Source organism: Camelimonas sp. ID_303_24, from assembly GCF_053543495.1.
In genome coordinates this window covers 55,857-112,335 of sequence record NZ_JBLLJM010000011.1, presented here as the reverse complement: position 1 = coordinate 112,335, position 56,479 = coordinate 55,857, and the positions used below count along the sequence as shown (strand labels likewise).

The window sequence follows — 56,479 nt, the reverse complement described above, 5'->3', positions numbered from 1 at the left end:
CAGTTGACGCCCAGTCTGAAACCGTTCCAGGCTTGCCGAAACGGGGGATAACGCGGAGAGGCGGACATGGGCGACATCATCACGCTGGCGGCTGATCTGGAGCGGCTGCTGAAACTGCGCAGCAATGTTTTCGGCATGCAAATGTTTGAGCGGCGCGAGGATATGGAAGCCATCCCGCGCATTCGCCGTCCCAAGGCGGTTCACGCCCTCGACCAGCTTGTCGGCCAGGCGGCGCGCCTTGGCTGGACGGTCGGCGTGACCGCGGAGGATCTGGTCGGCGCCCAGTGCCGCGCCGTGGTCGGCCTTGGCGGCGCCAAAACCGACGAATGGCGCTCCGGCCGCCACATGCAGGGCGTCTGGTTCGAAACCGAGGCTGACAGCTCCGCCCACCAGGCCGCCATGCATTGCGTGCCGGACGGACGCTATGAGGCCCTCGCCGTCGGGCCGTTGTCGTCAGGCCGGCTGGCCAATCCCGATATCGTGCTGTTCTACGCCACGCCTGGCGCCATGATGTATCTGATCAATGGCATGCAATGGTCCGGGTACAAACGCTTCGACTGGAGCGTGGTCGGCGAGAGCGCCTGCGCTGATTCGTGGGGCCGCGCCCTGACAACGCGCCAGCCCAGCCTGTCGATCCCCTGCTTCGCCGAGCGGCGTTACGGCGGCGTTGAGGACAATGAAATGCTGATGGCCTCGCCGCCGGAGCAAATGGAAGCCGCCGTGCGCGGCATGAACGCCCTCGCCAAAAACGGCTTTCGCTACCCTTTCCCGCAATATGGCATCCAGCAGGACGTGCGCGCCGGCATGGCGGTGAGTTACTGACAGTACGCTGCCCGGACCTGTTCCGGATCGCACTGTTCCAATTCTCCCTGGTTTGAGCGAGTTCTGATCGGAAAGCGCTCCAGGGCGGCGCGCCTGAGCCGTCCCGTCAGGATGCTTCTGCTGCTGTTGCGGAAACGCTCTCCCGTCCCGCAGCGGCGTCTCAAACGCTCCGCCCACGAAAGGTCGCCCTTGCACCCGCCTCACCTTCCAGCCCGGCGCGACGGCGCCCCCGCCCTGCTCGCCGTCACCCTGCTCTTGGCCGTCACCCTGCTCCTGGCCGGCTGCCTCATTGGCTGGCTGGCGCTCGGCGGCGCCAGCGCCACATGGGATGCGGACATTTTGCTGGCGCTGCGCCAGCCGGACAATCCCGCCCTTGGCCGTGGCCCGGCTGGAGCGGCGCGCGGCTTCTGGCTGGTTTCCATCCTGGGGTCATACGCCTGGCTGTCCGCCAGCGCCGCCGCCGCCATTGCCTTTCTGGCCGCGACCGGCCGGCGCCGCCTTGCCCTTGCCGTTCTGTGCGCTGTCGCCAGCGCCATTCTGGCGGCGGTGGCGTTGAAAGTGCTGGCGGCGCGGCCCCGTCCCGACGTGGTTCCACATCTGGGCGGCTTTACCGGCGCCAGCTTTCCCAGCAGCCACGCCATGCTCAGCATCGCCATCTACGGGACCCTGGCTGTCGCCCTCACGGCCAGCCGCGCCGCACGCTGGCTGGCCTGCCTTGCAGCCATCGCGCTCGCCGCCGTCATCGGCTTTTCGCGCCTGTATCTGGGCGTGCACTGGCCCACCGACGTGCTGGCGGGCTGGTGCCTTGGCGGCGCGTGGGCGCTTGGCTTTGCATGGGTCTCTGGCTTCGCATGGTTTTGCGCACCGGCCGGGCAGGTTCACGGCGGGGCGCAACCACGCCGCGACCATGCGCCGCCGCGCCGCCGCGGATGAGATGCGACGCGGGTATGGCGCATTCGCCCGGTTGCGCTTATGGTGCGCGCCGGTTTGATGAACGGGGATGCAGCTATGGCCGACCACGGGACGCCACACTTCCAGAACGACGCCGGCGTTCAGGTGATCGAGGTCGGTTCGCGCGAATTCATGTGCATTGGCGCCCGGCCGCCATTCGATCACCCGCATATCTTTATCGACATGGGCGGCGAGAACGAGGCGGTGTGCAGCTATTGCTCCACCCTGTATCGCTTCAACCAGGCCCTGAAGGCCGGCGCCTGCCTGCCGAAGGAGTGCGCCTGGGAAGCCGCCGCCTGAGGCCGCAAGTCCCTGTTTCCGCGTGGACAACGGCGCCTTGAGGCGCCGTTTCTCATTGTCCACAGCGCGTCGTCTCCCCTGGTTTCGACGCAATTCCAGGCCCAGAACGGGCTGCGCTGCATTTTCCGGCGAGGCGGACATGGCCCGGCGGACGATGCGTCAGATCACGCGGGCGCAGTACGATCCGGCCTGGCCGGGTCGCCCGGTTTCCGAACGGAAGATTCATGACCCGTTCCGCACATCAGGGCGCCAGCTCCGCCATCATTGCAGGCGCCGGCATTGGCGGCCTTGCCGCCGCCCTCGCCCTGCGCGACGTTGGCATCGCCAGCACGCTGGTTGAAAAGCGCACGGCGCTGAACGAAACCGGCGCCGGCATCCAGCTTTCTCCCAACGCCAGCCGGGTTCTGTTCGCCCTGGGCCTCGGCCCCGCACTGATGCGGCAGGCGGTGGAGCCGGAAGCCGTGCGGGTGCGCGGCCTGCGCAATGGCGCCGAGCTGTCGCGGCTGGACCTGGGCGAGGCCATGCGCCAGCGCTATGGCGCGCCATATCTGGTGATTGCCCGCTCCGACCTGCACACCATCATGCTCGACGCCCTGCGGGCGCGGACGTCCGCCCGCATTCTTGCCGGACGCACCGCTTCCGCCGCTGGCAATCGCGACGACCAGGCGTTCCTGACCATTGCCAACGCCGCCGGCCAGCAGGAGGACCTGCAGGCTGATCTGGTGATCGGCGCGGATGGCGTGTGGTCGCAAATCAGGGAAAGTCTGGGCGGCGCCGCGCCGCGCTATCGCGGCTATCACGCCTGGCGCGCGGTGATTCCGGCCGGCGCGCTGCCAGAGCACGTGCGCGTGACAGAAACCGGGCTGTGGCTCGGTGGCGGCCGGCACGTGGTTCATTACGGCATCGCCGGCGGGCGGGCGCTGAATGTGATCGCCGTGGTCCCTTCCCGCGAGGCGCTGCCGGACTGGAGCCACGAGGCTGACCCTGCCGTATTGATGGACGCCTTCGCCAAAGCCGACATGCGGGTGCGCGATCTGCTGGCCGCCGGCCAGAACTGGCGCATCCACGCCCTGCACGACGCGCCGCCGCCGGCGCGCTGGAGCAATGGGCGCGTGGCGTTGCTGGGCGACGCCGCCCATCCGGTGCTGCCCTTCCTTGCCCAGGGCGGCGCGCTCGCCATCGAGGACGCCGCCGCCCTGGCGGCGCTGCTGGGCGAAGCCGCGGTCGCCGGCATGGCCCCGGCGCGGGCGCTGGAAATGTATGGCGCCGCCCGCCGGGCGCGCGCCATGAAGGTGCAGCAGCAGGCCCGCAGCAACGGCCGCATCTACCACATGCGCGCGCCGCTCAGCCTCGCGCGCAATTTCGCCATGCGCCGGCTGGGCGGCGGCGGCGTGCTGGCCCGCTATGACTGGCTCTATGGCTGGCAGGCGCCCCAGTCGACGCCCGAGCGTGCGATAGCGCGCGGCCAGAAGGGCGCGCCTGACCAGGAGACCGCGCCTGACCAGGAGATGGCGCACGGCTGATGGCTGATGGGCCGCGACGGCTTTTTGGCGGCCCATGACTGGCCCACGCCCACCGCGACGCACAGATCCCATGGGAGCATCCGCCTCCCGCACGGCTCGCGATAAATTTGGCGCGATGGGGAAAATAGCGTGATGAACCGCCGCCTGGCCTGCGGCGCGCGTTGAAACCCCGGGACGTATCCAGCATAAGCATGCAACGCGCGCTGGCGCGTTTGTGCGACGCGCCAGCTCAAACCTGCGCGTTGCCTGTGCGGACGTGGCGAAATGGTAGACGCAGCAGACTTAAAATCTGCCTCTCCCTGAGAGTACGGGTTCGAGTCCCGTCGTCCGCACCACCCACGCCAGACCCCGCGCCGCCTTCCCAGATCCTGCAGGAGCGACTGCGCGGCGTCTTGCTCGCGCATGGCTGGCGCGCGCCACCTGCCCCAGGGACAATTGTTGACAGGCGCACCGCGTGACACCCTGTGCTTCTGGGAGCGTCGGCGCGAAGCACCACGAGAGCGGCCGCCAGAATTCACCAGACAAGATTGTCAGCAGGACCGGCGCGCGCCGGCCGGCATGACAGCGTTTGACAAGGGACAGGAGACGCCGGTGACACAACGACCGGAGGACGCCGCGCGCCATGGCGTCGGCATGTTCAGCGGCTTGCGCGTTCTGGACGCGGCCTCATTCGTCGCCGCGCCGGCCGCCGCGACCATTCTTTCGGATTTTGGCGCCGACGTTATCAAGATCGAACCACCTGGCGGCGGCGACCCCATGCGCAGCTTCCATCTTGCCCCCGGCCTCACGCCGACCGAGCACGCCTATTTCTGGACCGTGCTGGCCCGCAACAAGCGCAGCGTCGCGCTGGACCTGAAGCAGCCCGCCGAGCAGGAAAAGCTATACGGCCTGGTGCGAACCGCCGACGTGTTCATCACCAACATGCCGCTGAAGGCGCGCGAGCGGCTCGGCATTTCATGGGACCGGCTCGCCGGCCTCAATGACCGGCTAATCTACGCCTCGTTCACCGGCTTCGGGGAAACAGGGCCGGAAAAGGACCTGGCCGCCTTCGACGCCACCGCCTGGTGGGCGCGCTCCGGCCTGATGGATCAGGTGCGCCCCACCGGGGACAGCGTTCCGGCCCGCTCCACGCCTGGCATGGGCGACCACATGGGCGCGCTGGCGCTCTACGGCGGCATCGTCTCGGCGCTGTACCGCCGCGAGCGCACCGGGCGCGGCGCCCATGTCGGCTCATCCCTGATCGCCAACGGCGCCTGGTCGAACGCCATCTCCATTCAGGGGGCCATCGCCGGCGTCGCGCCGCCGAAACCACTGGCCCGGCTGGAGGGAACCAACCCCCTTGGCAGCCACTACCGCTGCGCCGACGGGCGTTGGCTGACCCTGGCCGTCACCGCCAACCAGCAGGCGCACTGCTGGCCCGCCGTCACCCGCGTCGCCGGCAGGCCGGAACTTGCTGACGATCCGCGCTTCGCCACCATAGAATTGCGGGCCGGGCGCGCGGCGGAACTGATCACGTTGCTTGACCAGATTTTCGCCACCCGGCCGGCGGCGGTCTGGCACGATCTGCTGACAGAGTCCGGCGTCACCCACAGCGTTGTGGCGCATGTGTTCGATGCGGTGCACGATGAGCAGATGCTGGCAGCCGGCGTGCTGACGCCGATGCAGGGGCTCGACGGCGCGCCGCTGACCGTCGACAGCCCGATCTGGATCTCCGAAGAGACCAAACGGCCGCCGGCGCCGCCGCCGGGGTTGGGCGCCCACAATGACGAGGTGCTGTCCGAGGTGCTGAACGGCGCCGGATCGCGCCGCCCTGATCCGTCGGCCTGATCCGTCGGCCTGGCAGCGTCGCCTGGCCTGCGTCGCCTGGCCTGCGTCGCCCGCCTGCGCCCTCAGGGGTTGGCGACGCCCGTTGCATCCCGCGACGGCAGGGCCGCCAACATGGCCTCGACCGCCTGACGCGCCAGCGCCAGCCGGTCGGCGTCGCGGCAACGCAACACCAGATTGGTGTTGAACCCCTTCTCATCGTTGAAGGGATAGCTGCCCATGATCACGTCCGGGAAGGCGCGGGCGAGTTCGCCGAAGGGCGTCGCCACGTCGCCCTCCCGCGCATCGGCGCGAATCGACGTCGACAACATGCGCTGGCCGGTGCGCAGACGCGGCCCCACCCAATCCATCATCGACTGCATGATCGCCGGCACGCCGGCCATGGTGATGACGTTGCCGATCCAGAAACCCGGGGCGCTGGAAACCTCGTTCAACACCAGCTCAGCCCCGGCCGGGATGCGGGCCATGCGCAGGCGGGCCGGCGTCAGGTCTTCCCGCCGCAGGCGCTTCAGCAATTCCTGCACCGCGCGCTCGTCCACATCGATGCTGACGCCAAAGGCGGCGGCGATGGCGTCGGCGGTGATGTCATCATGGGTCGGGCCAATGCCCCCGGTGGTGAAGACATAAGTGTAGCGCCGGCGCAGGGCGTTGACCGCGTCAACAATCTCCTGGTGCTCGTCGGGCACGACGCGCACCTCCTTCAGGTCAACGCCAATGTTGGCCAGATATTCGGCGATGAAGCCGATATTGCGGTCCTTGGTCCGCCCGGACAGGATTTCGTCGCCGATGACGAGCACGGCCGCCGTCACCGGCGCTGCGCTGCTGTTATGTTGTTCCGACATGGCGTCCCCAGGTGCTGATAGACAGGAGGTTGTGAACGGGAATCGTGATGAAGCCTCGTGCGACGCGTGAACCCTCGCGCGGCGCGCGGAAGGTTTATAATCCCGCCACGGCGTCGGCGTCACGGAAACTGTCGCGCCGCCGCGCTGCCGTTACGGCATGGCCGGAATTGCGCCCTGGCCAACAGCAGGCGCACGACCTCAGCAAGGCGCAGGTTGTGCGGGCGCCCAGCCTGCGCAGGCGCGCGCCGAACTGCAACGGTCGGCGGATCGCAGCCCGCCACGGGAGCCGTCTCCGATCAAACTGGATCGGAAAAGGCCCCCGCATCCTTTACTCTGGGCTAATTCAGGTCGATCAAACGATTCCGTCTGATGGGCAAGCGCTCTGGCGGCGCACCCGCAATTGACAAGGGTCAAGCCGGCTCAACCATGCACTATCCCTCCCCCCTGGTCGAAGCGCGGCTGCTGCGGCGCTACAAACGCTTCCTGGCTGACATGGAGCTGGACGACGGCTCGGTAGTCACCGCCCATTGCGCCAACCCCGGCGCCATGTTGGGGCTGACGGCGGCGGGAAGCCGCGCCATGCTGTCCCGCTCGGACAATCCAAAGCGGGCGTTGCCGTGGTCGTGGGAACTGGTCGAGATCGGCGCGCCGGATCGTCCACAATGGGTGGGCATCAATACCTCGCGGCCCAACGCGTTGGCCGAGGAGGCGCTACGGGCGGGAATCATCCCGCAACTGACCGGTTATGACAGTCTGCGACGCGAGGTCCGCTACGGCCGCGCCAGCCGCATCGACATTCTGCTTGAGCATCCCGACAGGCCGCCCTGCTATGTCGAAATCAAGAACGTGCATCTGATGCGCCAGCCAGACCTGGCGGAATTCCCCGATTGCGTCACGGCGCGCGGCGCCAAACACCTGGCAGAACTTGCCGACATGGTTGCCGCCGGCCATCGTGGGGTCATGCTCTACGTCGTCCAGATGCGGGCCGACGCGTTCCGGCTGGCAACGGACCTCGATCCTGGATACGCCGCCGCATGGCGCGCCGCCACGGCGGCCGGCGTTGAATCACTAGCGGTCGTATCGCATATCGACACGGTGGAGCAGCGCATCACCAGCAGCATTCCGGTGCTGGCGCCAGATCCGGCCTGTCCAGACTGAAACCGCGCCCCAACGTCGCGGCCCCAACACGCCGGCCTTTGGCCGGGCCCTTTGACCGCCCCTTCCGGCCGACGTGGCCCCTGAACAAGTATGCAGCCAGGGTCCGCGCAATTCCGGTCCGGCCCAGCCTGACCCGGCAACGGCGCCAGGATGCCCCTGTCCGGCCGGCAGGACCACAGTAAACAGAGCCACAATAAAAAACGCTCCTTCCGGGGGAAGGAGCGCCTGTTATATCCCGACCTGTCTGGCAGTATCGCCCTCAGGCGACCGTTTGCTTCTGGAGCGGGGCCGACGGCGTGAATGTGGCCACGTTCGACATGACCGGCGTCGCAGGCTTGCGCATCGACGGCGCAAACATCACCACGCTGGGGTGAACGTCGCGCCGCGCCTGCGACAGCGCCATATACGACGCTTCAATCAGCGCGTTGACGTCATATCCAACCATATCGCTGGAAGCGACGCCGATGTGCAACGTCCAGCCCTGGCGCCGGCACAGCTTGTCCAGCCCGGCGAGCACATTGGCATAATGCGCCTGGGCGTCAGCCGCAGTGGAGCGGCCCAGCACGGCGGCGAACTCACCGCGTCCCACGACGCTGAACAGGTCGCTGGCCTTCACGCTCATTTCGAACCGGCGCAAAATCCGCTCGAAACCCTCAGCCGCCTGCGGCTGCCGCTCCACGCCCGTATCGAGATGCACAAAGGCCATGGAAACCGGCTCGTTGCGCATGCGGTACTGACGGAGCATCAGGCGCACATTGGCGAAGAACGTGCTGCGGGAACGGATGTGATGATGGTGCGGCTCGTCATCCCAGGTCTTCGCGGTTGCGTGGGTATGCTCCCGCGACAAGGCCAGGGCGAAGGTGCCAAACGGAATGGTCGTGACGATCGAGACGAAGAACAGCACCGAATAGGCCCACGTCTCGGTCGGCGCGGCGCCAATCGGATACGGGAACGAGGGGATCAGGAAGATACGCAGAACGTAAAGACCCGCCGTGCCGGCGCACAACACGATCATCGGCATGCGGGCAGCCAGGGAAACTCCCTGGGAGCGCACGAACTCAAAGGCCGACACCGCCCAGGTAAAGGCATAGAGGAAGCTGACGGCGCGCATCTGCGCGATCGAGCCATTCTCGAACAGGCCCGAGAAGCCGATGACGATCCAGCAGGCCGGCGGCAGAAACACCATGGGCAGCACGACCGGCCGCCCGCCAAACGTGCGGACGCCCTGCCAGGCCATGCCGTAGGCGAGCATGATAACCAGGATGCCGAGGAAATTGCGCTCGTCGAACGAATAGGGCAGCAACTCGACGAGAATGCGCAGCACGCCGCCCACGAGGAACGACGCCGCCCACCATGCGAGATAGAGCGCCGAACGGCTTCGACGCCAGAAATACAACAGAACAGCGCCTTGCGCCGCGCTGACCAGTCCCCCGGAGAGGAGGAGCATCTCAACGTTAATCTGCATCCCTGCACCAGCCTGGAAAACCTGGCGGCATCGCCATCGTCAAACATCCAGCGACCGGCTTTTGCCGATCCACGACTAAACGCCGTCGCCTCCTGCAAGTTCCGTCCGGCATATGCCGGCTGCGCGAATGCGGGAGAATGACAGCACGGTTGACTGGCCTGCCAGTGTGTATGGCTGGCGCCACTAGGCCATTCAGGGTATATCTTTGAAATTATGGCCGACGTCAATCCTGTCAAATAAACGTAACATACACAGGTTCGCTACGTGTCTTTATTGCCACCCTGCCGCGGGCTGGGCGCGAGGGGTTATGCGCCGGTCAATTGCGGGATGCCATGTAACAACCTTGCCAGCGGCGAACCGGGCGCACCCCAGCGCGTGATCGCTGGCCTGTATCAAACTCCTGAAATCGTTACCAACCTGGGTTGAGCTGGCAATTCCGGCGCGCGCCAGGGTCGGAACCTCCGCAGCCGCCGCCTGGCGCTCGAAACGCTGCAGCATCGTCACAGTCAGATCATCCGCTTCGCCGATCACAACATCGCTCAGCAGGCAGGCGAATTCGTTCGGCCCCATCCGCGCCATCAGATCGGTTGGCTTGAGCACATCAGCGGCGACGCGTGCGAACACCCGCAGCGCCTCTTCTGCAACTTCACCAACAGGCGCCGCCAGGCCGACAAGCGCGAGACACGCGGAGCGTCCGTCCTCGTGATGACGCGCGACGATGCGCGCGCCCTGAATGACAAAAGCCGCGCGCCGCAGCGCCCCCGTCACCGGATCAACGATCGCCTGCTGCGCCCGCGCCGCCTCCAGCCGGTCGTGGGTGAGGCCGACAACCAGGAATACCACCATCGACAGCAGCATGAAGACGCCAAAAGACGCCAGGCCAAACCAGATATTGCCGTCCGGCGGCAACGAGCCAAGGGGAAACGGCAATCCCTCGTTGAACAACGCCCGCAACGTAAACAGGCCTGAGAACATCAGCGCCACGGCCATGAGCGGCCCGAAGGAGGCGCCCCCGCCCGCTCCCCGGTTGCGCCAGCATTCGAGCGCGCTCAGGAGAAAACACGCGGCCATGAACGCCGAAACGACTGTCGAACGCGCTTCCGGACTCTCCAGCGGCGGCCAGAACATGAAAGCCGCCAGCCAGACCACGGGCGCCGCGATGGCGAACCCCATGGGCGTACGCCTGCGGCCCAGCCGGCGGGCGGCGCTGATAAACAGGACGCCAGAGAGAAGCATGAAGGCGCTGCCGACGCCGCTGCCCACACCAATTCCAAGGAGCTGGCGGCCGCCGATCAGCGCATAGCCAACGCCAAAACACACGAATGCAACGCTGGTCAACGCCAGGGCGGGAGGACGGCTGTCGCGCGCCCAGAAGAACAGCAGCAACAGCCCCTGCACGACAGCCACGCAGCAGGTCGCCGTGATCATCGTGGGCAAATCCAACATCGCGCGTCCCACTCCGAATAACGCCGGAAACCCTGTCGAAGCGACCTGGCGCGTGACGACCGGCGCCGGACCCCGGCCCGCTGACAAGCCACAGCGCTTCAAGCAAGAACAATTGCCAAATTCAACGGCCGAAAACTTGAACTCTTCCATATATCAGCGGGAAACGCGCGAATTGCAGCATAAATTTTGGGCGGTCCGTGACATTGGTCCGCGAAGCCATCCGCGCCAGCAGGGGCGCCTCGCGCCGCCCGGCCCGCCAGATATTCAGAAAATGTGTTTTGTATCAATATATTGAAACCACAGCGCGCGTCCGGATCCGATCTATCTGAAAACTGGCGGATCAGGCTGGCAGATCTTGCCCTGCCTTTTGGGCGCCCCTGGTGAGCGGCGCGCGCGTTTCCAGGCGCCCGGCTGTCATGTCAGCAGAGCGTTTCGCCAGCGGGGCGTTTTGGAAAGTCGCGCATTTGCGTCATCGTGGGTCACCCGGAAGCGGCCGGCCTGCGCCCACAGCCGCCCTCCCCCCAAGGTGTCCCGTCATGCCAATGCTCCAGACCTCCCGCCAGTCTTTCCATATCGCCATCGATGGGGCGGACGACGCCCCGCCCCTGATGCTGGCGCATCCGCTGGGAGCTTCGCTGGAAGTCTGGGCGCCGCAGGTCGCCGGGTTCGCCCGGGATTTTCGCGTCATCCGCTACGACGCGCGCGGCCATGGCGCTTCGCCGGTTCCGCGGCATGCGGCGGCGGACGCGGCGCGGGACGGCGTCGGCGCGCTGGGGCTGGATGCGCTCGCCATCATGGACGCGCTGGCGCTGGACCGGGTTCACTGGTGCGGGCTGTCGATGGGCGGCATGGCCGGGCAATGGCTGCTGGCCCACGCGCCGCAACAGCTGAATCGCGTTGTTCTCGCCAACACCGCCGCATCGACCGGCGCCGCCTCCGCCTGGGACGAGCGTCTGGCGACCCTGAAAACCGTCGGCATGGCCGGCCTGATCGACGGCGTGATGGCCCGCTGGTTCACCCCCGGCTTCGCGGCGGCGCATCCTGATGTGGTGGCCAACATCCGTGAACTGGTTCTGCGAACGAAGCCAGACGGCTACGCCGCCTGCGCCATGGCGCTGGCCGGCATGGATTTGCAACAGGCGATTCGCGGGGCCACGCCGCCGACGCTGGTGATCGCCGGCGCGCACGACGCCGGCACAACGCCGGAGCAGGCGCGCTTCATCGCCGGGCAACTGGCTGACGCCAGCCTGCTGACCCTGGAGGCGGCGCATCTGTCCAATGTGGAGCAGGCGACGACGTTCACGCAGGCCGCCGGCGATTTCCTGCGCGGCTGAAGCGCGTTTCTGGCAAAGCGCCCACTCTCCTTGGGGCGTTGTCCTGGAGCGCCGTTATCCCAGGCCCGGGACTGCCGGCGCCAGCGCCAGCACGCCGGTTCGCCAGGCGCCGGTCAGCATCAGCAGGCCGCACAGCACCAGGATGGCGGAGGCGACGACGCCGCCCGCCACGCCGCGCGCGTCCCGGTGCGCCAGAAGCGCGGCCAGAGCCCACAGCGCCGCGGCGGCCAGCAGGAACGGCAATGCCTGCGCCAGCACATAGCCAGCCAGCAGCGCGACGCCGCCGGCGCGCCCTTGCGACTGGCCAACCAGAACGCCTGACAGCACCGGGCCAATGGCCGGCGTCCAGTTCAATCCACACGCGACGCCGAGCAACCAGCCGCCCCACAGGCCGCCAGGGCGCGGCAGGCTGGCCCAACCGGGGCCGGGCCGGCAGAACGACGCCAGCAGCGACAGGCCGGTGAGCACGATGGCCAGCGCGCCAACCTGGCGCAGCACATTCAGATGGCGCAGCAATTGCGAGCCGCCAGCCAGCGCGGCGACGAGCACGGCCAGGGCGACGGCAAAGCCGAAAGCAAAAGCCACGCACAGCATCAGCGCGCGGGCGCCGGCCCGCGCCGGGCGCCACGGCGGCGGCGCGTCATAGGCTTCCGCCACCAGATAGGCCAGAAGCGGCGCCAGCATCAGCGCCACGCCCGGCTGCAGAAAGCCGCTGAAGCCACCCGCGACCGCCCTGAAAATATCCGTAAGGCCCATAAACGCCCTTTCTGCACCGGCCAGGGAGCCGCCGGAACCGCGCGCCCCCTGCGCCACCGCCTCTTTAATATGCGGGAACGATGGCGTCGCCTGTCAAATCATCGCCCGGACCGGGCGCCCATCCACAGGGCGGAAAATATGCCTGACCCGCCGCGGGTTGCTGTTGTCATGACGCGCCGGCAGGCGGGATTATGTTGCCCGCAAGAGCAGGTCACGTTCTGGCGTGGCGAAGCGCAACAGGGGAAGGGCGTCATGAGTCGCAATCTGATCACCGACGTGGCGGGGCTGACGGTTGGCAACGCGTCCGACCCACGGGTCGCCACGGGCGTTACCGCCGTGGTGTTCGACGCGCCGGCGACCGCCTCGGTCGCCGTGCTCGGCGGCGGCCCCGGCGGGCGTGAGACCGATCTGCTGTCGCCAGAAATGACGGTGGAGCAGGTGGACGCGATTCTGCTCAGCGGCGGATCGGCTTTCGGCCTTGCGGCGGCGGATGGGGCGATGATCGAACTGGCGGCGCGCGGACGCGGTTTCGCCGTGGGCGACGCGCGCATTCCCATCGTGCCCCAGGCCATCTGCTTCGACATGATGAACGGCGGCGACAAGAACTGGGGCGACGCGCCGCCCTATCGCCAGCTTGGACGCCAGGCGGTGGCGACGGCGGATCTGGACTTCCTCCTCGGCAGCCATGGCGGCGGCCTGGGCGCCACCACCGCCAATCTCAAGGGGGGCCTTGGCTCGGCCAGCGCCGTGACAAGCAGCGGTCATACGGTGGGAGCGATTGTCGTGGTCAACGCCATCGGCTCCGTATTGGTCAATGATGGTCCGCATTTCTGGGCGGCGCCATTTGAGCGCGACGGCGAGTACGGCGGCCTCGGCTGGCCGGCGCGGGTGTCAGCCGCCAATCTGAAGACGCCGCTGAAGGGCGTGGTCGCCAACACCACCATCGCCCTGGTCGCCACCGACGCCACGCTGTCCAAGGCGCAGGCCAAGCGCATCGCCCTGTCGGCGCACGACGGTTTTTCCCGCGCCATCCGCCCGGCCCATACGCCGCTCGACGGCGACATCGTGTTTGGCGCCTCGACCGGCAGGCGCGCGCTCGGCGATCCGGTGATGGAGCTGACGGAGCTGTGCATATGCGCCGCCGACGTGATGGCGCGGGCGGTGGCGCGCGGCGTCCACGCGGCAACCGCGCTGCCCTTCCCGGGCGCCCTGCCGGCGTGGCGGGATCGCTTCGGCGGGTGAGGCGCCGAGGCGCCTTTCGCCCGAGGGTGTTTTAGCTGAACCGCGTCGCCCGGAACGGAGCCGGATCGACGAAAGGCGTTTCGCCGGTCACCATGTCGGCGATCAGGCGGCCGGTCACCGGGCCCAGGGTCAGGCCATGATGGGCGTGACCGAAGGCGAACCACAGGTGATGGTGACGCGGCGCCGGGCCGATGACCGGCAGCATGTCCGGCGTGCACGGGCGGGCGCCCATCCACGGCTGCGGCTCCAGCCGCTGGCCCAGCGGGAAGAAATCGCGGGCGATCGGCTCGGCCCGGCCAAGCTGCACCGGCGTGCGCGGCGCATCGCGCAGGGCGAATTCCGCGCCAGTGGTCAGGCGGATGCCCTGGCGCATGGGGGCGAGGAAATAGCCGCGCTCCACGTCGAGCACCGGATGGTTGAGGCGCGCCTCTCCGGCCGGGCGATAATGCATGTGATAACCACGCTTCACCGCCAGCGGCAGATCGTAGCCGAGCGCGCGGGTCAGCGTATCGGCCCACGGGCCCAGCGCCACCACCGCGTCGCGGGCGGTGACCGGACCGCCGGGGGCCTGCACCCGCCAGCCGGAGCCGTGAGGCGCCAGCGAACCGGCGTTGGCCTGGACGAAACGGGCGCCATGCTGTTCAGCCAGGCGCATGTAGGCCAGCACCAGGGCGTGCGGATCGGTCACCGTCCACGGGTCGGTCCAGTGCAGGGCGCCGGCGAGGCCTGGAACCAGGAACGGCTCGGCTTCCGCCAGAGCGGCCGGCGTCAGCGTGCGATAGCTGACGCCGAATTCACCGCGCCAGCGCTCGGCCTCGGCGAATTGCTGGTCGCGCGCCCGCTCGCTGCGGAAAGCCTTCATCCAGCCATTGCCCCGCAGCAGGTCGCGGGCGCCGGCGGCATCCGCCATGGCGAGGTGCTCATCAACGCAATGGGCGATCAGGGTGGCGTACTGGCGGGCAATGGCGTCGTGGGACTTCACCTGCGAATGCCGCCAGTAGCGGTATAGGAAGGGCGCGACCGTCAGCAGGGCGGACAGGTGATAATGCGCGTCGATCGTCCGGTTCATGCCGTAGCGCAGCAGTGCGCCAAAATCATGCGGGAAGCCGTAGGGATAGACGCCTTCGCGCTGGATCAGGCCGGCGTTGCCATAGGAGGTTTCCTCGCCCGGCGCGCGCCGGTCGATGATGACCACGGACTTGCCGCGCAGGGCGAGGCTGGCGGCGACGCAGACGCCGATAATGCCCGCGCCGAGCACCAGCACGTCGGCCTCGCCCGGTCCGGCGCTGTCCCCGGCCTGTCCGCGCGTCGTCAACGCCTCAGTATCCATCGTCATGTGTCCGTCCTGTGCTCGGGCAAAATTCGATCAACCGGAAACAGAATTTTGCTGCGTCCCTGTTTTGAAATGGCGCCTTTCCGATGAAAGGCGGCTCACCCCCGCCGGATGACCGGCCAATGGATCAAACCGTGATAGATCAACCCGCCCGGCAGGACCCACCCGCAAAGCGAGCATACCCCTCCTCGCCGGGAATGCCGCCATGCCATAATCCAGGTGGCGGCGGAGCCATGAAAATTCTAGACCGCACATAGCGGGCCCCGCCGGGTTTGCCCGCGGACGGAGCGCCGCCTTTCATGAAGCCGCTGCAGGCCATCAACGCCCTTCTCACCCTGATTGGCCGTTTCGGCGCCCAGGGCTTCGTCGTCGCGGTGATTTTTGGCCTGGCCTTTCCACAGCTGGCGCAACTGTTTCGCCCGCTGCTGGCCCCGGTGCAGTTCATCTTTCTCGCCATCATGTTCGCGCGCACCGATTTCAGGCCCATCGCCGCCATGGCCCGACGTCCGGCGCAACTGGCCTACGCGTGCCTGTGGCTGATTGTCGTTCCCCTTGTGGTGACATTCGCGGTCATCGTCGCCATGCGGGCGGCTCCCGTCGATCCGGGGCTCATTCTCGGCCTCGCCATCATGGCGGCGGCGCCGCCGGTGATCTCGGCCCCGGCCATCGCCATGCTGTTCCGCTTCGAGCCGTCGCTGATCATCGCCGCCGTGGTGCTGACCACGGCGCTGGCTCCCGTATTCGCGCCCTTCGCCACGGAAGCGCTGGCCGGCGCGCACATTCCCATGGACGCCCGCGCCCTGGCGCTGCGCCTCGCCCTGCTGATCGGCGGCGGCATGGCCGCCGGCGTGGCGCTGCGCCTCGTCTTCGGTTCCGAACGCGTGGCCGGCGCGCGGCAGCAACTCGATGGCGCCATTGTCATCCTGTTCGCCGTCTTCGCCGCCGCGGCCATGGATGGCGTCACCCACATGGCCTTGGCCCAGCCATGGACCGTGGCCGGCTATCTGGCGCTGGCGTGCGCCATCACCGCCGTCGGCTTCGGCCTCTCCATGGCGGTTCTGCGCAATTTCACGCCCACCGACCGGTTTCTGGTGGCCTATGGCGCCGGCCAGCGCAACATGGGCCTGCTGATCGCCGCCATGGGGGCGGCGGTTCCGCAAAAGGCCTATCTGTTCTTTTCGCTGGCGCAGATTCCGATCTTCATCACGCCGCAACTGCTGTCGCCGCTGGCGCGCCGGTTGCAGGCGCAACCCGCCACGGGCGGACGCTGACAGTCTTCAACGCCGGGCGTCTTCAACATTGTCCGCGCGGCCCCGGAGTGGTAGAGCCCGGCGGCAGCTTCATACTTTTTTAAATCTCAGGAAGGCGCGCGCCCCATGCGAGCTCCGGTCATCATCGCTCCGTCCATCCTCTCCGCCGATTTCGCCCGGTTCGGCGAGGAAGTCCGCGCCATCGACGAGGCCGGCGCCGACTGGATCCACGTCGACGTCATGGACGGGCATTTCGTGCCGAACATTTCCTTCGGCCCGGACGTGATGAAAGCGCTGCGGCCCTACAGCAGCAAGCTGTTCGACGTGCATCTGATGATCGCGCCCGTTGATCCCTACCTCGAAGCCTTCGCCAAGGCCGGCGCGGACCGCATCAGCGTGCATGTGGAGGCGGGCCCCCACCTGCACCGTTCGCTGCAGGCCATCAACGCGCTCGGCAAGCAGGCCGGCGTGGTGCTGAACCCGGCGACGCCGGTCTCCAGCATCGAGAACGTGCTCGACCTGATCGACATGGTGATGATCATGTCGGTGAACCCGGGCTTTGGCGGCCAGGCGTTCATTCCCCAGGCGGTGACCAAGGTGGCGCAGACGAAGGCGCTGATTGGCGACCGGCCGATCCACATCGAGGTTGACGGCGGCGTCAATCCGGAAACCGCGGCGCCGCTGGCCGCCGCCGGCGCCAACGCGCTGGTGGCCGGCTCCGCCGCCTTCAAGGGCGGCCCGGCCCATTACGCCGGCAACATCGCCGCCATCCGCCGTTCAGCCGAGATCGCCCGCGGCGACATCGTCTGAGGCTTTCCCAATCACTGCGCCGCCTCCGGATTGCCGGATGGCCGGCGCCAGTCCGCAACGTCACACCGCAAGAGCCACGCCCATGATCCCGCGTTACAGCCGCCCTGAAATGGTCTCCATCTGGACGCCCGAGACCCGCTTCCGCATCTGGTTCGAGATCGAGGCGCACGCGACCACGGCGCTGGCGAAACTCGGCGTGGTGCCGCAGGAGGCCGCCGACAAGGTGTGGGCTGAAGGCTCGAAGGCCGTGTTCGATATCGACCGCATCGACGAGATCGAGCGCGAGACCAAGCACGACGTCATCGCCTTCCTGACGCACCTGGCCGAGATCGTCGGCCCGGAGGCGCGCTTCGTACACCAGGGCATGACCTCGTCCGACGTGCTGGACACCTGCCTGAACGTGCAGCTGGCCCGCGCCGCCGACATCCTGCTGGCCGACATGGACGCCCTGCTCGCCGCCATCCGGCGCCGGGCGTTCGAGTTCAAGATGACGCCGACCATCGGCCGCTCGCACGGCATTCACGCCGAGCCGGTGACCTTCGGCCTGAAGATGGCCCAGGCCTACGCCGAATTCTCGCGCAACCGCGAACGCCTTGTGGCGGCCCGGGCGGAGATCGCCACCTGCGCCATCTCCGGCGCCGTCGGCACCTTCGCCAATATCGAGCCGCAGGTGGAGGAGTACGTCGCGGAGCAGATGAACCTGACGGTCGAGCCGGTCTCGACCCAGGTGATCCCGCGCGACCGCCACGCCATGTTCTTCGCCACCCTCGGCGTCATCGCCTCGTCGATCGAGCGCCTGGCCATCGAGGTGCGTCACCTGCAGCGCTCCGAGGTGCTGGAAGCCGAGGAGTTCTTCTCCGAGGGCCAGAAGGGCTCGTCGGCCATGCCGCACAAGCGCAACCCGGTGCTGACCGAAAACCTCACCGGCCTCGCCCGCATGGTGCGCGCCTTCGCCCTGCCGGCGATGGAGAACGTCGCCCTGTGGCACGAGCGCGACATCTCGCACTCCTCGGTGGAGCGGATGATCGGCCCGGACGCCACCATTACCCTGGACTTCGCCCTGGCGCGCCTCACCGGCGTCATCGACAAGCTGCTGGTCTACCCTGAGAACATGCAGAAGAACCTCGACCGCCTTGGCGGCCTGGTGCATTCGCAGCGCGTGCTGCTGGCCCTGACCCAGAAGGGCGCCAGCCGTGAGGACAGCTACCGTCTGGTGCAGCGCAACGCCATGCCGGTGTGGCGCGGCGAAGGCGACTTCCTGACGCTGCTGAAGAATGACCCGGAGGTGAAGAAGTATCTTACCGACGGGGAGATCGAGGAAAAGTTCGACCTCGGCTATCACCTGAAGCACGTGGACACGATCTTCCGCCGGGTGTTCGGCGAGGCGTGAGCCTGCGCCGCCTCCGGCCCTGACGCGCGCCCGCCTTCCGGCGGGCGTTTGCTTTTGGCCGCGCCGCTTGCCACAACAGATCGCCCCTCCCCGGAGCAGACCCATCCCCCCGGGCCGGTGCTTTGCCCGCCTGACTGATTACGCGCGCTTTCCTCACGCAACGTGGCGTTCCCCACGCCGGAAAGCGTTTTGGTACGGAGCTGACCCATGAAAGCAGCCGATTGCGACATCCTCATCATCCCCGGCTGGGCCGGCTCCGATGAAGACCACTGGCAGAGCCGCTGGGAGGCAAAACTTTCCTCGGCGCGCCGGGTCGAACAGGATGACTGGCACAAGCCGCATCTGAAGGCATGGACGGAGCGCCTGCTCACCGCCGCGACCGGCAAGTCACGGCCGCAGGTGCTGGTGGCCCATTCGATCGGTTGTATCGTGGTGGCCAATGCCGCGCGGCAACTGGCGTCCGCCACCGCCGCGCCTGGGCATATCGCCGGCGCATGGCTGGTGGCGCCGCCGTCGGAACGCGCCGTGCGCGCCATTCCGGGCGTTGACCCGGCGTTCACGCCGTTCCCGCGCCAGCCGCTGCCATTCCCCACCGTGGTGGTGAGCGCCAGCGATGATCCATATTGCCCGCAGGACGAGGCGAAGGCCCTTGCGGAAGCGTGGGGCGCGCGCTTCCTCGACGCTGGCGAGGCCGGACACATCAATACATCGAGTGGCCATGGCCCCTGGCCGGACGGAACCTTGCGTTTCGCCACCTTCCTGCGCGATCTCACCTGAGCGCCGGCCTCGACGCCGCCGGCGCTCATCCCCAATGGCGCCCGGCCTTGAGGCAGGCGCCTGAATGTGAGCGCGCGTCGGCTAGCCGGCGCGCGAAACTTCAGCTAGATCTGGTTGCGTTATCATGAAACGGCAATTCAAGGTTGTATTCTCAAGGTAGCGGCCGGACGCGACAGACGACGCCCGGCTGCGCGGCCCGCGCGGTTTCCTGCAAGAGGACGGGAAACGTCGGCCGCACAGACCTCCCGCAATCCGACAATGCGGGAGCCGCATCCGGTTCTGAATAAACGTACAGTGCTCCAGTAAACGTACAGTGCTCCAGGCCAACGCGCGCCAGAAATCTGGCCAGCGCGGTTCCGCGAAAAGTTCTTGAGATTTTTCGTGATGCGGAGCGCGCCAGCAGCAAGCGGCGCGGCTTGCGCCAGCGTCGGAGTGCAAATCAGCCCGACGCGCGCGCGTTATTCGGGCAAAAAAAATCAGAGCATCCAGAATTAGTCCGAATATTTATCGACAATTCCGCAGCGTTCGGAAATTACCGGGCATGTTCGAAATCAGTAATTTTATCAGCGTCGCAACAGCGAACATGTATTTACATATACAAAACAACGGAGGCAGATCATGCCCGCATTGCATAAGCCCGCCCTGTATCATCTTGTCTGGCTGACCGGATGCCTCGCGGCGCTATCGGCGCCCCAGGCCCGCGCTTCCGCCTCCACCGGCCAGGTGCGCAATCTCGAATGCAGCGGACAGGCTGCCTCGGCGTGCCGGGGATCCCGGCACAATCTCGAAAATTACAACGTCTGCTTCAAGATTGAATACGCCGCATGCATGCAGTCGATGCGCTGAAATCCGGCGCGGCCCGGGGATTGATCCGGCAACGGTCAACCCCCGGGCCGCCCCATCACGACGGAGACGCCCCATGAACCGCCACGCCATATGCCGCCTCAGCAGCCTTGCCGGATGCGCACTGGTCCTGTCGATCGCCCAGACCCATGCCTCTGCCTCGGCGATCCATGCGCGCAATCTCCGCTGCAGCAATGAAGCTGTCGCGGCCTGCATGCGGCCGTCACAGGTCTCCGGTCACTACGGCGACTGCTTTCAGAGCACATACGCCGCATGCCAGCGGACATCTCCGTAACATCGCCCATCGCCGGCCCCCGCCCCATGACGGGCAGACCCGATGCGCGCGGGGCCGTGAAGGCCGGCGCCGGGGGCTGGACCAGACCGCGGATGCAGAAACCGGCGCCCTGCCATTCCGGCGGGGCGTCGCCCCTGCGGGAGAATGCTCTATAAGGGGCCGGGCACGATCACTTCCAGACGGGCCAGTTCCTTGCGCATCCTCTCCCTGCTTCGTCCCGACGCTTTTACCCTGCTGCTTGTCGGAACGGTGTTTCTCGCCTCGTTTCTCCCTGTCACGGGGGAAGCGGTCCACTGGTTCACCCTGCTCACCAATGTTGCGATCGGCCTGCTGTTCTTCCTGCATGGCGCCAAGCTGTCGCGGGAAGCGGTGGTTGAGGGCCTGACTCACTGGCGATTGCACCTCACCGTGCTGGCGCTCACCTATGTGCTGTTTCCGGCGCTGGGCCTGGCGATGAACTGGTCGCTGGGCGCGCTGGTCAACCCGATGCTGGCGCTGGGGCTGCTGTACCTTTGCCTGCTGCCTTCCACGGTGCAGTCGTCCATTGCCTTCACCTCCATCGCTGGCGGCAATGTGGCGGCGGCGGTGTGCAGCGCTTCCGCCTCCAACATTCTGGGCGTGTTCCTGACGCCGCTGCTGGTGGCGATGTTCATGAACCTCAATGGCGGGGTCTCGTGGGGGGCGATCATCGGCATCGTCTGCCAGATCCTGCTGCCATTCATCGCCGGGCAGGCGCTGCGCCCCTGGGTCGGCGGCTTCATCGCCCGCCACAGGCCGCTGACCCTGACGGTCGATCGCGGCTCGATCCTGATGGTGGTGTATCTGGCGTTCAGCGAGGCGGTGTCGCATGGCCTGTGGTCGCTGCTCGGCCCGCGCGATTTCGCGATGCTGACCGTCGTCTGCTGCGTCCTGCTCGCCGTGGTGCTGGCCTTTTCCATCTGGCTGGCGCGCAAGCTGGGCTTCTCCCGCCAGGACGAGATCGCCATTGTCTTCTGCGGCTCCAAGAAGACCCTCGCCTCCGGCCTGCCCATGGCCAGCGTGCTGTTTCCGGCGGCCAGCGTCGGCATCATCGTGCTGCCGCTGATGCTGTTTCACCAGATCCAGCTGATGGTCTGCGCAGTGATGGCGCGCCGCTACGCTGACGGCGCCCCTGCGGAAGCCGGCGATGGCGCGGCTGGCGAGGGGATTTGAGCAAGCAGCAACACCCCAATTGGCACCACCACATAAGAATCAGGAAGCTTGACTCTTCAACCGCGGGAAATGCTCGGAAAAAGCATTCAATATTTGAGGCCAGTGCTCCCTGGCGCCTGCATGTTTCCATACAACGCTATTCAGCACGTTGTATCCCGCATCACGTAGTGCATTAGCCAGATCGCGTTCATACGCACCGACAATATCCCGCCACGGACGATGCAACTCGAACAGTTTCGACCTGAGTTTGGCCCGTTCTTCAGCGCAAACTGGCCTATCTATCTCCGGGAATATCGGCCCATGGGCGATCAGGTGATAGGTGCAGCATTCCAAGTCGCTTACCAATTTCGATAAATGTTGGCGCAGAGCGTTCTGATTCTTCACCGATCCGAGATGCTGCCCCATACGGGTGTAAGGCGCAGAGGCATATGGGCTACTGTTATCGCCAGTACGTCCTACATATAGGTAAGGGGCAGGCACCCCCGGCGCCTCCACTTTCCAAACGTAAAGCCAAAACCCTCTGCGTAGCATCTTGCCAGGCAAGGTAAGCGAACAGGTTGCCGCCTCGATCATCCCCTCCCCCCATGAATTTTCACAATCCAATTATCCAACTGCCACCTCGGATATTCTTATATTCGCTGACAGATAGACAATCTGCAAATGTATCGGCCAAACAAAAAAGCCGCCCCGAAGGGCGGCTTTTCGTATTCTGGCTGCCAGCCCCGGCGAACCGGGGCGGAAGCGGATCAGCGCGAGTAGAACTCGACCACCAGGTTCGGCTCCATCTGCACCGGGTACGGCACGTCAGACAGGGTCGGAACGCGGGTGTAGGTGGCGGTCATCTTGCCGTGGTCGACATCGATGTAGTCCGGCACGTCACGCTCGGCGAGCTGCGACGCCACGATGACGATCTCCAGCTGCTTCGACGCTTCCTTGACCTCGATGACGTCGCCAGGACGCACGCGGTAGGACGGAATGTTGACGCGACGGCCGTTCACCTTGACGTGGCCGTGGTTCACGAACTGACGGGCGGCGAACACGGTCGGGACGAACTTGGCGCGGTACACGACCGCGTCCAGACGACGCTCGAGCAGGCCGATCAGGTTTTCAGCGGAGTCACCCTTCAGACGGATGGCTTCCTTGTAGATCTTGACGAACTGCTTCTCGGTAATGTTGCCGTAGTAGCCCTTCAGCTTCTGCTTGGCGCGCAGCTGGGTGCCGAAGTCAGAAATCTTGCCCTTGCGGCGCTGGCCGTGCTGGCCGGGGCCGTACTCGCGGCGATTCACCGGGGACTTCGGACGTCCCCAGATGTTCTGACCCATACGGCGGTCAATTTTATGCTTGGAAGCAAGCCTCTTCGACATGTCGCAATCCCTTCGCGCCGGCCCCTTCACAATCAGGAGCCGCGCAAGACAAAACCAGGGACGCGCCCTCCTCTGCCCCAGGGGGCCGACAGATCCGGTGCGGGAAGATCCGCAGGGAACACGGGAGCGCCAGGACGCCAGGGGAAGCTGCATGCTCCATCCGGCGACCGGTTAAAAAGCCACGCGGGCCCAGATGGACCCGCGCGACGCCGCCTCAGATACAGGGTGACGGCGCCCCTGTCAAACCGCGGGCCGGCCGGCGCCCGCACAGGCTGTGGTCAGCCGGCCCGCGCCGCCGGCGGATGACGCGCCGCCGCGCTTTCGACTGGCGTGACATGGATGCGCTCCAGGCCAAAACGCCCGAGCGCCGCCCGCAAGGCCGGATTGAGCCTGGCGCCGCCGGTGAGCGCCATTTCCGCCGGCGCGGCCGCCTGCCCCGCCGTCACGTCAAACCCGGACTGCCCCAGCAGATCCACGGTGCGGCGGGCGATGGCCGGCGCCGGATCAATCCATTCCACGGGCCAGGGAGCCAGCGCCCTGAATCGCTCCAGCAGCAGGGGATAGTGGGTGCAGGCCAGCACCACGGCGTCGGTGCGCCGGGCGCCATCGGCGCTGACATTGAAGCATGGCGCCAGTTCGGCCCCGATGTCGCTGTCGGCGAGCGGCTCCCCCGCCATGGCCTGCTCGGCCAGGGTCGCCAGGCGGCGCGAGCCGACCAGCGCCACGGCGCAATCGCCAGCCCAGTTGCGCACCAGATCGCGGGTGTAGTCGCGCGCCACCGTGCCAGGCGTCGCCAGCACCGAAATCATCCGGCTGCGCGAGACGCTGACGGCGGGCTTGATCGCCGGCACCGTGCCGACAAAGGGAATCGCATGGCGGGCGCGCAGGTGCGGCAACACCAGGGTGGAGGCGGTATGGCAGGCGATGACGACGATATCCGGCCGCCAGCGGGCAATGGCCGCATCCATGACGTCGTTGACGCGGGCGACCAGCGCCTCCGGCGTCAGCGCGCCATAGGGGAACACCGCATCATCCGCCACATAGACAAAACGGGCGGCGGGCGCGGCCCGGACAATCTCGCGATAGACCGTCAGCCCGCCCAACCCTGAGTCGAACACCAGCACAACCGGCCCGGACATGCTCCGTCTCCTGTGGCCCAATCTCCCGTGGCCCACCCTCTGTGGCCCACGCACCGGATCAATGGCGCCCGCAACCTTACCGCCCGCTGGTTAATTCCGCCTGACCACCAGCGCGTCAGCGGGCGCCGCGCGCGGCGGCGCCAGCCGCCGGAGCGCCCTGGGAGACCTCCTGGCCATCCTTGTGCGCCACCGGCTTCGGCGTCTCGACGCTCAGGCGCCGCAGCGGCCAGCCATCGCTCCACAAACCCATGTCGTACAGTTTTGGATCGCGCTTCAGGGTCAGGGCGTCGCCGCCGGCCGCCACCGTATCCATCGCCAGGTCATAGATTTTCCAGATGGCGTAGTTGCCGGCGCCCACAGTGCGCCCCTCGAAGCCGGCAAGGCCCCGGCGCTCTTCATAGCCGACGCGCCACAGGGCGGCGCTCCGCTTGCGCTGCTCCTCGCGCTGCTGGCGCACCTCCTGCGGCGTCAGCTTCGGCGCGGCTCCCGCCGCTGCGCCCGCGACAACCTTGCCTCCAGCTGCCTTGCCTCCAGCGGCAGCGGCGGCCGGAGCCGGCGCAGCGCCGGGGATTTTGGTCAGGTCCCAGTCTTCATTGGGCGCCACCGCCGCGTGGTGGCTGTAGAACACCGCCGGCAGGCCGTGGTTGTCAGAACCCGCTTTGGCGATCAGCCGGTGATCCTGCCCCAGATGCCCGGCGGCAGTCAGGATCTGGCGGGCGCCGCGATCGCCGGCGACGGAATCCCTGTCGCCCACCAGCATGATGGCGACGGCTTTTGGTGGAATTGACGCCAGGTTCGCCAGTGGCGGCGCAAAAATCTTTTCGGCCCCGCCCCGCGCCGGCATGGCGCCGAACAGCAGGCGGGCGGGCGGCAATTCATCCCGGCCCGACAGGGCGGCAAGATTGGCGGCGATGACCGCGCCGCCGGAATGCCCAAGGAAATTGAGGCCGCTGACGTCCGCCTTGACCTCCGGCATGGCGGCGAGCCCGGCCAGCGCGGCGCGCACGCCCTTCAGGGCCTCGCCAGTCATTTCGTCATAGGGAACGGCGCCGATGGTTTCCTCATACAGCGGATAGATCACCACATTGCCGCGCCGCGCCAGATGCTCCAGCCAGGCGCCATACCAGGATGGGGAGATGGCGCCCGGCGCGTGGAGGAACACCACAACCGGCCGCGGCTTTGCCGCAGCCCCCCTCGGGAAGAAAGCCAGGGCGCGGCTGTTGCCCTCGCCAAAAACCTTTTTCTCGATGTCCGCGGCGGCAATTGCGTAGTCAGCTCCGCCCGGGCCGGTCTTCGGCTGGCCCGGCGCGCCCATGGCGAGCGCCGGCATGCTGGCCGGCGGCGCGGCCACAACGGCCGCCGCCAGACCCGCCGCCAGCAGCGCCTGGCGCGGAAGGCCCGCCGCCCGGCGGCCAAGCAGGGCCCGGCCGCGGGCGGCCAGCCGCGCCGGTATGGCGGCGTTGCGGAACAGGACGGCCAGTATTGCTGACATCGCGGCGACACCCATCTGTTTCCAGAGCGCCTCCGGTGAGCCATGGTTCACCGGAGGCGCTCCATCCGTTTGATTATACGCATTTTCCTTCCGAAAAGCGGATTTGGCTTTTCCCGAAAATGCTCTGGCGGGCAAATACAATCGACCGGAGCCGGAGACAGGCTCCAATCCCCTGATTTATAACATTTTATGACCGGACTGAAGGCTGCGGCGCAGTCTGGCCCAGCTTCGTGATCGCCAGCCGCTCAGACCGGCGGCATGTCGTCCATTCCGTTATCGTCGCCGGCATCACGGCGCAACGCCTTTGACGGCCGCACGCCGCGCCGGCCAGTGACCAGCGCCGCGATGGCGCCGCGCAGGGTGCGCACGTCCTGCTCGGTCATCGTCAGGCGATGGAAGATATTGAGCATGTTGCGGGTCATGACCGGGCGCTTTTCCGCCGGCGCGAAGAAGCCGACGTTATCAAGCTCCTGTTTAAGGAACTCGAAAAACGACAGCACGGATTCCCGCCGCGCCGGCGGCGATTTCGACACGGCCGGCGCCGGGGCCGCCATGTGCGCCATGCGGAACCATTCATAGCCCACCAGCAGCACCGACTGGGCGAGGTTCAGCGAGGCGAAACCCGGATTGACCGGGAAGGTGATGATGGTGTCGGCGAGCCCCACCTCATCGTTCTCAAGGCCGCTGCGCTCCGGGCCAAAGACAATGGCGACCGTTTCCTGCGCGGCCATGGCCGCCGAGGCGCGCGCCGCCGCCACATCGGCGCCGATCACATCCTTGGCCTGCCCGCGCTCGCGGGCCGTGCAGGCGTAGACGTGATTGCAGTCCGCGACAGCTGACTCCAGATCAGGGAAGAGCTGCGCATTCTCCAGCACATGCACGGCGCCCGATGCGGCCGCGAAGGCATCCTCCTGGGGCCAGCCGTCGCGCGGCGCCACCAGCCGCATGCGGCCTAGGCCAAAATTGGCCATGGCGCGCGCGGCCATGCCGATGTTCTGGCCCAGTTGCGGCCGCACCAGAATTATGACGGGACCGCCCTCAATCAGTGGACGGGTATGATCTGTTCCAGCCATTGGCTTCCAACTTTGCCTGCAACCTGGCCTGCAATCTGGCCTGAATGCCCCCCGGCCGGTCAGGGGCCGTCACGGGCCGGGAGCGCGTCAGCCCGAACATGGATGACGCCACGCCCGGTTGTTCACGTCAGCCCGGAACATTGCGGCCGATGCCGCCCGCCTGAATCCGGCAGCGGCCATGTAGTCCATGAATGTCCTGGCCATATACGCTGGCCATGTGCAACGGACTGGCGCCGCCGCGCAACCCGCGTTTAACGCGCCCCGCCCATGCCGGCCAGACGCCAGGGCCGGCTGCGGCCAGACAACGCCTCAGTGGCTTTCCCCCACGATGCGGCTCGCCACCGCCTCGAGGCCCAGAAAAGTTGGATTGGGATGGGACACCAGCCAGGTCGGAACCGGATCCAGCCAGGCGCGAAACCGCCCCTTGGCAACGAAGCGCTCCCTGAACTCGGAAGCCTGGAGCAGATCGACGATGCGCGGCGCGATGCCGCCGGCGATATAAACGCCGCCAGAAGCGCCAAAGGCCAGCGCATAATTGCCAGCGGCCTCCCCGAGCATGGCGCAGAAAATCTCGACGGTCTCGATGGCCACCGGATCGCTCCGGTCCAGCGCCGCCCGGGTGATCGCGGCCGCGTCTTCCTGACGGGCGGGCATGCCCTCCAGCGCCGCGACCGCCCGGTAGGTGTTCTCAAGCCCCTGGCCGGACACCATCCGCTCCACCGAGACATGGCCCAGATCCGAGCGCAGCCAGTCAATGATCGCGTCGATGCGCGCGCTCCACGATGGCGCGTTGATATGCCCCCCTTCGGAGGCGAGGACCAGGCCGGCGCCTTCCGGATCATGGCAGGCGACGCCAAGTCCCGTTCCTGGCCCCACGGCCACAAGGCGCCCGTTGCTGCCGGGGGTTGGCCCGCCGGACGGGCGCGCGGCGGCGTAACCCGCCGCCGGATGCCGGCCGACGATGCGCGTCAGGTGCTCGGGACGCAGCAGCGGCAGCCCCCAGGCCAGCGCCTCGAAGTCGTTGAGCAGGCGCACGTGCGGGATGCCGAAGCGACGGGCTATGTCCGTCTCGCTGAAACGCCAGTGGCTGTTGGTGAGGCTGCCGGCCCCGCGCGACACCGGGCCGGCGATGGCGATGGCGGCCGCGACCGGTCGCTCCGCGACGGCCCGGCGCATTTCAAGGAAATGCTCCATCGCATCGTCAAACCCTGCATAGTCAGCGACCGCGAAGTGCGCCACCTCGCCCGCGCCGCCGCCGCCCGCCAACGCAAACCGGGCATTGGTGCCGCCGATATCGGCCAGGATCACTGTTGATGCCATCCGGCGTCCTTCCGTTGCCAGTTCCAACGCGCTGGCGTGATGTTGGTGCATCAGGCGCCACAATTGCAACCGCGCCGGCTGCCCCCAACTGGCGACATCCGCGCGCATCCGTCGCGCCAGGCCGCCGGAGCGTCATGCGGAGGCCCATCTTTCCGTTGCCGCAAACGCCAGGTTTTTTCGATTTGCGTGCTTTTGAAGCGATCAGACATTGCAGCCAGGCGGGAAATCGCCCAGAAAGCCCAGCGGGAGGCGCGCAGGCCGCTGGGCCTGACGCGCAGAATGTGACGACTGAACAATCCGCGAGGACAGAGTCGATGGCAAAGATCAAGGTAGCCAACCCCGTTGTCGAGCTTGACGGCGACGAGATGACCCGGATCATCTGGCAGCAGATCAAGGACAAGCTGATCCACCCCTACCTCGACATCGATCTGCTGTATTTCGACCTCGGGGTTGAGCATCGCGACGCCACCAACGACCAGGTGACCATCGACGCCGCCGAGGCCATCAAGAAGCACGGCGTCGGCGTGAAATGCGCCACCATCACCCCCGACGAGCAGCGCGTCGAGGAATTCGGCCTCAAGGAGATGTGGAAGTCGCCGAACGGCACCATCCGCAACATCCTTGGCGGCGTGATCTTCCGCGAGCCGATCATCTGCAAGAACGTGCCGCGCCTCGTGCCGGGCTGGACCCAGCCGATCGTCGTTGGCCGTCACGCCTTCGGCGACCAGTATCGCGCCACCGACTTCAAGTTCCCTGGCAAGGGCACGCTGACCATCAAGTTCGTCGGCGAAGACGGCCAGGTGATCGAGAAGGAAGTGTTCAAGGCGCCGGGTTCGGGCGTGGCCATGGCCATGTACAACCTGGACGAGTCGATCCGCGACTTCGCCCGCGCCTCGTTCAACTACGGCCTCGCCCGCAAGTACCCGGTGTACCTGTCGACCAAGAACACCATCCTCAAGGCCTATGACGGCCGCTTCAAGGATCTGTTCCAGGAAGTGTTCGACGCCGAGTTCAAGGAGCGCTTCGACGCCCTCGGCATCACCTATGAGCACCGCCTGATTGACGACATGGTCGCCTCGGCCCTCAAGTGGTCCGGCGGCTACGTCTGGGCCTGCAAAAACTACGATGGCGACGTGCAGTCGGACATCGTCGCCCAGGGCTTCGGCTCGCTCGGCCTGATGACCTCGGTGCTGATGACCCCCGATGGCAAGACGGTCGAATCGGAAGCCGCCCACGGCACCGTGACCCGCCACTACCGCGAACACCAGAAGGGCAAGGAGACCTCGACCAACTCCATCGCCTCGATCTTCGCCTGGACCCGCGGCCTCTCCCATCGCGCCAAGCTGGACAACAACGCCGAACTGGCGAAGTTCGCCGCGACCCTCGAGAAGGTCTGCGTCGACACCGTCGAGGCCGGCTACATGACCAAGGACCTCGCCCTGCTGGTCGGCGCCGACCAGAAGTGGCTGTCGACCACCGGCTTCCTCGACAAGATCGACGAGAACCTGAAGAAGGCGATGGCCGCCTGAGGCCCATCCCTTCCAGACTGACATCCCTGAAAGCGCGGCGAGGATTTCGCCGCGCTTTTTTTTTGCGGCCCGCGGGGGGCGCCGCTCTGGTCCCGCGCGCGGCGACGCCTTTCCGGCGCGGGCGGTTTCAGCTAAAACGAAACCATACATCGTGATGCAGCCGCCTGCCTGCTGCAGCTTGCGCCCGGGCTTCATCCAGCCCCGATGGGCCGGGCTCATCGGGGCTGGCATCCGGCGGCCTCTGCCCAGGAAGGCTCCCCCGTGAATACGCACGACAGATTACGCCAGCATCCGGCCATGGCGGAGGGGCCAGCCCATGCGGCTGCGCCAGTGCGCCAGCCGGGGGATCACCGCGCATGAACGCCGCCATGCCGTCGCCCGTCGTCCTGCTGGTCGAGGACGAGATGTTTGTGCGGATGACGACCCTGGACATGCTGGAGGAAGCAGGCTGCACGGTGCTGGACGCCCCAACGGGCGCCGAGGCGCTGTCGCTGCTGGACGGCGCGCGCATCGACCTGCTGGTTTCAGACGTAGGCCTGCCGGACACCACCGGCCAGGCGTTTTACGCCGCCTGTCTGGAGCGTTTTCCCGGGCTGCCGGTGATCTTCATCACCGGCTACGGCGCGGAGGACCTGGGGGCGGAACTGGCAGGCAATCCGCTGGCCACCGTGCTTGGCAAGCCCTTCCTGTTCCGCGACCTGGCCAGCGCCGTGAACTCCTCATTGGAACAGGGCCGCAACGCGCGCGTCTGAAGCTCCTGCCCGGCAGCTCTTGCCCAGAAAGCCGCTGCCAGAAGTTCCTGCCCGAAGCCCCTGCCCGAAGTCCCTGCCCGCCCACCCCGCCAACGCGCAGCCGCAGCCGGGCATCGGGCGGCGAACCGGAAGGAGCGACGCAACCAGAACGACCGGATGCCCCAGCGTCAGGCGGCGCCGGCGGCCTCGGAGCCCCGATGGGCGCCGGCGGCGTCCACCGCTTTGCCCTGCCGCCGGGCGAGGCGCGCGCCATGGCGCCGCGCCGGCTCTTCCACGAAACGCCAGCACAGATACGAAACCGCGAGCACCAGGACGGTGACGGACACTGACCAGAGCACGAGGCCAGCCACCCCTGACAGCGGCAGGGCTTGCGGCGGAACGGCAAGCGCGAACAGGCCGATCACCGGCAGGTGGGTGAGGTAGACCGAATACGAGGTCTTGCCGAGCCAGTGCAGCGCCTTCTGCTCCAGTGCGACAGCGACCGGACCGCGGCCAGCAAACAGCAGGGCGATCAGCCCCGCCGCGAACAGCGGCGTCAGCTCGGGATGTCCAGACGCCAACGCCGCGACAATGCCGATGACGGCCGCCGGCTCCAGCAGATTTTGCGCCAGCTTCGGCGGGCGCACGCCTTGCAGGCTCATGGCGATCGCCATGCCGAAAGTGAAGCCGGCGAAGCCGCGCGCGACAGCCCCCGGCCCCGCCACCGCCGCGCCCACGCGGCTCAGCACCAGGAATTCGACCAGCCCCAGCGCCACCGCCAACACCGCGGCCGCACGACGCGGCAGGCCCCGCATCAGCGGCAGCAACAGGGGGAACGCCAGGTAGCAGGCCATCTCGATGCCGACTGACCAGCTGGCGACCCCCCAGGTCAACGGCTGGTCGCGAAACGGCTGCAGCAGCAGCAGGGCTTCCGGCAATCGCGCCCAGTTGTCGCCAGGCGCCGGTTGCAGGCCGGCGAGCAGGCGCAGGATCGCCACGCCGATGAGCCCGGCCATGACGAACAGATGCAGGGGATAGATGCGGAAAATACGGCGGACCATGAAGCCCGGAATGCCCGGTTGCGTCAGGTCGCGATAGGTCGCCGCCATCACCAGGCCGCTCAGAATGAAGAAGATGTCGACGGCGACGCCGCCCGGAAACAGGAAGCGATCTGGCGTGGACAGGCCCGTGTCGATGAAACGCAGGGTCAGGTGATGGGCCACGACCCACAGCGCCGCGACGCCACGCAATGACGTCAGCGGCAGATTTTCCTGCTTCATCATGGCCCTGAGCCCCGCAACCCTGAATAGTTCTAATTAGAATTATTCAGATCTGGAGACAATCAAGGAACCATGGCGTTGCGGCCACAGTGACGAAAAAAAGGCGGCCTGACAGGCGTCAGACCGCTCCAGTGTCGATCAGATCCAGACAGGGTCAGCCCAGATTGGCGCGCAACGCCTCAAAACGGGCGACCTGCTGCGGGTTCAGCTCGCGCTGCGCATCGCGACCGACAAACACCTTGAACATGGCCTCGCCATCCGTATTGACGAACACCAGCGAGCAGGAGCGCCGACCGAAGAACGGCCGGTCCACGAACCAGATCGAGTCGCAGCGGTCGGCGCGAATATGGCCGCCCAGCGGGCTGTCGCCGTGGATATTGAAATAGCCGCGGCCATGGGAGCCCGGCGGAACCGGCGCCTTGGTCTCAAACACGCCGTCGCGGGTGTGAACGATGAAGGTGACGTCGCCCCAGGTGGCGAGATCAGCCCACAGCTCCTCGAAGCGGCTGGCGGCGACCGGCGTCGCCTGGCCCTCCGGCAGCGCCGAGAACACGGTTTTCATTGTCGTCTGGTGCCGCTCGGCCAGCGCTTCCAGCACGCCGTCGGGCTTTTCAGCGATCTCCGCCCGGAGCGCCGCAACCGTATCCGCATTCACATCCGTCATTCCCGCGTCCTTCCTCATCAACCCGGCGACGCCCCGGCATGGCTTCGCCCGCATGGCCCATTTGGCACAGCCAGCGGAAAGGCGCGAACTGTTTGTTCTGGAATGGTTCCAGCAAACGGCGACGTCATGTCCCGCCGTCTGTGAGTGACCTGGCGGCGGCGGGCGGTTAAAGCAGGGCGTGATGCGGACCCAGCTGACGATCAGGCGTTCACGATCAGCTGCTCACGATCAACGGATCAGGCTCCAGGCGTCCGGAGCACAGGAAACAGGAGCAAAGCCATGTCTTCCGCCCCCTCCCGCGCCCCTTCCCGCCGGCTCGCCCTGACCCTTGGCGTGTTTGTGCTTGGCCTCGCCATACTGGCGGGCGGCCTGTTCGCCTGGCGACAGATCCAGGGTGGGGCCGCGTCTCCAGGCGTCGGCGCGCCGTTTGCCCTGACCGACCAGAACGGCAACACGGTCACCGACGCCACCTTGCGCGGGGCGCCTTATCTGCTGTTCTTCGGCTTCACCCATTGTCCCGACATCTGCCCCTCGACCCTCTATGAGGTCTCGCAGATGCTGGAGGCCCTGGGCAAGGATGCGAAGGCCCGGGCGGTGTTCATCACCGTTGATCCGGCCCGCGACACCCAGGGCGTGATGAAGGACTATCTGGGCAGTTTTGATCCGCGCATCGTCGGCCTGACCGGCTCCCAGGAACAGATTGACGCCGTCGCGCGCGCCTTTCGCGTCTACGCCCGCAAGGTGGAGCAGAAGGGCGGCGAATACACCATGGACCATACGGCAATGGTCTATCTGATGGATCGCAAGGGCCACTTCGTCGGCGGTTTCAATCTGAAGCGTCCGCCCGCCGAAGCGGCGAAAGAGTTCCGCCAATATATGTGAGCCGCCCGGAGCGGGATGAGCGCGCCACCCCATGCCGGGTTTTGTTCCACCGGGCGGGGCTGCGGATCTGCTCGGCCAGCGCGCGCCACGCGGCCAGCGAGACCAGCGCGTAATAGAAAGGTAGCAGCGGCGCGAGCAACAGCAGGGGCAGCAGCTTGCGCCGCCGCGCGCCGAGGACCAGCGGCGCGACGCCGGAGACCAGACCGGCCAGCGCCACCGCGATGGCCGAAGCCGCCCCAAGGCGCGCCTGCCAGCCGTCCAGCGACAGCAACGCGCCGGAAGCCAGCTGGATTGCGACGCCCAGAACGAACAGGGGAAAACCGAGCGCGCTGAGCACCACCCCGGCGCACTGGGCGCCGGCGGCCCACGCGCCCAGCAGGCCAAGCTCGCGCACGGTCTGGCCCGGCGCCCGCGAGTGGGTGATGGCCACCTGCATCCAGCCCTTCAACCAGCGCGTCCGCTGCGCCAGCCAGGCGCGCAATTGCACCGGCGCCTCCTCGAGCGTGGCCGAGTCCAGATCGGCGACGCGCCAGCCGGCCCGCGCCAGGCGCAGACCAAGATCCGCGTCCTCCGTGACGTTCCAGGCGTCCCAACCCTGCACCTGACGCAGCGCGTCGGTGCGGAAATGGTTGGAGGTGCCGCCAAGCGGCACCGGCAGGCCAAGCTGGGCCAGACCCGGATTGATGGCGTCAAACAACGCGGCGTATTCCAGCGCGAAACAGGCTGGCAGCCAGCCGTCGGCGCTGTTGTCGATGGCGAGGCGCGCCTGCAGGCAGGCGACGTCCGGCGGCGCGGCGCGGAACGCCGTCGCGGCCTTGCGCAACTGGTCGGGGTCGGGCGCATCCTCGGCATCGTAAATGGTGGTGAGCGCACCGCGCGCGGTCGCCAACGCCACGTTAAGCGCCCGCGGCTTGGTGCGGGGCTCGCCCGGCGGCGCAACGATGATGCTGATCCACGACGGCGGCTGCAGTGCGATAAAGGCGGTTCGCGTGGCGTGGTCGTCCGCCTCCACCACGATTTTCACGTCAAGACGGGCGCGCGGATAATCCAGCCGCTCCAGCGATTGCAGGATGTGGCCCGCCATGTGGGCCTCGCCATAGACCGGAACGATCACGGTGAACGCCGGCAGGTCGGCGTCGGCCAGCGGCGCGAGATCGCGCGCGCCAGATGCACTGGCTGGCCCGGCGAACGTCGCGGCCAGCCGGACGACGGCGTGACTGAGGAACACGGCGGCGAACAGCGCGGCGGCGATGGCGGGCGCCAGCGCGGCCAGCAGCATGATGGCCGGCAAGCCAAGCGCCAGAACCAGGGCCTGGCCACGACCCACCCCCTCGCGGCAGGAAAGATCGGGCCGCGCGTCAGCCAGCCCGTGGCCCGCGTCATGGGCGATGGCGGGCGCGTGGCGCCGCATCACCGCCCGTTCCAGCGCCTCCGGCGTGACGATAGCGGCGTTGACGATTTCCATGCGACCGCGCAACAGGCGGGCGAGCATCGCGCCCTGGGGCGCCAGCACGAACAGGCGGCGGCCATTGTCATCCAGCGCCGGCGCGACGCCGGCGGCGATGCTCTCCGGATAGCTGGCGCCAGCGCCCAGCCGCAGGCCGCCGCCGCGAAGGGCGCCCGCCGCGAAGGGCGCGCCCAGTTCCTGGGCGAGCGCGCGATAATAGGCGTGCGGCTCCATCATGCCGGCGGCGAACAGCGCCTGCTCGGGCGGGACGCCCCAACGCCGCGCCATCTCCGCCGCCTGATCCAGCGCGGTGCGCGTCAGACCATGGCCGCAAAGGAAGGAGAGCTGCGGCGGCAAAGCCGCGCCCACGGGGAAAAACGCCTCCGGAGCGCTGCCAGCGCCTTGCACCGGCGCCGGGACGCCATCATCATTCGCGGGCAGCACCCGCGTCAGACGTCGCCGCTGGAGAACCGTGGCTGCGCGCATGGAGCACCGGATGAAGAGCATTGCGTTGTTGCGAACGATATTAAACCTTAACTTGCTTGCCACTGTCGCCGCAACCGTTGTTCTTGTCATTGCTTCCGCGTTGCTTGGACCGGCGTTCGCCGCATCTGCGCCCGCCGGGCCAGCTACTGCCGGGCCCGCGACCTCCGCCGCACCGCAGTCCGCCGTGCGCATCCCCATGTTTGGCAATCCCAACACGCGGCTGGAGCGCCCTGACATGAGCGGCGCCGGGACCATCCGCATCCTGACCGATGACAGCTTTCCGCCGCTGAATTTCGCCGGCGACAACAATCGCCCCACCGGCTTCGCCGTTGATCTCGCGCGGTCCGCCTGCGACCGTCTTGGCGTCGTCTGCACCATCCAGACCCGCCGCTTCGACACGCTGCTCGACGCCCTGGCCGCGGGCAAGGGCGATGTGATCATCGCCGCCATCCCAACCACGCCGGGCTTGCTGGAGCGCTTCACCGTCACCCGGCCCTACATGCGATTTCCCGGGCGTTTCATGGTGAAAAACGGCGAAGCCCTGCCCGAGCCTGGCGCAAAGGATTTTGCCGGCAAGATCATCGGCGTGGTCGCCGGCTCGGCCCATGAAGCCTGGCTGAAGGCCAGTTTTCCGGCCTCGCCGCTGAAACCCTATCCCGATCTGCCAACGGCTGGCGCGGCGTTGCGCGCCGGCGAGGTTCCCTATGTATTCGGCGACGGGCTGGGCATGGCGCTGTGGCAGGACGGCAGCCTGTCCGGCAATTGCTGCGGCTTCACCGGCGGCCCCTACCTTTCAGACGCGTTTTTTGGCGAGGGCGTCGGCTTCATTGTTCGCCGCAACGATGCGGCGCTGCAACGCGCCTTTGATTATGCCCTGCAACAGATGTGGAGCGACGGACGTTACGACGAACTGTACCTGCGTTACTTTCCGGTCAGCTTTTTCTGAACGGTTTTTCGCGGGTCCGCTGGCCGGAAGGCGGCGGGCGGGCGGGCGGCAGCCTTGACGCGGCGCTTCGCCGGCCACATTGAAGGCGCTGTCGCCGCCATTGCCGGCAGAATATTTTTGAAAAGAGTCGCTGTTCCATGACCACGTCCGCTTTCGACCCGCAGCTCGTGGAGGCCGCCCAGACGTCCTCCGCCTGGCCGTTCGAAGAAGCGCGCAAGCTCGTTGCGCGCCGCGAAGCCGCGGTGAAAGCTGGCAAAGACAAGGGTTACGTGCTGTTCGAGACCGGCTATGGCCCGTCTGGCCTGCCGCACATCGGCACCTTCGGCGAGGTCGCCCGCACCACCATGGTGCGCAACGCCTTCCGCCTGCTGACCAATGATTCCGTGCCGACGCGCCTCATCGCCTTCTCCGACGACATGGACGGCCTGCGCAAGGTGCCGGACAATGTGCCGAACGGCGACCTGCTGGCCCGGCACCTCAACAAGCCGCTGACCCAGGTCCCGGACCCCTTTGGCTCCCATGAGAGCTTCGGCCAGCACAACAACGCCCGGCTGCGCGCCTTCCTCGACAGCTTCGGCTTCGAGTACGAGTTTCTGTCGGCGACGGAGTGCTACAGGTCCGGCCGCTTCAACGACACCCTGCGCCTGGTGCTGAACCGCTATGACGCGGTGATGAAAGTGATGCTGCCGTCGCTGCGCGCCGAACGCGCCAGCACCTATTCGCCGTTCCTGCCGATCCATCCGGTCACCGGCCATGTGATGCAGGTTCCCATCGACGAGGTGCGGGCCGACAGCGCCACCCTGGTATGGCGCGATCCGGAGAGCGGCGAGCGCTTCGAGACGTCGGCTCTCGACGGCCACGCCAAGCTGCAGTGGAAGCCGGACTGGGCCATGCGCTGGACGGCGCTGGGCGTCGACTACGAAATGGCCGGCAAGGACCTGATCGACTCGGTGAAGCTGTCGGGCCAGATCGCCCGCGCCCTCGGCGCCCAGCCGCCGGAAGGCTTCAATTATGAGCTGTTCCTCGACGAAAAGGGGCAGAAGATCTCCAAGTCGAAGGGCAACGGCCTGACGATCGAGGACTGGCTGACCTATGGCGCGCCGGAAAGCCTGGCGCTGTTCATGTTCGCCCGTCCGCGCGAGGCCAAGCGGCTGCACTTCGACGTCATTCCGCGCAATGTCGACGAATATCTGTCGTTCCTCGACGCCTATGCGCGGCAGGACGCGAAGCAGCGCCTCGGCAATCCGGTGCACCATATCCATGGCGGCAATCCGCCGGCCCCGGAGGTCGTGACCCAGGCCGGCGCGGAAACCGGTGAAAACGCGCCGCGCCCGACGCAGATTTCCTTCGGCCTGCTGCTCAACCTGGCCGCTGTCGCCAACGCCGAGACGAAGGAAGGCCTGTGGCAGTTCCTGAAGCGCTATGCGCCGGCAGCCGCGCCGGAAACCCACCCGCGCCTCGACAGCCTGCTGGGCTACGCCGTGCGCAACTTCCAGGACTTCGTCAAGCCGGCGAAGAGCTATCGTCCGCCGTCCGACAGCGAGCGCAAGGCGCTGGAAGATCTGGCGGAGCGCCTCGCCGCCCTGCCGGACAACGCCGACGCAGGCCAGATCCAGGACGTGGTCTATGAAGTGGGCCGCACCGTGCCCGACTATCAGGACTTCAAGGCCAAGGGCGCGACGCCGGAGCGCCCCGGCGTCTCGGGCGCCTGGTTCAACGCCCTGTACCAGATCCTGCTCGGCGAGGAGCGCGGGCCCCGCTTCGGTTCGTTCGCCGCGATCCTTGGCATCCCGGGCACCCTGGCGCTGATCCGCAAGGGCCTCGATGGCCAGCTCATCGCCGATCACCAGGCTTTCCTGGCGGCCCGCGCCCCAGGCAAGGCAGGCTGACGGCAAGGCAAGTGATGGCAAGGCGGGTGATGGCAAACCCGCGCCCGGGCTGCCGCCGCGTAACTGGCTGTGGACACGCGATGGCGGTGGACGTTTCCGCATCATCGCGCACCCCAGGTCATCGCAATTTCGACACGGATGCCGCTAATCTCTGCGGCGACCGTCGCTTCGATGAAGCGCGCGCCGGGGCAAAATCCGTTCCCCTTGAACCGGAGCTTGCCCTGTCTGTCTGGTTGATGCGTTTTCCTGACGCGTGGCGCATCATGCCGCGCGGGAAAACGCCAGGAAGGAAGCCCAGGGCATGTTCCGTTCGATGATTTCCCGCACCCTGATCCCCCTCGCAGGAGCAGCAGTTCTCGCCATGACCGCAAACGTATCCGCCGCCGAAACCACCACCCTCCCCTCCGGCCTGAAGTACAAGGACGAAGTCGTCGGAACCGGCCCGGTGGCGAAAGCCGGCCAGCAGGTCAAGGTGCACTACACCGGCTGGCTGGATAACAACGGCAAGCCGGGCAAGAAGTTCGACTCCTCGCGCGACCGCAACCAGCCGTTCGAGTTCGGCCTTGGTGGCGGCCAGGTCATTCGCGGCTGGGACGAAGGCGTCGCCGGCATGAAAGTGGGCGGCAAGCGCATCCTGACCATTCCGGCCGAACTCGGCTACGGCGCCCGCGGCGCTGGCGGCGTCATTCCGCCAAACGCCACGCTGATTTTCGACGTGGAGCTGCTCGGCGTCCGCTAAAAGCGCCTTGCGGCCAGAGTTCGCTCGAAACAGGGGAAACTGGAGCAGGCTCCGGTATCCGGCATGCATCAGGGGGGCGATCCGCAAGGGTCGCCCTTTGGCGTTCCGGCTGGCGCCGCGCCCGCACGCCCGCAGAACCGGGCTTCGCCTTTGCCGGAGGCGCCCCAATGGGCTTGTGACGAAGCGGGCGCAGCCCCGCATGGAGAAAACGCGCCCGTGCAGGCAGCCGGGCGAAATCCGGTTCAGGCCGGGTGGATTTTGCTCTAGCCTCATCCCGGAAGACCGCCAGCAACGGCGGCGTCACGGGAGGAAGCTCATGTCCATGCCATTCGAGGTCGGGCCGGTCAGCGTCACGTTTGAAGATCGCATCGCCACCGTGACCCTGCGCCGGGGCGATCGCATCAACGCCCTGTCCGTGAAGGCCATCGAGGCGTTGCGCGAGGCGGCGTTACGGCTGCGCGACGATTTTCACACCAGCGCGGTGATCCTCACCGGCGATCCGGTGTTTTCGTCGGGGGCCGATCTGGCCGACCCCGACCACCAGGCCCGCCGGACCGCGCCGCTGCTGGAAAAGCGCGAGTTGCTGCGCCTCGCTCCCACCACCTGCGCGGCGTGGGAGAACCTCGATCAGGTCACCATCGTCGCCATTGAGGGCTTTTGCCTTGGCGGCGCGCTGGCGCTGGCGGCCTCATGCGATTTCCGCATCGCCGGTCGCGGCGCTCACATGCGCCTTCCCGAGATCCCCCTTGGCTGGAACCTCAACTGGAACGCCGCCCCGCGTATCCTGAACCTGCTCGGCCCATCCCGGGCCAAGCAACTGATCCTGTTCGGCGAGCGGGTTTATGCGCCCCAGGCGCTGGAATGGGGGCTGATCGACGAAATGTCGGAAGATGGCCAGGCCCTGGACGCCGCAATGCGCTGGGCGCGCAAGGCCGCCGCCCTGCCGCCGATTGGCATGCGCATGGCAAAACGCACCATCACCGAACAGGCAACCGCGCTGAACCGTCTGACCGCTCACATGGACAACGACCAGTATATCCTGGCCTCGATGACAGAGGACAACGAGGAGGCGATCAACGCCTTTCTCGAAAAGCGCCCGCCCGTGTTCCGGGGGCGTTGAACGGTTGAACGTCCGCCAGGTCTCTTGACCAGGTCGCTTGGTCAGGTCGCTTGGCCAGTTCTCTTGGCCAGTTCTCTTGGCCAGCTTCCCGGAGCCAGGCGGCGCCAGTTTCCCTATCGGGCGCCGCCGCCCCCTGGGCTGGCGGCGGGCATGGCCGGCCCTTGCGCATGGGGCCAGCCCTGGCGCATGGGGCCGGCCTTGGCGCATGGGGCCGGCCTTGGCGCATGGGGCCGGCCCTGGCGCATGCCCAGCCCGGCCAGAGAGGCGCGCCCCCTACTGGCTCGCCCAGACGATGCGGGCGATCCAGTCCAGATCCTTCAGAGCGATCTCCCGCTCGGCGTGTTCAGGATTGAGCGAACGCAGTCGCACCACCCGGGTCGTGCGGGCGGCCAGTTCCTTGGCCAGCACCTCGCCATCGCGGGTGCGGGCGACGACGCGGTCGCCCTTGTGCACGGTCGCCGCCGGATCGACAACGATGACATCGCCGTCGCGATACACCGGCAGCATGGAATCACCCGCGACCTTGAGGCCATACAGGGAGCCATCGCCGGGGCGCGGAAAAATCACTTCATCGAAGCCGGAGCCAACGGGATAGCCGGAATCGTCATAATAGCCGCCCTGTCCAGCCTGGGCCATGCCGATCAACGGGAGGCCGCGCGGCCGCGCCGGCTGCGGGCCGGAGCTTGCCTGGGGCATCTGCCTGGCGCCGGCTGCGCCCGCATCCCCATCCACCAGCGTCAGAAATTCGTGAATGGAGGCGCCCGTGGCGTCCAGCACCTTGGCCACCGATTCCGTCGACGGCCAGCGCAGGCGGCCATCCGCGGCGATGCGCTTCGAGCGATTGAATGTGGTGGGATCAAGCCCGGCGCGACGGGCGAGGCCTGACGCGGACAGGCCGTGGCGTTTCGCCAGCCCGTCGATCGCCTGCCAGATCTGCTGATGTGACAGCATGGCTGCCTCCTGAACACCTCCGACACATGCCGCGCGCCAAAGCGCGCTCCCGATCCAGGGCGAGTTCCTGACCCGGGCCAAGACGCTGACCCAAGGCAAGACGCTGGCCTGGCTCCAGACATTGGCCCAATGCCTGGGGTCGCCAGGCCCATGCCCCTGCCCCCTCGTCCAGAGCGCCAGCAAAAGCCGCGTTTCCCACAGCCTTCGATCTCGCGGCGCTCCGTACAACTGGTTGTCCCTGCAGGGCCGCCGCGGAACCGCCCCCAACCCGGCGAGGCGACAGGCGAAACAGCCCTATGCCAAAGAATTTATTCCCTTTTTCGCTCCGCGACAAGATAACCAGTCGGCGCTCCTCCCGTTCGCCTTTCGGCGCCATTGACGTCGGGTTGAAGCGCGTCGATTGTTGAAGTGAGTCTTGCGTCGTCCCCTGAAGGCCCACTTGGGAACCGCCGCGAACCTGGTTAAAGTCCGGATGAAGCGGATAGCCTCGCTGGGAAATCCGGCGACAGCCAGGACGTTCCATCCGGATGCCATGACCATGTAGCCGGTCAAAGTCCAGCCAGGGGCCAAGTCCAGCCGGTGTGCAAGCTCTGGCGGGGCAAGCTCTGGCGGGGGCAAAGCTCTGGCAGGGACAAGCTCTGGCAGGGGCCTGGCCGCTTCTGGTGTGACGTGCGTTTGCGAGTGGAGCGCGCCATGTACCGGGCACTGACCCACGACATCGAAGTAACCGTGACGCCCAGCTTCCTTGAGGACCAGTCCTCACCGGGGCATGGCGATTATTTCTGGGCGTACACGGTGCAGATCGCCAATCTTGGCCCGCGCCCGGTGCAGTTGCGGGCCCGCACCTGGCGCATCGTTGATGGCGACGGCGCGGTGGAAGCCGTCACCGGCGCCGGCGTGGTCGGCGAGCAGCCCCACATCGCGCCCGGCGACGCCTACACCTACACCAGCGGCTGCCCCCTGCGCACGCCGCATGGGGTGATGAGCGGCAGCTACGCCATGATTGACGCCGCGGGCGAGCGCTTCGAGGTGACCATTCCCACCTTCGTGCTGGACAGCCCCTACGCCATTCGCGCCGGCGTGGCGCGCATCATCCACTGACCGCGCTTCCGACAGGCCGGCGTGTCTGGCGCGAAGCCGCATCTGATGTGAAACTGGGCGGAGAGCAACGACGCCGCGCGGTTCGCCAGTCCCACCTGTGGCCGCATCGAACAGGACAGGGAGCGCAGGCGCCGTCTGGACCGGCGCGCCCCCTCCGGAACCATCAGGAGCCAATGTGACGCCTCTCGCCATGCTGGAGCGACTGGTCGCCTTCAATACGGAGAGCCACCGCTCCAACCTGGAGCTCATCGCCTTTGTCGAAGCCTGGCTGGCGCAGCTTGGCGTTGCTTCCGTGCGCATCCCCGACGCAACCGGCGAGAAAGCCGCGCTGTTCGCCAGCATTGGTCCCGCACAGGATGGCGGCGTGCTGCTGTCCGGCCATACGGACGTGGTGCCGGTGGCGGGTCAGGCCTGGAGCAGCGATCCCTGGCGGCTGCGGGTGGCGGACGGGCGCGCCTACGGGCGCGGCGCCGTCGACATGAAGGGCTTCGTCGCCATTGTGCTGGCGCTGGTTCCGGAGATGCTCGCCGCACGGCTGGCGACGCCGATCCATATCCTGCTGTCCTATGACGAGGAGGTCTCCTGCCTTGGCGTAGTCGACGCGGTGGCGCGCATGGGCGTGGACCTGCCGCGCCCCGGCGTCGCCATCGTGGGCGAACCCACCGGCATGAATGTGGTCACCGCCCACAAATCCGTGGTGTCGCTAACCACCCGCATCACCGGCAAGGAAGGCCATTCCTCACAGCCGGCGCATGGCGCCAACGCGGTGATGGCCGCGGCGGAGCTGATCCACTGGCTGGCGCGCCGGCAGGAGCTGTTCACGGCGGCGGGCGACCCCACCGGCCTGTTCGACCCGCCCTGCTCGACGTTGCAGGTCGGCGCCATCCATGGCGGCACGGCCCGCAACATCATCGCCCGCGACTGCAGCTTCCTGTGGGAGTTTCGCGGCCTGCCCGGCCACAGCCATCGCGACGTAATGGATGAACTGGCCGCCTTCGCCGAAGCTTCCGTGCTGCCGGCCATGCGCCTGGGCGCCCCGGAAGCCCGCATCGAAACCATCTGCGACGTGGCGGTGCCGCACCTGGCGCCGAAGCCCGGCTCCGCCGCCGAGCAACTGGCCTTGCGTCTGGCCGGACGCAATCACACCACGACAGTGTCCTTCGCCACGGAGGCGGGGCATTTCCAGAATGGCGGTATCGCCACGGTTGTTTGCGGCCCCGGCTCCATTGACCAGGCGCACCAGGCCGACGAGTTCATCACCCTGGCGGAGCTGGAAAATGGAACCGCCTTTGTCCGCCGGCTGATCGGGGCGCTCAGCGCCTGACGCGCGGGGCTGGCCGCCTGGTGACTGGCGGGGCCGGGTGTGTCTGACCGGGCCTGTTCTGGCCATCGGCGTGGCCCATGCCCAGCCGTGGAAAGACGTGAATGCCGCGACAGCGCGGGCATGACGCCAATCGGGCGCGGCGCGCGGCGCGGTAAAATACGTGGCGCGGCGTGCGCGAAAGCCGGGGCATCGCGGCTAAAATCCGGCTCGCGGGACGCCCTTGTCCCTTTGGCCTGATGACATTTTTTGTCCGGGAGATATTTGCCGGCCTGACGCGGTTTCCATCACAAAAGCGCGGGCCATTGCCCATGAAGACGTCCTGGCCAGGCACTGCCTGAAGGCCAGCGCCTGCTCGAACCCCAGCAAAAAACGGCGCGACTGGGCCGCGCCGGTCAAACATTACCGATGTCAGGAACACTCAGTGCTCGCGGTCGCCGCCTTCTCCTGAATTCGCCAGCGCGGCGGCGACGATTTCCGCCTCCACCTGGCCGGGGTCCAGGTCATAGTGCCGCGAGCAGAATTCGCAGGTCACGCCAATCCGGCCGTCATCCCCCACCATGTCGGCGCGCTCCTGATGGCTGAAGCCGGTGAGCATGCCCATGATGCGCTCGCGCGAACACTGACAGGCCTCGCGCACCCGCTGGGCCGGAAACACCCGCACGCCGCGCTCGTGATACAGCCGGTACAGCAGTTGCTCGCTGGACAGCAGGGGATCGAGCAGTTCGTGGGCCTCGGTGGTCTCGGCCAGCATGCGGGCCTCGTTCCAGGCCTCATCCTCGACGCCGGCGGCGATCTGGTGGCCCGCCGGGGCGTCGCCAGGCGACAGGTCTGCATGACGCAGACGGTCAACCGAATGGGGCATGAACTGCACCATCAGCCCGCCGGCCCGGTAGAACCGCCCCGTAGGCGATTCCGGCGTCATTTCCTCGCCAACGGCAAGCCGCACCAGGGTCGGGATCTGCTCCGACTGCTGGAAATACGTATGGGCGCAGGCCTCCAGGCTCTGGCCTTCCAGCGGCACGATGCCCTGGTAGCGGCTGGCGTGGCTGCCCTGGTCGATGGTCATGGCCAGATGGCCCCTGCCAAGCAGCGCCCCCGTCGACGTCTCGCCGGCTTCCGACGCCGCAGCCACCGCCGCAGCGTCGAACCGGGCGCAGGCGCGGACCTGGTCCGGGGCGTCGAAATCGACAACCACCATGTTGACCGGCCCTGATGAACGGGTCTGCAGCTGGAAACGGCCTTCCAGCTTCAGCGCCGAGCCGAGCAGCACGGTGAGGGCCATGGCCTCGCCGACCACGCGGGACACCGCCGGCGGATAGTTGTGGCGCGCCAGCACGGCGTCCAGCGCCGGCCCGAGGCGCACGACGCGGCCGCGCACGTCCAGCGCCTCGACTGCGAACGGCAGGGACAGGTCGTCGCCGGCGTGAAGGCCGCCTGCTTCCTCTCCAGCCATCACTCAGCCGCGCCCAGGCACCAGGCCAGAACGCCCTTCTGGGCGTGCAGACGGTTCTCCGCCTCGTCGAACACCACGGACTGCGGGCCGTCCATCACCTCGTCAGTGACTTCTTCACCGCGATGGGCCGGCAGGCAGTGCATGAAGATGGCGTTCTTTTCAGCCTTCGCCATCAGCGCGGCGTTGACCTGGTATGGCAGCAGCAGCTTCTGGCGCAGGGTTTCGCTTTCTTCATCGCCCATCGACACCCAGCAGTCGGTGATGACCGCCTCGGCGCCCTTCACGGCCTCCGCCGGGTCATCGGTCAGGGTCACCTTCACGCCGCTGGCGCGGATGAAGTCGAGCACCTCCGGAGCCGGACCGAGGTCCTTCGGCGCCGCCACGGCGATCTCGAAATCGAGGCGCGCGGCGGCATGGATCCACGAGGCCAGCACATTGTTGCCGTCGCCGGTCCACGCCACCTTGCGGCCGGTGATCGGCCCCAGCCGCTCCTCGAACGTCAGCAGATCGGCCATGATCTGGCAGGGATGCGACTGCTTGCTGAGGCCGTTGATGACCGGCACGCTGGCGTATTCGGCCAGTTCGGTCATGGCGGCGTGGTCGAGAATCCGGATCATGATGGCGTCGACGTAACGCGACATGACGCGGGCGGTGTCGGCGATGGTCTCGCCGCGACCAAGCTGCATCTCTGCGCCGGTCAGCATGATGGTTTCGCCGCCCAGTTCGCGCATGGCGAGATCGAAGGACACGCGGGTTCGCGTCGATGGCTTGTCGAAGATCATCGCCAGGGTTTTGCCGGTCAGCGGGCGAAAGTCGGAGCGCTCGCCCCGCCGACGCGCCGCTTTCAGGCGCTTGCTGATCTCAAGAACATGGCGCAACTGCTCACCGCTAAAATCGGTGAGGTCAAGGAAGTTGCGCCGCTGCTGCGACGAAGCCGACAAATTCTGATCCTTCAGTAACTCCGGTGACAGACTGACGGGGTCGCCAGGCGACGCCGTCCCGAAACGCACGTTCATCACGCCGCTCCCGCCGCGGCGCCGCGCACCTCGCGCTGCAGGCGCCCCGCCGTGGCCTCAAGCCGGGCAAGACCTTCCCGCGCCTCATCCTCCGTGATGGTGAGCGGCGGCAACAGCCGGACGGTGTTGTCGCCAGCGCCGACCAGGATGAGCTTTTCATCCAGCGCCGCCGCCGCGAAATCGGTGTTGGGCACATTGAGCTTCAGGCCCAGCAGCAGCCCCTCGCCCCGCACCTCGGCGATGATGTGCGGAAAGCGGTCGCGTAGTTCGGCGAGGCGCTGGCGCAGCGCCAGGCTGATCTGGTTGACATGATCGAGAAAGCCCGGCGCCAGCACCACGTCGAGCACGGCGTTGCCAACCGCCACCGCCAGCGGATTGCCGCCGAAGGTGGTGCCGTGCGTGCCGGCGGTCATGCCCTTGCCGGCCTCCAGCGTCGACAGGCAGGCGCCCAGCGGGAAGCCGCCGCCGATGCCCTTGGCGATGGCCATGATATCGGGCGTGACGCCGGACCATTCATGGGCGAACAGCTTGCCGGTGCGGCCGACGCCGGTCTGCACCTCGTCGAGGATCAGCAGCAGGCCATTGTCGTCGCACAGCTTGCGCAGTTCGCGCAGTTTGGCGGGCGGCACAACGCGCACGCCGCCCTCGCCCTGCACGGGCTCGATGAGGATGGCGGCCGTGGCCGGGCCAATGGCGGCTTTCAACGCCTCCGCGTCATCCACCTTCACCTGGTCGAAGCCATCCACCTTCGGGCCAAAGCCTTCCAGATATTTGGCCTGACCGCCGGCGGCGATGGTGGCCAGGGTGCGGCCATGGAACGCGCCCTCGAAGGTGATGATGCGATAGCGCTCGGGCTGCCCGTTGGCCGCGTGATATTTGCGGGCCATCTTGATGGCGCACTCCAGCGCCTCGGCGCCCGAGTTGGTGTAAAACACCTGATCCGCGAAGGAGTTGTCGACCAGTCGCTGGGCCAGCCGCTCGCCTTCCGGAATCCGGAACAGGTTGGAGGTGTGCCAGAGCTTGCCGGCCTGCCGGGTCAGCGCCTCCACCAGATGCGGATGGGCGTGGCCGAGCGAATTCACGGCGATGCCGGAGCCGAAGTCGAGATATCGCTCGCCATCGCGCGTCGTCAGCCAGACGCCCTGGCCCTGCTCGAACTGAAGATCCACACGCGCAAAAGTTGGCAACAGCGGCGACGTCACTGACCGCACTCCCTGATGGCGACGCCGGCCCCGACATCAACTTTGCCGTATTCGCCGTCAGGCTGCGTCGCGCCTGCGAACGCGGGATCGGGGCGCCAGCGCCCAGAGCCCAATCGTTCATGAAAATCAAAGTGCCGCCCTCACGAAGGGCGGCACCGGCTGTATTTTATGCCGGGCGACAATTCTGTCAATTACGGGATGCATTTACACCGCGACGCCAGACAGGCTCCCGGTTTCGGGCCAGATCCAGACCAGGTCGGGACCAGGCCAAGGCGAAGTTCCTGCCGGTTCCGGCCAGTGGCGCGGAGCAGCCAGGCGGCGGATCATGACGCCGGCGTGCAACAGTCACGCGACAATGACGGCGTGCCTTTGCCGCCATATGTGTTATCCAGCGGCAACCGCCCGTCCAGCCTCCCACGTCCGTAAAATCGTTGAAAAAAGATGATCACGGACTCGTTTTCATCATGTTCCTGGGGAAAACGGTGGGGAGCGGACTGCTGCGGTTGAAGCCCTGTCCCGCCATCTTGTATGGTCCTGGACATATCCCACGACATATCGTGGCGCCGTTACCTTGGCGAATTGATGTTTTGCGTAGCTGAACCAGTTCAGCGCGTTTACGCAGATTTTCTGCATGACCGAATTTGGTGCGGAGGGACGGATGAGCGAGGCTGGAAGCGGCTGGAGCGACGAACGCGTCGAACTGCTGAAGAAGCTCTGGTCGGAAGGGCTCAGCGCCAGCCAGATCGCCACCGCCATGGGCGGCGTGACGCGTAACGCGGTGATCGGCAAGGTTCATCGCCTTGGCCTGTCCGGCCGGGCAAAATCACCATCGGGGAGCGCGCAGAAGCCGCGCAAGACCGTTTCCGTCGCCGCACCGCGCGTCGCGACGACAACCGCGCGGGCCACCGCCAGCATTCCGCTGGTGCAGGGCAACACGGCGCTGGCCGCCGTCGCCGCTGCGCCTGAGCGCCCGATGGAAACGCCGGCGCCTGCGGCCGTCGCCGCCGTGTCGTCCTCTCCGGCCATCGCCGCGCCGGAATCCCAGCGCGTCACCATCATGGAACTGCGCGAGAACATGTGCCGCTGGCCCATGGGCGATCCGACCACGGCGGATTTCTGCTTCTGCGGCAACCGGACGACGCCGGGCATTCCCTATTGCACCTTCCACAGCCGCATCGCTTACCAGCCGCCGGAGCGTCGCCGCGACCGCCGCAGCAACTGAGCCGGCGGCGGCCGCCAGCCATCGCGCCGATCCAATGCCCGCGCCCGTCGCGGGCATTTGCTTTTTGGTGCTTTTTGGTTTGCCGGCGCGCACCGCCTTCGCGCGGCAAGACTTCAGGCGCGCACAAAAAACCCGCCGGCGCGGCGGGTTTTGCAATGACGGGCATCCAGCCTGTGCAACCAGACCACGCCGGGGGCGATCTGCCTTACGGCCCTGATCTGGCGCATTGTCCTGACGCAGGACGGCGACCGCCCCGCTGAAAACCGGCCCCCCCAACAACACCCCCGCTCAGGAGCGGGCGAAGGTTTCATCGAACGAATAGCCCGCCCCGCGAACCGTGCGGATCGGATCGGGCTGGCGCGGCCGGTTGATGGCCTTGCGCAGGCGGCCCACATGCACGTCCACCGTGCGCTCGTCGATATAGACGTCCCGGCCCCAGACGCTGTCGAGCAACTGTTCGCGGGTGAACACCCGGCCTGGGCTCTGCATCAGGAATTCCAGCAGGCGAAATTCGGTGGGGCCCAGATGCAGCTCGCGATCCGAGCGGCGGACGCGACGGGTTTCACGGTCCAGCTCGATATCTCCGGCGGTCAGCAGCGCCGCCACGTGGCCCGGCTTGGCGCGGCGCAGCAGGGCGCGAACGCGGGCCAGCAGCTCCGGCACCGAGAATGGCTTGACCACATAGTCATCGGCGCCAGTGGCAAGGCCGCGGATGCGCTCCGCCTCCTCGCCCCGCGCCGTCAGCATGATGACCGGCAGGCGCGCCGTCTCCTCGCGCTGGCGCAGGCGGCGGCACAGCTCGATGCCGGAAAGGCCTGGCAGCATCCAGTCCAGCAACGCCAGATCCGGCGGCGCCTCCAGCAGGCGCACCTCGGCCTCGTCGCCGCGCGCCACGGCATCCACAATATAACCCTCAGCTTCAAGGTTGTAACGCAGCAGCAGGGAGAGGGATTCCTCATCCTCAACAATCAGAATGCGCGTCGCCATATTCCACTCCACGCCCGGCGGACTTCTCACGCCCCGGCGGTTCTCCGGCCAGCGGCGCGATCCCGCCAGCCTCTGCGGCATGTCGCGCCTGCCCGGAGCCAGTCACAGCTCCGCCAGGCGCCCGTCCATGCCCTGCCCCCAGCCCGATGCAGTGCATCAGGGAGAGCGGCGCCCTCTTTTGCCTGGCGGCGGTCCTGGCCCGAAAGCCCCGTCTCAGCCCTCGCCCACGCGGGCGAAGCTGGTGTCATCATTTTTCGGCCGCTCGCTGACCAGCGGATTGCCGGTGACCAGGTAATAGATCGTCTCGGCGATATTGGTGGTGTGATCGCCGATGCGTTCGATATTCTTGGCGCAGAACAGCATGTGGGTGCAGAAGCCGATATTGCGCGGATCTTCCATCATATAGGTCAGCAACTCACGGAATAGCGATGTGTACAGCGCATCGATTTCGCCATCGCGCTTCCAGACGTCGATGGCGACGTTGACGTTCTGCTGGGTGAAGCCGTCAAGCACGTCCTTGAGCTGTTCCTGGACCAGGTCGCTCATGTGCTCGACGCCGACGACAATGCGGGTCGGCTGCATCTGGCCGCTGATGGCCACGGCGCGCTTGGCGATGTTCTTGGCCAGATCGCCAATGCGCTCGACGTCGCCGGCGACGCGGATCGCCGAGATGATCTCGCGCAGGTCCACCGCCATCGGCTGGCGTTTGGCGATGGTGAGAATGGCGTTTTCCTCGATCTCGCGCTGCAGGCTGTCGAGGCGGGCGTCAGTGTTGATGACCGACTGGGCCAGTTCGGCGTCGCGGCGCACCAGCGCGCGGGTCGCGTCATCCAGCATCTTCTCGGCGATGCCGCCCATTTCGACCACGCGGTTGCGCAGGGCGGCGAGTTCGGCGTCATAGGCGGAAACGATATGTTCGGCCATGCTCTGTCTCCCTGGACCATCAACCGGCGGTTGCCGGCGATGTCCGTGCTGTTCTGGCGGAGGGGGCGGCCTCGCCCTCGCCTCCGGGTCATGTTGCTGTTCCTCAGGCCCGTCATCGCGCGGGGCGCGGGCGCTGACCGGCGCCCGTCAGCCGAACCGGCCGGTGATGTAATCCTGCGTCCGCTGGTCGGATGGGGTGGTGAAGATGCGCGAGGTCTCGTCGAACTCGACCAGTTCGCCCAGATACATGAAGGCGGTGTACTCGGAGCAGCGGGCCGCCTGCTGCATGTTATGGGTGACGATGGCGATGGTATACTCGGCCTTCAGTTCGTCGATCAGTTCCTCGATCTTGGCGGTGGAGATCGGGTCGAGCGCCGAGCACGGCTCGTCGAGCAGGATCACTTCCGGCTTGATGGCAACGGTGCGGGCGATGCACAGGCGCTGTTGCTGGCCGCCAGAAAGGCTCTGCCCGCTGGCGTGAAGCTTGTCCTTCACCTCGTTCCACAGGGCGGCGCGGCGCAGCGACGACTCGACCCGTTCATCCATCTCGGTTTTCGAGAGCTTCTCGTAGAGCCGCACGCCGAAGGCGATGTTGTCATAGATGGTCATCGGGAACGGCGTCGGCTTCTGGAACACCATGCCGACCCGCGAGCGCAGCAGGTTCTTGTCCTGCTTTGGCGACAGGATATTTTCCCCGTCGAGCAGAACCTCGCCGTCGGCGCGCTGGCCCGGATACAGGTCATACATGCGGTTGAGAATGCGCAGCAGCGTGGACTTGCCGCAGCCGGAAGGTCCGATGAACGCGGTGACCTTGCGCTCATACAGCGGCAGCGAGATGCCTTTCAGCGCCAGCGCATCGCCGTAATAGAACTTGAGGTTGCGGACCGAGATCTTCTCGTTCGCGGTTTCCTGGGCGTGGGGCATCTGGCGTCTGGCTCCGGCAGGCTGCATGGGGCGCGCCGACGACACGGCGGCGGATTGTGCGACGGTCATGTTCATGGGCGGCCTCCGTTCACTGGCGGCTCCTGGACGCGATGACGCGCGCCAGGATGGAGAGGGTGAGCACCGACAGGGTGATGATCAGGGCGCCGGTCCAGGCAAGCTGCTGCCAGTCCTTGTAGGGCGACAGGGCGAACTGGAAGATCACCACCGGCAGGCTGGCCATCGGGCCGTTGATGTTCGCGCCGCCGAACTGGTTGTTCAGCGCGGTGAACAGCAGCGGCGCCGTCTCGCCGGAAACGCGGGCGATGGCGAGCAGCACGCCGGTGACCATGCCGGCGCGGGCGGCGCGGTAGGCGATGCGGCGGATCACCAGATGACGCGGCATGCCAAGGGCCGAGGCCGCCTCACGCAACTGGTTGGGCACCAGGTTCAGCATGTCCTCCGTGGTGCGCACCACCACCGGGATGACGATGATCGACAGGGCGACCGCGCCGGCGAAACCGGAGAAGTGGCCCATGCGCACCACCATCACCTCGTAGACGAAGAGGCCGATGACGATGGACGGGGCGCTGAGCAGGATGTCGTTGATGAAGCGAACCACCAGCGACAGTTTTCCATGCGCGCCGTACTCGGCCATGTAGGTGCCGGCGAGGATGCCAACCGGCGTGCCGATCACCACGCCCATCACCGTCATGATCAGGCTGCCGACGATGGCGTTGAGCAGACCGCCGGCGGAGCCGGGCGGCGGGGTGTTCTGGGTGAACACGTCCAGCGACAGGCCGCTGAAACCATTCCAGAGCAGGGCGGCCAGGATCAGCACCAGCCAGGCCAGGCCGAACAGCGATGCGGCCATGCACAGGCCCATCATCAGGTTGGAGCGGCTCTTGCGGCGACCGTAGAAAGGATTGGCGTTGCTCATTGGCTTATTTCCCGCCCTTCATTTCAAGGCGCAGCAGCATGTAGCGCGCGATGGCGAGCACGATGAAGGTGATGACGAACAGCAGCAGGCCAAGGGCAATCAGCGAAGACGTGTAGATATCTCCAACCGCTTCGGTGAACTCGTTGGCGATGGTGGCCGAGATCGTCGTGCCTGGCGCCAGGATCGACGCCGAAATCTTGTGGGCGTTGCCGATGACGAAGGTCACCGCCATGGTTTCGCCGAGAGCGCGGCCGAGGCCCAGCATGACGCCGCCGATGACGCCGACCCGGGTGAAGGGCAACACGACGTTTTTCACCACTTCCCAGCGGGTGCAGCCGATGCCGTAAGCGGCTTCCTTCAGCACCGGCGGGACGGTCGAGAACACGTCGCGGGCGATCGAGGTGATAAACGGCAGCACCATGATGGCGAGGATCAGGCCGGCGGTGAGCATGCCAATGCCGTAGGGCGGCCCCGCGAACACCGCATTCAGCACCGGAATGGGGCCGAACACCGCGATGAGGAATGGCTGCACCGTGGTCTGCAGGAAGGGCGCGAAGACGAACAGACCCCAGATGCCGTAGATGATCGAGGGAATGCCGGCCAGCAGCTCAATGGCGATGCCGATCGGCCGCCGCAGCGACATGGGGCAAAGCTCGGTGAGGAAAATGGCGATGCCAAGCCCCACCGGCACGGCGATCAGCATGGCGATCAGCGACGTGACGATGGTGCCGTAGATGGGCGCGAGGGCGCCGAATTTCTCGGTGACCGGGTTCCACGACTGTGACGTGATGAAACCGAAGCCGAACTCGCGAAGGGCCGGCGAGGCGCCTTCGATCAGGGCGAGCATCACGCCGCCAAGCAGCACCAGCACCAGCACGGCGGCGGCGCGCGTAAGGTTGAGAAACAGCTGGTTGCCCAGCCGGAACTTGCGCAGGACCGCCGCTCGCTCTGGCGCCGCCTGCGCGGCCCCGGCCACAGGTCCCGATAGTGAGGTGTCAGCCATCAATAGCCCCGATTTGCCTCTTTGCCGCGATTGTCCGGCCCAGATTTGCGCCATGCCCGGCGACATCTCTGGCGCAAGCGTTGCCCGAACGCCCCGCCAGCGCGCCCGCATCCGCCCACCAGAGCCGCCAGTGAGCCTGGCGCCCCAGCGGGCGAAGATTGCGTCCGGCCAGATATGCCGGCCGGACGCCTGATCGGCTTGCCTTAACGGCTTGCCCTGGCGACTTACTTCGCGATCACCAGCGGCTTGCCGTCAGCCCCGGTGATGCCGCTCCAGGCGTCGCGCACCTGCTTCACCACGTTGGCCGGCATCGGGATGTAGATCAGCTGCTCGGCCATCGGGCCGCCCTTTTCAAAGGCCCAGTCGAAGAACTGCAGGGCTTCAGCGGCGGCGACCGGATCGTTCGGCTTCTTGTGCATCAGGATGAAGGTGGCGGCGGTGATCGGCCAGGAGTCGTCGCCCGGCTCGTTGGTGAGGATCACGCCGAAGCCCGGAGCCGACGACCAGTCAGCATTGGCGGCGGCGGCCTGGAAGCTCTTCACTTCCGGGCTAACGATCTTGCCGGCCTTGTTCTTCATGCGGGCGAAGGCGATGTTGTTTTCCTTCGCATAGGCGTATTCGACATAGCCGATCGAGCCCTTGGTCTGGCTCACGTTGGCGGCGACGCCCTCATTGCCCTTGGCGCCGAGACCGACCGGCCACTCAACGGCGGTGGCGGAGCCGACCTTCGACTTCCAGTCCGCGCTGACCTTGCCCAGATAATCGGTGAAGTTGAAGGTGGTGCCCGAACCGTCCGAGCGGCGCACCACGGCGATGGCGGCGGAAGGCAGCTTCAGGTCAGGGTTCAGCGCCTTGATGGCGGCGTCATCCCAGGTCTTCACTTCGCCAAGGAAGATCTTCGCCAGGGTCGGGCCGTCGAGCACCAGCTCGCCGCTCTTGACGCCCTCGACATTGATCACCGGCACGATGCCGCCCATCACCATCGGAAACTGGACGAGGCCGTCCTTCTCAAGTTCCGGCCCCTTGAGCGGCGCATCGGTGGCGCCGAAGGTCACGGTGCGGGCGCGAATCTGCTTGATGCCGCCGCCGGAGCCGATCGACTGGTAATTCAGCTTTTTGCCGGTTTCCTTGTTCCAGGCATCCGCCCACTTGGCGTAGACCGGGAACGGGAAGCTGGCGCCGGCGCCGGAAATGTCGGCGCGCGCGGCGGCAGGCATTGCAAGCGCCGCAATGGCCATGCCGGCGGCAACGGCAAGCGATTTGAATTTCACGGTGCGTCTCCAGGGTTGTACAACCGTCCTGCGTTCCGCGCCGGAACGCAACTGACCCGCGCGAAGATGCTCCGCCCCGGTCAACGCGGCCTGTTTAGGCCCATGCCATGACGCTTGTATGACATCTGGAAACCCATGACTATCAGTACATTAGTGCCTTTGGGGCGCTGACTGTCACAAAACGCGGCGCGCCCGGCGCACGCCAGCCGGACCGCATCCGGTGGCGAACGCCCTGAACAGTCAGGCGAATCCCCGGCCCGCGCGTCAATCCGCCTGGCGGGTGCGCGCCAGGGGCAACGCCACCCGGAACGTCGCCCCCTCGCCGGGCGCGCTCTCGATGAACAGCCGGCCGCGATGACGGTTGACGATATGCTTGACGATCGCCAGGCCAAGACCGGAGCCGCCCTTGCCGCGGCTGGCCTGGGCGTCGACCCGGTAAAACCGTTCGGTCAGGCGCGGCGCGTGTTCAGCGGGTATGCCGGGACCAAAGTCACGCACCTCGATCACGGCTTCTGAAGCAGCCTCCCCCGCATCCCCTGAGACCGCACCCGAAGAGCCGCGCGTCGTCACCGCGATCGCCACCCGTTTGCCGCTGTCGCCATATTTCACGGCGTTCTCGACCAGGTTCTCCACCACCCTCAGCAGTTCGTCGCGATCGCCGGGCACGATCACCGGCTCTTCCGGCGCGCTCAGGCTGATCTCGACGCCCGCGTCCGTTGCCATCGCCCGCATGGCCCCGGTGATCTGCCGGGCCACGTCAGCCACGTCCACAGGCGCGGACGGGGCATGATGGGCGCGCCCCTCGATGCGCGACAGCGACAGCAGATCGTCGATCAGCCGCTTCATGCGCATGGACTGGTCGCGCATGATGGCAAGGAAACGCTCGCGCGCCGCCGGATCATTGCGCGCCGGCCCCTGGAGCGTCTCGATAAAGCCAAGAACCGTTGCCAGCGGCGTGCGCAGCTCATGGCTGGCGTTGGCGATGAAATCGACGCGCATCTGCTCGACGCGCAACTGGTCCGTCAGGTCGCGCAGCACCACCAGGGCGCCCCGCCGGCGATCCGCGTTGAGCGGGGCCGCCGCAATCTCGAACGAGCGCTCCACCGGCACCCGCTGCGTCACCAGCACGGTCCGCCCGGCGCCGCCGTTCAGCACGGCCTCAAGCGCCTCGACAAACTCCGGCGCGCGCAGAGCGAAGGACATGGGGCGGCCAATGGCGAGGTGCGGAAACAGCCGCAGCGCCGGCGGCGAGACAGCCAGCACCACGCCGCGGCGGTCCACCGCCACGCACGGATCGGGAAACGCCGACACCACCGCCGGCAAGGCCAGATCGGCCGCGCCGCCAGCCGGCGCCAGCCGCGCCGGCCCCACGCCGCCGCCCGCCCGCGCCTGGCGCAGCGCCCGGCCAATCACGAATTGCAGCAACCACAGCGCGCCGCCGGCCAGCGCCGCCCATGGCCAGATGCGGGTCGCCGCGGCGCCCGCCCCCGCGCCAGCCAGCGCCAGACCGCCAGCCGCCCCCACGCAGACCGGCGCCAGCGCGCGCGCCAGGCCGCGCACCGCCCGCAACGCCGCCATTGCGCGCGTTTCTGCGCGCGGCTCCCTGCCCGCTGCTCCATACGCCTGTTCATGAGCCACGCTGGCGACTTCGGGTGTCATCGGATCTGTCCCGGGATCTGTCATCTGGCCGTGCAGCAAAACCCGATCCTGAGCGGGGTTGATGGGCCGGCCCCGACGCGGGCCTTGCCGTCCGGTTTTACGGTGCCTCCCGGCGCAGGTCAGACCCGGCTGCGCCGCCAGAATCATCACACAGATTGTCACGGCCGGATTTCAACCGTTTGACAATCTCATACCCCCCCAGCAGCGCCAGCGCGAGCAGGAAGGGCAGCAGATAATAGCAGAGCCGGAACAGCAGCAGCGCGCCCAGCACCTGCGAGCCCGGCAACGACGACAGCGCCACCAGTATGGTCGCCTCAAACACGCCGATGCCGCCGGGCGCGTGGCTGACGATGCCAAGCATGCAGGCGCAAACGTAGATGGCGAGAAAGGTGGCGAAGCTCACGCCATGGCCATCGGGCAGCAGCACGAACAACACGCCGGCCGCGGCGCAGGCGTCGCCGGCGCCCAGGGCCATCTGCCCCAGCGACAGCCGCAGGCCCGGCAGCTCCAGCCGCCAGCCCTTCACCGCCACATAGCGATGCTTCAGCGACACCCAGACAAGATAGCCGATGACGGCGCAGGCGGTGAGCAGGCCGACCAGCTGGTTAATGAAAATGCTGGTGTGGGCCAGCAGCGAAATGGCGCCGGCCTGGGTCATCAGGCTCCAGGCAAGCACCACGCCCATGCCCAGCCAGAAGGTCGTCCCGGCGATCACCGTCAGGCTGGCGATCTGCGGGGCGCGCACCCCATGCGGCGCGTAAATCCAGTAGCGCACCGTGCCGGAGGTCAGCAGCGGAAAACCCAGCGTGAAGCTGACCGCATAGCTGGTGAACGAGGCCAGCGCCGTGGTGC

At 67.1% G+C, this 56,479-nt stretch carries 51 protein-coding genes and 1 tRNA gene (1 of these 52 running past the window's edge); 26 read left to right on the top strand and 26 right to left on the bottom strand.

Translation table 11 applies throughout. The features are described 5' to 3' along the window. The first annotated feature begins 66 nt into the window (after nucleotides 1-66). The 6 genes from ACERNI_RS11775 (at nucleotide 67) to ACERNI_RS11750 (ending at nucleotide 5,423) form a co-directional block, all read left to right on the top strand. Nucleotides 67-822 carry a DUF169 domain-containing protein gene (locus ACERNI_RS11775; RefSeq protein ID WP_448833481.1) on the top strand — a complete coding sequence of 252 codons (756 nt, stop codon included), beginning with the start codon at nucleotides 67-69 and terminating at the stop codon, nucleotides 820-822. A gap of 189 nt (nucleotides 823-1,011) precedes the next feature. Continuing rightward, the gene (locus tag ACERNI_RS11770; RefSeq protein ID WP_448833480.1) at nucleotides 1,012-1,755 is read left to right on the top strand and encodes a phosphatase PAP2 family protein; all 744 of its coding nucleotides are present in this window, start codon (nucleotides 1,012-1,014) and stop codon (nucleotides 1,753-1,755) included. A 75-nt stretch (nucleotides 1,756-1,830) separates the two neighbouring features. Then, nucleotides 1,831-2,073: a zinc-finger domain-containing protein gene (locus ACERNI_RS11765; protein ID WP_448833479.1), complete on the top strand. Its 243-nt coding sequence runs from the start codon at nucleotides 1,831-1,833 to the stop codon at nucleotides 2,071-2,073. A gap of 224 nt (nucleotides 2,074-2,297) precedes the next feature. Then, nucleotides 2,298-3,596, top strand: a complete 1,299-nt coding sequence (locus ACERNI_RS11760; protein ID WP_448833478.1) for an FAD-dependent monooxygenase — start codon at nucleotides 2,298-2,300, stop codon at nucleotides 3,594-3,596. Between the two features lie 250 nt (nucleotides 3,597-3,846). Then, nucleotides 3,847-3,931: transfer RNA gene (locus ACERNI_RS11755), tRNA-Leu, on the top strand. A 256-nt stretch (nucleotides 3,932-4,187) separates the two neighbouring features. Further along, nucleotides 4,188-5,423, top strand: a complete 1,236-nt coding sequence (locus ACERNI_RS11750) for a CaiB/BaiF CoA transferase family protein (RefSeq protein ID WP_448833477.1) — start codon at nucleotides 4,188-4,190, stop codon at nucleotides 5,421-5,423. 62 nt (nucleotides 5,424-5,485) lie between these two features. Here ACERNI_RS11750 and ACERNI_RS11745 read toward each other — a convergent pair whose 3' ends face one another. Then, nucleotides 5,486-6,262, bottom strand: a complete 777-nt coding sequence (locus ACERNI_RS11745) for a competence/damage-inducible protein A (protein WP_448833476.1) — start codon at nucleotides 6,260-6,262, stop codon at nucleotides 5,486-5,488. A 426-nt stretch (nucleotides 6,263-6,688) separates the two neighbouring features. Between ACERNI_RS11745 and sfsA the strand changes: the two genes are divergently transcribed. Further along, nucleotides 6,689-7,420 carry a DNA/RNA nuclease SfsA gene (sfsA, locus tag ACERNI_RS11740; RefSeq protein ID WP_448833475.1) on the top strand — a complete coding sequence of 244 codons (732 nt, stop codon included), beginning with the start codon at nucleotides 6,689-6,691 and terminating at the stop codon, nucleotides 7,418-7,420. A gap of 259 nt (nucleotides 7,421-7,679) precedes the next feature. Here sfsA and ACERNI_RS11735 read toward each other — a convergent pair whose 3' ends face one another. Further along, entirely contained in the window at nucleotides 7,680-8,885 is a 1,206-nt protein-coding gene (locus ACERNI_RS11735; protein WP_448833474.1) for a hypothetical protein, read from the bottom strand. A 270-nt stretch (nucleotides 8,886-9,155) separates the two neighbouring features. Then, nucleotides 9,156-10,313 (bottom strand): GGDEF domain-containing protein, encoded by a 1,158-nt coding sequence (locus ACERNI_RS11730; RefSeq protein ID WP_448833473.1) that lies wholly within the window; start codon nucleotides 10,311-10,313, stop codon nucleotides 9,156-9,158. On the opposite strand from ACERNI_RS11730, the gene ACERNI_RS11725 reads away from it, so the two are divergent. Together ACERNI_RS11725 and ACERNI_RS11720 are read left to right on the top strand one after the other, a co-directional pair. Next, nucleotides 10,306-10,626, top strand: coding sequence for a hypothetical protein (locus tag ACERNI_RS11725; RefSeq protein WP_448833472.1), 321 nt, complete (start codon nucleotides 10,306-10,308; stop codon nucleotides 10,624-10,626). The two genes, ACERNI_RS11730 and ACERNI_RS11725, sit on opposite strands and share 8 nt — an antisense overlap. A 241-nt stretch (nucleotides 10,627-10,867) precedes the next feature. Next, nucleotides 10,868-11,665, top strand: a complete 798-nt coding sequence (locus tag ACERNI_RS11720) for an alpha/beta fold hydrolase (protein ID WP_448833471.1) — start codon at nucleotides 10,868-10,870, stop codon at nucleotides 11,663-11,665. Between the two features lie 54 nt (nucleotides 11,666-11,719). On the opposite strand, the gene ACERNI_RS11715 is transcribed toward ACERNI_RS11720, so the two are convergent. Further along, nucleotides 11,720-12,421, bottom strand: coding sequence for a hypothetical protein (locus ACERNI_RS11715; protein ID WP_448833470.1), 702 nt, complete (start codon nucleotides 12,419-12,421; stop codon nucleotides 11,720-11,722). A gap of 252 nt (nucleotides 12,422-12,673) precedes the next feature. On the opposite strand from ACERNI_RS11715, the gene ACERNI_RS11710 reads away from it, so the two are divergent. Continuing rightward, nucleotides 12,674-13,663: a P1 family peptidase gene (locus ACERNI_RS11710; protein WP_448833469.1), complete on the top strand. Its 990-nt coding sequence runs from the start codon at nucleotides 12,674-12,676 to the stop codon at nucleotides 13,661-13,663. A 31-nt stretch (nucleotides 13,664-13,694) separates the two neighbouring features. On the opposite strand, the gene ACERNI_RS11705 is transcribed toward ACERNI_RS11710, so the two are convergent. Continuing rightward, nucleotides 13,695-14,993, bottom strand: a complete 1,299-nt coding sequence (locus ACERNI_RS11705) for an NAD(P)/FAD-dependent oxidoreductase (RefSeq protein ID WP_448833562.1) — start codon at nucleotides 14,991-14,993, stop codon at nucleotides 13,695-13,697. A gap of 302 nt (nucleotides 14,994-15,295) precedes the next feature. Between ACERNI_RS11705 and ACERNI_RS11700 the strand changes: the two genes are divergently transcribed. From ACERNI_RS11700 to ACERNI_RS11675, 6 genes are all read left to right on the top strand, one after another. Then, nucleotides 15,296-16,267, top strand: coding sequence for a hypothetical protein (locus ACERNI_RS11700; protein ID WP_448833468.1), 972 nt, complete (start codon nucleotides 15,296-15,298; stop codon nucleotides 16,265-16,267). Between the two features lie 105 nt (nucleotides 16,268-16,372). Further along, the gene (rpe, locus tag ACERNI_RS11695; protein WP_448833467.1) at nucleotides 16,373-17,056 is read left to right on the top strand and encodes a ribulose-phosphate 3-epimerase; all 684 of its coding nucleotides are present in this window, start codon (nucleotides 16,373-16,375) and stop codon (nucleotides 17,054-17,056) included. Nucleotides 17,057-17,138: 82 nt separating this feature from the next. After that, nucleotides 17,139-18,446 (top strand): adenylosuccinate lyase, encoded by a 1,308-nt coding sequence (purB, locus tag ACERNI_RS11690; protein WP_448833466.1) that lies wholly within the window; start codon nucleotides 17,139-17,141, stop codon nucleotides 18,444-18,446. 207 nt (nucleotides 18,447-18,653) lie between these two features. Then, nucleotides 18,654-19,223, top strand: coding sequence for an RBBP9/YdeN family alpha/beta hydrolase (locus tag ACERNI_RS11685; RefSeq protein ID WP_448833465.1), 570 nt, complete (start codon nucleotides 18,654-18,656; stop codon nucleotides 19,221-19,223). 618 nt (nucleotides 19,224-19,841) lie between these two features. After that, a complete protein-coding gene (locus tag ACERNI_RS11680) occupies nucleotides 19,842-20,069 on the top strand; it encodes a hypothetical protein (protein ID WP_448833464.1) in 228 nt (75 codons plus the stop codon). 436 nt (nucleotides 20,070-20,505) lie between these two features. Beyond that, nucleotides 20,506-21,552 carry a bile acid:sodium symporter family protein gene (locus ACERNI_RS11675; RefSeq protein ID WP_448833463.1) on the top strand — a complete coding sequence of 349 codons (1,047 nt, stop codon included), beginning with the start codon at nucleotides 20,506-20,508 and terminating at the stop codon, nucleotides 21,550-21,552. 39 nt (nucleotides 21,553-21,591) lie between these two features. On the opposite strand, the gene ACERNI_RS11670 is transcribed toward ACERNI_RS11675, so the two are convergent. From ACERNI_RS11670 to glk, 6 genes are all read right to left on the bottom strand, one after another. Next, nucleotides 21,592-22,125 carry a hypothetical protein gene (locus ACERNI_RS11670; RefSeq protein WP_448833462.1) on the bottom strand — a complete coding sequence of 178 codons (534 nt, stop codon included), beginning with the start codon at nucleotides 22,123-22,125 and terminating at the stop codon, nucleotides 21,592-21,594. 173 nt (nucleotides 22,126-22,298) lie between these two features. Continuing rightward, entirely contained in the window at nucleotides 22,299-22,916 is a 618-nt protein-coding gene (gene rpsD, locus ACERNI_RS11665; protein WP_448833461.1) for a 30S ribosomal protein S4, read from the bottom strand. 278 nt (nucleotides 22,917-23,194) lie between these two features. Next, entirely contained in the window at nucleotides 23,195-24,055 is an 861-nt protein-coding gene (murI, locus tag ACERNI_RS11660) for a glutamate racemase (protein WP_448833460.1), read from the bottom strand. A 115-nt stretch (nucleotides 24,056-24,170) separates the two neighbouring features. After that, nucleotides 24,171-25,562: an alpha/beta hydrolase family protein gene (locus ACERNI_RS11655; RefSeq protein ID WP_448833459.1), complete on the bottom strand. Its 1,392-nt coding sequence runs from the start codon at nucleotides 25,560-25,562 to the stop codon at nucleotides 24,171-24,173. Nucleotides 25,563-25,792: 230 nt separating this feature from the next. Then, nucleotides 25,793-26,620, bottom strand: a complete 828-nt coding sequence (locus ACERNI_RS11650) for an RNA methyltransferase (RefSeq protein ID WP_448833458.1) — start codon at nucleotides 26,618-26,620, stop codon at nucleotides 25,793-25,795. A gap of 309 nt (nucleotides 26,621-26,929) precedes the next feature. Beyond that, nucleotides 26,930-27,940, bottom strand: a complete 1,011-nt coding sequence (gene glk, locus ACERNI_RS11645; protein ID WP_448833457.1) for a glucokinase — start codon at nucleotides 27,938-27,940, stop codon at nucleotides 26,930-26,932. Nucleotides 27,941-28,254: 314 nt separating this feature from the next. On the opposite strand from glk, the gene ACERNI_RS11640 reads away from it, so the two are divergent. Continuing rightward, complete coding sequence (locus tag ACERNI_RS11640) at nucleotides 28,255-29,469, top strand: NADP-dependent isocitrate dehydrogenase (RefSeq protein WP_448833456.1); 1,215 nt, start codon at nucleotides 28,255-28,257, stop codon at nucleotides 29,467-29,469. A gap of 356 nt (nucleotides 29,470-29,825) precedes the next feature. Continuing rightward, nucleotides 29,826-30,221, top strand: a complete 396-nt coding sequence (locus ACERNI_RS11635) for a response regulator (RefSeq protein WP_448833455.1) — start codon at nucleotides 29,826-29,828, stop codon at nucleotides 30,219-30,221. A 167-nt stretch (nucleotides 30,222-30,388) separates the two neighbouring features. Here the strand turns inward: ACERNI_RS11635 and ACERNI_RS11630 are convergent, their stop codons facing one another. Together ACERNI_RS11630 and hutX are read right to left on the bottom strand one after the other, a co-directional pair. Further along, nucleotides 30,389-31,483: an acyltransferase family protein gene (locus ACERNI_RS11630; protein WP_448833454.1), complete on the bottom strand. Its 1,095-nt coding sequence runs from the start codon at nucleotides 31,481-31,483 to the stop codon at nucleotides 30,389-30,391. Between the two features lie 151 nt (nucleotides 31,484-31,634). Further along, nucleotides 31,635-32,144, bottom strand: a complete 510-nt coding sequence (gene hutX, locus ACERNI_RS11625) for a heme utilization cystosolic carrier protein HutX (RefSeq protein ID WP_448833453.1) — start codon at nucleotides 32,142-32,144, stop codon at nucleotides 31,635-31,637. Between the two features lie 279 nt (nucleotides 32,145-32,423). Between hutX and ACERNI_RS11620 the strand changes: the two genes are divergently transcribed. Beyond that, nucleotides 32,424-33,026, top strand: a complete 603-nt coding sequence (locus tag ACERNI_RS11620; protein WP_448833452.1) for an SCO family protein — start codon at nucleotides 32,424-32,426, stop codon at nucleotides 33,024-33,026. Here ACERNI_RS11620 and ACERNI_RS11615 read toward each other — a convergent pair. Further along, nucleotides 32,971-34,959 carry a glycosyltransferase gene (locus ACERNI_RS11615; RefSeq protein WP_448833451.1) on the bottom strand — a complete coding sequence of 663 codons (1,989 nt, stop codon included), beginning with the start codon at nucleotides 34,957-34,959 and terminating at the stop codon, nucleotides 32,971-32,973. The two genes, ACERNI_RS11620 and ACERNI_RS11615, sit on opposite strands and share 56 nt — an antisense overlap. A 184-nt stretch (nucleotides 34,960-35,143) precedes the next feature. Between ACERNI_RS11615 and ACERNI_RS11610 the strand changes: the two genes are divergently transcribed. The 4 genes from ACERNI_RS11610 to ACERNI_RS11595 all read left to right on the top strand — a co-directional run bounded on the left by ACERNI_RS11610 (nucleotide 35,144) and on the right by ACERNI_RS11595 (nucleotide 39,653). After that, entirely contained in the window at nucleotides 35,144-35,905 is a 762-nt protein-coding gene (locus ACERNI_RS11610) for a transporter substrate-binding domain-containing protein (protein WP_448833450.1), read from the top strand. Nucleotides 35,906-36,042: 137 nt separating this feature from the next. Next, complete coding sequence (locus ACERNI_RS11605) at nucleotides 36,043-37,794, top strand: lysine--tRNA ligase (protein WP_448833449.1); 1,752 nt, start codon at nucleotides 36,043-36,045, stop codon at nucleotides 37,792-37,794. Nucleotides 37,795-38,095: 301 nt separating this feature from the next. Next, entirely contained in the window at nucleotides 38,096-38,533 is a 438-nt protein-coding gene (locus tag ACERNI_RS11600) for an FKBP-type peptidyl-prolyl cis-trans isomerase (protein WP_448833448.1), read from the top strand. Between the two features lie 316 nt (nucleotides 38,534-38,849). Next, complete coding sequence (locus ACERNI_RS11595) at nucleotides 38,850-39,653, top strand: enoyl-CoA hydratase/isomerase family protein (protein ID WP_448833447.1); 804 nt, start codon at nucleotides 38,850-38,852, stop codon at nucleotides 39,651-39,653. 273 nt (nucleotides 39,654-39,926) lie between these two features. On the opposite strand, the gene ACERNI_RS11590 is transcribed toward ACERNI_RS11595, so the two are convergent. Continuing rightward, nucleotides 39,927-40,604, bottom strand: a complete 678-nt coding sequence (locus ACERNI_RS11590) for a S24 family peptidase (protein ID WP_448833446.1) — start codon at nucleotides 40,602-40,604, stop codon at nucleotides 39,927-39,929. A 693-nt stretch (nucleotides 40,605-41,297) separates the two neighbouring features. On the opposite strand from ACERNI_RS11590, the gene apaG reads away from it, so the two are divergent. Both apaG and argE read left to right on the top strand, forming a co-directional pair. Then, a complete protein-coding gene (gene apaG / locus ACERNI_RS11585) occupies nucleotides 41,298-41,705 on the top strand; it encodes a Co2+/Mg2+ efflux protein ApaG (RefSeq protein ID WP_448833445.1) in 408 nt (135 codons plus the stop codon). Nucleotides 41,706-41,880: 175 nt separating this feature from the next. Beyond that, entirely contained in the window at nucleotides 41,881-43,029 is a 1,149-nt protein-coding gene (argE, locus tag ACERNI_RS11580; RefSeq protein WP_448833444.1) for an acetylornithine deacetylase, read from the top strand. Between the two features lie 418 nt (nucleotides 43,030-43,447). Here argE and ACERNI_RS11575 read toward each other — a convergent pair whose 3' ends face one another. From ACERNI_RS11575 to ACERNI_RS11565, 3 genes are read right to left on the bottom strand one after another with little or no spacing between them, the layout of a single operon-like run. Further along, the gene (locus ACERNI_RS11575) at nucleotides 43,448-44,482 is read right to left on the bottom strand and encodes an Hsp33 family molecular chaperone (protein ID WP_448833561.1); all 1,035 of its coding nucleotides are present in this window, start codon (nucleotides 44,480-44,482) and stop codon (nucleotides 43,448-43,450) included. After that, nucleotides 44,482-45,498, bottom strand: coding sequence for an ornithine carbamoyltransferase (argF, locus tag ACERNI_RS11570; RefSeq protein ID WP_448833443.1), 1,017 nt, complete (start codon nucleotides 45,496-45,498; stop codon nucleotides 44,482-44,484). Before argF ends, ACERNI_RS11575 begins: the two co-directional genes overlap by 1 nt. Continuing rightward, nucleotides 45,498-46,700 (bottom strand): acetylornithine transaminase, encoded by a 1,203-nt coding sequence (locus ACERNI_RS11565; RefSeq protein ID WP_448833442.1) that lies wholly within the window; start codon nucleotides 46,698-46,700, stop codon nucleotides 45,498-45,500. The genes argF and ACERNI_RS11565 overlap by 1 nt, the downstream gene beginning before the upstream one ends. Before the next feature lie 658 nt (nucleotides 46,701-47,358). Here ACERNI_RS11565 and ACERNI_RS11560 point away from each other — a divergent pair. Continuing rightward, nucleotides 47,359-47,922: a GcrA family cell cycle regulator gene (locus tag ACERNI_RS11560; protein ID WP_448833441.1), complete on the top strand. Its 564-nt coding sequence runs from the start codon at nucleotides 47,359-47,361 to the stop codon at nucleotides 47,920-47,922. Between the two features lie 288 nt (nucleotides 47,923-48,210). Here ACERNI_RS11560 and phoB read toward each other — a convergent pair whose 3' ends face one another. The 8 genes from phoB to ACERNI_RS11520 form a co-directional block, all read right to left on the bottom strand. Continuing rightward, nucleotides 48,211-48,909, bottom strand: coding sequence for a phosphate regulon transcriptional regulator PhoB (phoB, locus tag ACERNI_RS11555; protein WP_448833440.1), 699 nt, complete (start codon nucleotides 48,907-48,909; stop codon nucleotides 48,211-48,213). A gap of 213 nt (nucleotides 48,910-49,122) precedes the next feature. Next, nucleotides 49,123-49,833: a phosphate signaling complex protein PhoU gene (phoU, locus tag ACERNI_RS11550; protein ID WP_448833439.1), complete on the bottom strand. Its 711-nt coding sequence runs from the start codon at nucleotides 49,831-49,833 to the stop codon at nucleotides 49,123-49,125. Between the two features lie 147 nt (nucleotides 49,834-49,980). Further along, the gene (gene pstB, locus ACERNI_RS11545) at nucleotides 49,981-50,826 is read right to left on the bottom strand and encodes a phosphate ABC transporter ATP-binding protein PstB (protein WP_448833560.1); all 846 of its coding nucleotides are present in this window, start codon (nucleotides 50,824-50,826) and stop codon (nucleotides 49,981-49,983) included. Nucleotides 50,827-50,845: 19 nt separating this feature from the next. After that, nucleotides 50,846-51,694 (bottom strand): phosphate ABC transporter permease PstA, encoded by an 849-nt coding sequence (gene pstA / locus ACERNI_RS11540; RefSeq protein ID WP_448833438.1) that lies wholly within the window; start codon nucleotides 51,692-51,694, stop codon nucleotides 50,846-50,848. A gap of 4 nt (nucleotides 51,695-51,698) precedes the next feature. Beyond that, on the bottom strand, nucleotides 51,699-52,697 hold the full coding sequence (pstC, locus tag ACERNI_RS11535) for a phosphate ABC transporter permease subunit PstC (protein ID WP_448833437.1): 999 nt from the start codon (nucleotides 52,695-52,697) through the stop codon (nucleotides 51,699-51,701). A 224-nt stretch (nucleotides 52,698-52,921) separates the two neighbouring features. Continuing rightward, a complete protein-coding gene (pstS, locus tag ACERNI_RS11530) occupies nucleotides 52,922-53,968 on the bottom strand; it encodes a phosphate ABC transporter substrate-binding protein PstS (protein WP_448833436.1) in 1,047 nt (348 codons plus the stop codon). Between the two features lie 264 nt (nucleotides 53,969-54,232). Continuing rightward, complete coding sequence (locus ACERNI_RS11525) at nucleotides 54,233-55,546, bottom strand: ATP-binding protein (RefSeq protein WP_448833435.1); 1,314 nt, start codon at nucleotides 55,544-55,546, stop codon at nucleotides 54,233-54,235. 178 nt (nucleotides 55,547-55,724) lie between these two features. Then, nucleotides 55,725-56,479: the 3' portion of a lysylphosphatidylglycerol synthase domain-containing protein gene (locus tag ACERNI_RS11520; protein ID WP_448833434.1), read on the bottom strand. Its footprint extends 337 nt past the window's final position; only the last 755 of its 1,092 coding nucleotides appear in the window; its start codon lies beyond the right edge, outside the window — the gene reads right to left on this strand; the stop codon is at nucleotides 55,725-55,727.

Bases quoted from the DNA above. Each gene is read 5' to 3' on its own strand.
- ACERNI_RS11775 (WP_448833481.1), top strand. From the start codon at position 67: ATGGGCGACATCATCACGCTGGCGGCTGATCTGGAGCGGCTGCTGAAA.
- ACERNI_RS11765 (WP_448833479.1), top strand. From the start codon at position 1,831: ATGGCCGACCACGGGACGCCACACTTCCAGAACGACGCCGGCGTTCAG.
- ACERNI_RS11760 (WP_448833478.1), top strand. From the start codon at position 2,298: ATGACCCGTTCCGCACATCAGGGCGCCAGCTCCGCCATCATTGCAGGC.
- ACERNI_RS11745 (WP_448833476.1), bottom strand. From the start codon at position 6,262: ATGTCGGAACAACATAACAGCAGCGCAGCGCCGGTGACGGCGGCCGTG.
- sfsA (WP_448833475.1), top strand. From the start codon at position 6,689: ATGCACTATCCCTCCCCCCTGGTCGAAGCGCGGCTGCTGCGGCGCTAC.
- ACERNI_RS11735 (WP_448833474.1), bottom strand. From the start codon at position 8,885: ATGCAGATTAACGTTGAGATGCTCCTCCTCTCCGGGGGACTGGTCAGC.
- ACERNI_RS11730 (WP_448833473.1), bottom strand. From the start codon at position 10,313: ATGATCACGGCGACCTGCTGCGTGGCTGTCGTGCAGGGGCTGTTGCTG.
- ACERNI_RS11720 (WP_448833471.1), top strand. From the start codon at position 10,868: ATGCCAATGCTCCAGACCTCCCGCCAGTCTTTCCATATCGCCATCGAT.
- ACERNI_RS11715 (WP_448833470.1), bottom strand. From the start codon at position 12,421: ATGGGCCTTACGGATATTTTCAGGGCGGTCGCGGGTGGCTTCAGCGGC.
- ACERNI_RS11710 (WP_448833469.1), top strand. From the start codon at position 12,674: ATGAGTCGCAATCTGATCACCGACGTGGCGGGGCTGACGGTTGGCAAC.
- ACERNI_RS11705 (WP_448833562.1), bottom strand. From the start codon at position 14,993: ATGGATACTGAGGCGTTGACGACGCGCGGACAGGCCGGGGACAGCGCC.
- ACERNI_RS11700 (WP_448833468.1), top strand. From the start codon at position 15,296: ATGAAGCCGCTGCAGGCCATCAACGCCCTTCTCACCCTGATTGGCCGT.
- rpe (WP_448833467.1), top strand. From the start codon at position 16,373: ATGCGAGCTCCGGTCATCATCGCTCCGTCCATCCTCTCCGCCGATTTC.
- purB (WP_448833466.1), top strand. From the start codon at position 17,139: ATGATCCCGCGTTACAGCCGCCCTGAAATGGTCTCCATCTGGACGCCC.
- ACERNI_RS11685 (WP_448833465.1), top strand. From the start codon at position 18,654: ATGAAAGCAGCCGATTGCGACATCCTCATCATCCCCGGCTGGGCCGGC.
- ACERNI_RS11680 (WP_448833464.1), top strand. From the start codon at position 19,842: ATGCCCGCATTGCATAAGCCCGCCCTGTATCATCTTGTCTGGCTGACC.
- ACERNI_RS11675 (WP_448833463.1), top strand. From the start codon at position 20,506: ATGCTCTATAAGGGGCCGGGCACGATCACTTCCAGACGGGCCAGTTCC.
- ACERNI_RS11670 (WP_448833462.1), bottom strand. From the start codon at position 22,125: ATGATCGAGGCGGCAACCTGTTCGCTTACCTTGCCTGGCAAGATGCTA.
- rpsD (WP_448833461.1), bottom strand. From the start codon at position 22,916: ATGTCGAAGAGGCTTGCTTCCAAGCATAAAATTGACCGCCGTATGGGT.
- murI (WP_448833460.1), bottom strand. From the start codon at position 24,055: ATGTCCGGGCCGGTTGTGCTGGTGTTCGACTCAGGGTTGGGCGGGCTG.
- ACERNI_RS11655 (WP_448833459.1), bottom strand. From the start codon at position 25,562: ATGGGTGTCGCCGCGATGTCAGCAATACTGGCCGTCCTGTTCCGCAAC.
- ACERNI_RS11650 (WP_448833458.1), bottom strand. From the start codon at position 26,620: ATGGCTGGAACAGATCATACCCGTCCACTGATTGAGGGCGGTCCCGTC.
- glk (WP_448833457.1), bottom strand. From the start codon at position 27,940: ATGGCATCAACAGTGATCCTGGCCGATATCGGCGGCACCAATGCCCGG.
- ACERNI_RS11640 (WP_448833456.1), top strand. From the start codon at position 28,255: ATGGCAAAGATCAAGGTAGCCAACCCCGTTGTCGAGCTTGACGGCGAC.
- ACERNI_RS11635 (WP_448833455.1), top strand. From the start codon at position 29,826: ATGAACGCCGCCATGCCGTCGCCCGTCGTCCTGCTGGTCGAGGACGAG.
- ACERNI_RS11630 (WP_448833454.1), bottom strand. From the start codon at position 31,483: ATGATGAAGCAGGAAAATCTGCCGCTGACGTCATTGCGTGGCGTCGCG.
- hutX (WP_448833453.1), bottom strand. From the start codon at position 32,144: ATGACGGATGTGAATGCGGATACGGTTGCGGCGCTCCGGGCGGAGATC.
- ACERNI_RS11620 (WP_448833452.1), top strand. From the start codon at position 32,424: ATGTCTTCCGCCCCCTCCCGCGCCCCTTCCCGCCGGCTCGCCCTGACC.
- ACERNI_RS11615 (WP_448833451.1), bottom strand. From the start codon at position 34,959: ATGCGCGCAGCCACGGTTCTCCAGCGGCGACGTCTGACGCGGGTGCTG.
- ACERNI_RS11605 (WP_448833449.1), top strand. From the start codon at position 36,043: ATGACCACGTCCGCTTTCGACCCGCAGCTCGTGGAGGCCGCCCAGACG.
- ACERNI_RS11600 (WP_448833448.1), top strand. From the start codon at position 38,096: ATGTTCCGTTCGATGATTTCCCGCACCCTGATCCCCCTCGCAGGAGCA.
- ACERNI_RS11595 (WP_448833447.1), top strand. From the start codon at position 38,850: ATGTCCATGCCATTCGAGGTCGGGCCGGTCAGCGTCACGTTTGAAGAT.
- ACERNI_RS11590 (WP_448833446.1), bottom strand. From the start codon at position 40,604: ATGCTGTCACATCAGCAGATCTGGCAGGCGATCGACGGGCTGGCGAAA.
- apaG (WP_448833445.1), top strand. From the start codon at position 41,298: ATGTACCGGGCACTGACCCACGACATCGAAGTAACCGTGACGCCCAGC.
- ACERNI_RS11575 (WP_448833561.1), bottom strand. From the start codon at position 44,482: ATGGCTGGAGAGGAAGCAGGCGGCCTTCACGCCGGCGACGACCTGTCC.
- argF (WP_448833443.1), bottom strand. From the start codon at position 45,498: ATGAACGTGCGTTTCGGGACGGCGTCGCCTGGCGACCCCGTCAGTCTG.
- ACERNI_RS11560 (WP_448833441.1), top strand. From the start codon at position 47,359: ATGAGCGAGGCTGGAAGCGGCTGGAGCGACGAACGCGTCGAACTGCTG.
- phoB (WP_448833440.1), bottom strand. From the start codon at position 48,909: ATGGCGACGCGCATTCTGATTGTTGAGGATGAGGAATCCCTCTCCCTG.
- phoU (WP_448833439.1), bottom strand. From the start codon at position 49,833: ATGGCCGAACATATCGTTTCCGCCTATGACGCCGAACTCGCCGCCCTG.
- pstB (WP_448833560.1), bottom strand. From the start codon at position 50,826: ATGACCGTCGCACAATCCGCCGCCGTGTCGTCGGCGCGCCCCATGCAG.
- pstA (WP_448833438.1), bottom strand. From the start codon at position 51,694: ATGAGCAACGCCAATCCTTTCTACGGTCGCCGCAAGAGCCGCTCCAAC.
- pstC (WP_448833437.1), bottom strand. From the start codon at position 52,697: ATGGCTGACACCTCACTATCGGGACCTGTGGCCGGGGCCGCGCAGGCG.
- ACERNI_RS11525 (WP_448833435.1), bottom strand. From the start codon at position 55,546: ATGGCGGCGTTGCGGGCGGTGCGCGGCCTGGCGCGCGCGCTGGCGCCG.